Source organism: Streptacidiphilus sp. MAP5-3 (genome assembly GCF_041262505.1).
In the GTDB taxonomy this organism is placed as follows: Bacteria; Actinomycetota; Actinomycetes; order Streptomycetales; family Streptomycetaceae; genus Streptacidiphilus.
The window spans coordinates 1-57,671 of record NZ_JBGCCL010000008.1; the positions used below are offsets into that span (position 1 = coordinate 1).

The 57,671-nt window shown below is 69.0% G+C and carries 49 protein-coding genes and 2 pseudogenes (1 of these 51 running past the window's edge); 18 read left to right on the forward strand and 33 right to left on the reverse strand.

Annotation, left to right across the window (positions count from 1 at the left end; translation table 11 throughout):
- Window positions 1–133 precede the first annotated feature (133 nt).
- The 4 genes from kynU to ABH928_RS14480 all read left to right on the forward strand — a co-directional run bounded on the left by kynU (window position 134) and on the right by ABH928_RS14480 (window position 4,247).
- Window positions 134–1,366 carry a kynureninase gene (gene kynU, locus ABH928_RS14465; RefSeq protein WP_370066111.1) on the forward strand — a complete coding sequence of 411 codons (1,233 nt, stop codon included), beginning with the start codon at window positions 134–136 and terminating at the stop codon, window positions 1,364–1,366.
- A 207-nt stretch (window positions 1,367–1,573) separates the two neighbouring features.
- Window positions 1,574–2,578 (forward strand): DMT family transporter, encoded by a 1,005-nt coding sequence (locus ABH928_RS14470; protein ID WP_370066113.1) that lies wholly within the window; start codon window positions 1,574–1,576, stop codon window positions 2,576–2,578.
- Window positions 2,579–2,658: 80 nt separating this feature from the next.
- Window positions 2,659–2,916 (forward strand): hypothetical protein, encoded by a 258-nt coding sequence (locus ABH928_RS14475; RefSeq protein ID WP_370066115.1) that lies wholly within the window; start codon window positions 2,659–2,661, stop codon window positions 2,914–2,916.
- A gap of 233 nt (window positions 2,917–3,149) precedes the next feature.
- The gene (locus ABH928_RS14480; protein WP_370066117.1) at window positions 3,150–4,247 is read left to right on the forward strand and encodes a glycosyl hydrolase family 18 protein; all 1,098 of its coding nucleotides are present in this window, start codon (window positions 3,150–3,152) and stop codon (window positions 4,245–4,247) included.
- 3 nt (window positions 4,248–4,250) lie between these two features.
- On the opposite strand, the gene ABH928_RS14485 is transcribed toward ABH928_RS14480, so the two are convergent.
- On the reverse strand, window positions 4,251–4,430 hold the full coding sequence (locus tag ABH928_RS14485; protein ID WP_370066119.1) for a transcriptional regulator: 180 nt from the start codon (window positions 4,428–4,430) through the stop codon (window positions 4,251–4,253).
- A 104-nt stretch (window positions 4,431–4,534) separates the two neighbouring features.
- On the opposite strand from ABH928_RS14485, the gene ABH928_RS14490 reads away from it, so the two are divergent.
- Window positions 4,535–4,753, forward strand: a complete 219-nt coding sequence (locus ABH928_RS14490) for a hypothetical protein (protein ID WP_370066121.1) — start codon at window positions 4,535–4,537, stop codon at window positions 4,751–4,753.
- Window positions 4,754–4,807: 54 nt separating this feature from the next.
- On the opposite strand, the gene ABH928_RS14495 is transcribed toward ABH928_RS14490, so the two are convergent.
- The 7 genes from ABH928_RS14495 to ABH928_RS14525 form a co-directional block, all read right to left on the reverse strand.
- On the reverse strand, window positions 4,808–5,308 hold the full coding sequence (locus ABH928_RS14495; protein ID WP_370066123.1) for a GNAT family N-acetyltransferase: 501 nt from the start codon (window positions 5,306–5,308) through the stop codon (window positions 4,808–4,810).
- A gap of 9 nt (window positions 5,309–5,317) precedes the next feature.
- Window positions 5,318–5,827: a hypothetical protein gene (locus ABH928_RS14500; RefSeq protein ID WP_370066125.1), complete on the reverse strand. Its 510-nt coding sequence runs from the start codon at window positions 5,825–5,827 to the stop codon at window positions 5,318–5,320.
- Window positions 5,828–5,861: 34 nt separating this feature from the next.
- Window positions 5,862–6,365, reverse strand: a complete 504-nt coding sequence (locus ABH928_RS14505) for a hypothetical protein (protein ID WP_370066127.1) — start codon at window positions 6,363–6,365, stop codon at window positions 5,862–5,864.
- Between the two features lie 25 nt (window positions 6,366–6,390).
- Window positions 6,391–6,978 carry a hypothetical protein gene (locus ABH928_RS14510; RefSeq protein WP_370066129.1) on the reverse strand — a complete coding sequence of 196 codons (588 nt, stop codon included), beginning with the start codon at window positions 6,976–6,978 and terminating at the stop codon, window positions 6,391–6,393.
- A gap of 223 nt (window positions 6,979–7,201) precedes the next feature.
- A complete protein-coding gene (locus tag ABH928_RS14515; RefSeq protein WP_370066131.1) occupies window positions 7,202–8,251 on the reverse strand; it encodes an NAD(P)/FAD-dependent oxidoreductase in 1,050 nt (349 codons plus the stop codon).
- Complete coding sequence (locus ABH928_RS14520) at window positions 8,248–8,784, reverse strand: isoprenylcysteine carboxyl methyltransferase family protein (RefSeq protein ID WP_370066133.1); 537 nt, start codon at window positions 8,782–8,784, stop codon at window positions 8,248–8,250. Before ABH928_RS14520 ends, ABH928_RS14515 begins: the two co-directional genes overlap by 4 nt.
- A 6-nt stretch (window positions 8,785–8,790) precedes the next feature.
- Complete coding sequence (locus tag ABH928_RS14525) at window positions 8,791–9,912, reverse strand: type III polyketide synthase (protein ID WP_370066136.1); 1,122 nt, start codon at window positions 9,910–9,912, stop codon at window positions 8,791–8,793.
- Window positions 9,913–10,011: 99 nt separating this feature from the next.
- Here ABH928_RS14525 and ABH928_RS14530 point away from each other — a divergent pair, with 99 nt between their 5' ends.
- Complete coding sequence (locus tag ABH928_RS14530; protein WP_370066138.1) at window positions 10,012–10,929, forward strand: UbiA family prenyltransferase; 918 nt, start codon at window positions 10,012–10,014, stop codon at window positions 10,927–10,929.
- Between the two features lie 71 nt (window positions 10,930–11,000).
- Here ABH928_RS14530 and ABH928_RS14535 read toward each other — a convergent pair whose 3' ends face one another.
- From ABH928_RS14535 to ABH928_RS14545, 3 genes are all read right to left on the reverse strand, one after another.
- Window positions 11,001–12,017 carry a GNAT family N-acetyltransferase gene (locus tag ABH928_RS14535; protein WP_370066140.1) on the reverse strand — a complete coding sequence of 339 codons (1,017 nt, stop codon included), beginning with the start codon at window positions 12,015–12,017 and terminating at the stop codon, window positions 11,001–11,003.
- A 133-nt stretch (window positions 12,018–12,150) separates the two neighbouring features.
- Window positions 12,151–12,570, reverse strand: coding sequence for a TIGR03668 family PPOX class F420-dependent oxidoreductase (locus ABH928_RS14540; RefSeq protein ID WP_370066142.1), 420 nt, complete (start codon window positions 12,568–12,570; stop codon window positions 12,151–12,153).
- 658 nt (window positions 12,571–13,228) lie between these two features.
- Window positions 13,229–16,039 (reverse strand): dsDNA nuclease domain-containing protein, encoded by a 2,811-nt coding sequence (locus tag ABH928_RS14545; protein ID WP_370066144.1) that lies wholly within the window; start codon window positions 16,037–16,039, stop codon window positions 13,229–13,231.
- 1,200 nt (window positions 16,040–17,239) lie between these two features.
- On the opposite strand from ABH928_RS14545, the gene ABH928_RS14550 reads away from it, so the two are divergent.
- Window positions 17,240–17,428: an AbrB/MazE/SpoVT family DNA-binding domain-containing protein gene (locus ABH928_RS14550; RefSeq protein WP_370066146.1), complete on the forward strand. Its 189-nt coding sequence runs from the start codon at window positions 17,240–17,242 to the stop codon at window positions 17,426–17,428.
- Window positions 17,429–17,465: 37 nt separating this feature from the next.
- On the opposite strand, the gene ABH928_RS14555 is transcribed toward ABH928_RS14550, so the two are convergent.
- Window positions 17,466–18,089 carry a hypothetical protein gene (locus ABH928_RS14555; protein WP_370066148.1) on the reverse strand — a complete coding sequence of 208 codons (624 nt, stop codon included), beginning with the start codon at window positions 18,087–18,089 and terminating at the stop codon, window positions 17,466–17,468.
- Between the two features lie 244 nt (window positions 18,090–18,333).
- Between ABH928_RS14555 and ABH928_RS14560 the strand changes: the two genes are divergently transcribed.
- A complete protein-coding gene (locus ABH928_RS14560; RefSeq protein WP_370066151.1) occupies window positions 18,334–20,610 on the forward strand; it encodes an ATP-binding protein in 2,277 nt (758 codons plus the stop codon).
- On the forward strand, window positions 20,607–21,839 hold the full coding sequence (locus ABH928_RS14565) for a hypothetical protein (RefSeq protein ID WP_370066153.1): 1,233 nt from the start codon (window positions 20,607–20,609) through the stop codon (window positions 21,837–21,839). The genes ABH928_RS14560 and ABH928_RS14565 overlap by 4 nt, the downstream gene beginning before the upstream one ends.
- Here ABH928_RS14565 and ABH928_RS14570 read toward each other — a convergent pair.
- From ABH928_RS14570 to dcm, 6 genes are all read right to left on the reverse strand, one after another.
- Entirely contained in the window at window positions 21,808–22,251 is a 444-nt protein-coding gene (locus ABH928_RS14570) for a very short patch repair endonuclease (RefSeq protein ID WP_370066155.1), read from the reverse strand. The two genes, ABH928_RS14565 and ABH928_RS14570, sit on opposite strands and share 32 nt — an antisense overlap.
- A 55-nt stretch (window positions 22,252–22,306) precedes the next feature.
- Window positions 22,307–24,316, reverse strand: coding sequence for an AIPR family protein (locus tag ABH928_RS14575; protein ID WP_370066157.1), 2,010 nt, complete (start codon window positions 24,314–24,316; stop codon window positions 22,307–22,309).
- The gene (locus tag ABH928_RS14580; protein ID WP_370066159.1) at window positions 24,309–25,319 is read right to left on the reverse strand and encodes a PD-(D/E)XK motif protein; all 1,011 of its coding nucleotides are present in this window, start codon (window positions 25,317–25,319) and stop codon (window positions 24,309–24,311) included. Before ABH928_RS14580 ends, ABH928_RS14575 begins: the two co-directional genes overlap by 8 nt.
- Window positions 25,316–28,102: a Z1 domain-containing protein gene (locus tag ABH928_RS14585; RefSeq protein WP_370066161.1), complete on the reverse strand. Its 2,787-nt coding sequence runs from the start codon at window positions 28,100–28,102 to the stop codon at window positions 25,316–25,318. The genes ABH928_RS14580 and ABH928_RS14585 overlap by 4 nt, the downstream gene beginning before the upstream one ends.
- 64 nt (window positions 28,103–28,166) lie before the next feature.
- The gene (locus ABH928_RS14590; protein WP_370066163.1) at window positions 28,167–29,639 is read right to left on the reverse strand and encodes an ATP-binding protein; all 1,473 of its coding nucleotides are present in this window, start codon (window positions 29,637–29,639) and stop codon (window positions 28,167–28,169) included.
- 117 nt (window positions 29,640–29,756) lie between these two features.
- Entirely contained in the window at window positions 29,757–31,796 is a 2,040-nt protein-coding gene (gene dcm, locus ABH928_RS14595) for a DNA (cytosine-5-)-methyltransferase (protein ID WP_370066165.1), read from the reverse strand.
- A gap of 590 nt (window positions 31,797–32,386) precedes the next feature.
- On the opposite strand from dcm, the gene lysS reads away from it, so the two are divergent.
- On the forward strand, window positions 32,387–34,054 hold the full coding sequence (gene lysS, locus ABH928_RS14600) for a lysine--tRNA ligase (protein ID WP_370066167.1): 1,668 nt from the start codon (window positions 32,387–32,389) through the stop codon (window positions 34,052–34,054).
- Between the two features lie 55 nt (window positions 34,055–34,109).
- On the opposite strand, the pseudogene ABH928_RS14605 reads toward lysS, so the two are convergent.
- The 8 genes and pseudogenes from ABH928_RS14605 to ABH928_RS14640 all read right to left on the reverse strand — a co-directional run.
- Window positions 34,110–34,679 (reverse strand): annotated as a pseudogene (locus ABH928_RS14605) (AAA family ATPase); the annotation flags it as partial.
- A 16-nt stretch (window positions 34,680–34,695) separates the two neighbouring features.
- On the reverse strand, window positions 34,696–35,559 hold the full coding sequence (locus ABH928_RS14610; RefSeq protein ID WP_370066170.1) for a class I SAM-dependent methyltransferase: 864 nt from the start codon (window positions 35,557–35,559) through the stop codon (window positions 34,696–34,698).
- Window positions 35,556–36,392 (reverse strand): class I SAM-dependent methyltransferase, encoded by an 837-nt coding sequence (locus ABH928_RS14615; protein ID WP_370066172.1) that lies wholly within the window; start codon window positions 36,390–36,392, stop codon window positions 35,556–35,558. The genes ABH928_RS14610 and ABH928_RS14615 overlap by 4 nt, the downstream gene beginning before the upstream one ends.
- Window positions 36,370–38,232, reverse strand: coding sequence for an amino acid--tRNA ligase-related protein (locus ABH928_RS14620; protein ID WP_370066174.1), 1,863 nt, complete (start codon window positions 38,230–38,232; stop codon window positions 36,370–36,372). The genes ABH928_RS14615 and ABH928_RS14620 overlap by 23 nt, the downstream gene beginning before the upstream one ends.
- A complete protein-coding gene (locus tag ABH928_RS14625; protein ID WP_370066176.1) occupies window positions 38,229–38,894 on the reverse strand; it encodes a hypothetical protein in 666 nt (221 codons plus the stop codon). Before ABH928_RS14625 ends, ABH928_RS14620 begins: the two co-directional genes overlap by 4 nt.
- Window positions 38,887–39,420, reverse strand: coding sequence for a dCTP deaminase (gene dcd / locus ABH928_RS14630; protein WP_370066178.1), 534 nt, complete (start codon window positions 39,418–39,420; stop codon window positions 38,887–38,889). The genes ABH928_RS14625 and dcd overlap by 8 nt, the downstream gene beginning before the upstream one ends.
- Window positions 39,417–39,914, reverse strand: coding sequence for a deoxycytidine deaminase (locus tag ABH928_RS14635; protein WP_370066180.1), 498 nt, complete (start codon window positions 39,912–39,914; stop codon window positions 39,417–39,419). The genes dcd and ABH928_RS14635 overlap by 4 nt, the downstream gene beginning before the upstream one ends.
- The gene (locus tag ABH928_RS14640) at window positions 39,911–41,131 is read right to left on the reverse strand and encodes a cytochrome P450 (RefSeq protein ID WP_370066182.1); all 1,221 of its coding nucleotides are present in this window, start codon (window positions 41,129–41,131) and stop codon (window positions 39,911–39,913) included. Before ABH928_RS14640 ends, ABH928_RS14635 begins: the two co-directional genes overlap by 4 nt.
- Before the next feature lie 285 nt (window positions 41,132–41,416).
- On the opposite strand from ABH928_RS14640, the gene ABH928_RS14645 reads away from it, so the two are divergent.
- Complete coding sequence (locus ABH928_RS14645) at window positions 41,417–43,219, forward strand: alpha/beta hydrolase family protein (protein ID WP_370066184.1); 1,803 nt, start codon at window positions 41,417–41,419, stop codon at window positions 43,217–43,219.
- Here the strand turns inward: ABH928_RS14645 and ABH928_RS14650 are convergent.
- From ABH928_RS14650 to ABH928_RS14665, 4 genes are all read right to left on the reverse strand, one after another.
- On the reverse strand, window positions 43,200–44,546 hold the full coding sequence (locus tag ABH928_RS14650; RefSeq protein WP_370066186.1) for a helix-turn-helix domain-containing protein: 1,347 nt from the start codon (window positions 44,544–44,546) through the stop codon (window positions 43,200–43,202). The two genes, ABH928_RS14645 and ABH928_RS14650, sit on opposite strands and share 20 nt — an antisense overlap.
- Before the next feature lie 131 nt (window positions 44,547–44,677).
- Window positions 44,678–45,148 carry a PPC domain-containing DNA-binding protein gene (locus ABH928_RS14655; RefSeq protein WP_370066188.1) on the reverse strand — a complete coding sequence of 157 codons (471 nt, stop codon included), beginning with the start codon at window positions 45,146–45,148 and terminating at the stop codon, window positions 44,678–44,680.
- A gap of 60 nt (window positions 45,149–45,208) precedes the next feature.
- On the reverse strand, window positions 45,209–46,120 hold the full coding sequence (locus ABH928_RS14660) for a phosphotransferase enzyme family protein (RefSeq protein ID WP_370066190.1): 912 nt from the start codon (window positions 46,118–46,120) through the stop codon (window positions 45,209–45,211).
- Entirely contained in the window at window positions 46,117–47,481 is a 1,365-nt protein-coding gene (locus ABH928_RS14665; RefSeq protein WP_370066192.1) for a helix-turn-helix domain-containing protein, read from the reverse strand. The genes ABH928_RS14660 and ABH928_RS14665 overlap by 4 nt, the downstream gene beginning before the upstream one ends.
- A 178-nt stretch (window positions 47,482–47,659) precedes the next feature.
- Between ABH928_RS14665 and ABH928_RS14670 the strand changes: the two genes are divergently transcribed.
- The 7 genes and pseudogenes from ABH928_RS14670 (at window position 47,660) to ABH928_RS14700 (ending at window position 53,058) form a co-directional block, all read left to right on the forward strand.
- Window positions 47,660–48,136: a hypothetical protein gene (locus ABH928_RS14670; protein ID WP_370066194.1), complete on the forward strand. Its 477-nt coding sequence runs from the start codon at window positions 47,660–47,662 to the stop codon at window positions 48,134–48,136.
- A 46-nt stretch (window positions 48,137–48,182) separates the two neighbouring features.
- The gene (locus tag ABH928_RS14675; protein ID WP_370066196.1) at window positions 48,183–49,010 is read left to right on the forward strand and encodes a hypothetical protein; all 828 of its coding nucleotides are present in this window, start codon (window positions 48,183–48,185) and stop codon (window positions 49,008–49,010) included.
- A gap of 28 nt (window positions 49,011–49,038) precedes the next feature.
- Entirely contained in the window at window positions 49,039–49,560 is a 522-nt protein-coding gene (locus ABH928_RS14680; protein ID WP_370066198.1) for an NUDIX domain-containing protein, read from the forward strand.
- 433 nt (window positions 49,561–49,993) lie between these two features.
- Window positions 49,994–50,164, forward strand: a pseudogene (locus ABH928_RS14685) (NUDIX domain-containing protein); the annotation flags it as partial.
- A gap of 248 nt (window positions 50,165–50,412) precedes the next feature.
- Window positions 50,413–51,084 carry a DCL family protein gene (locus ABH928_RS14690; RefSeq protein ID WP_370066200.1) on the forward strand — a complete coding sequence of 224 codons (672 nt, stop codon included), beginning with the start codon at window positions 50,413–50,415 and terminating at the stop codon, window positions 51,082–51,084.
- A 100-nt stretch (window positions 51,085–51,184) separates the two neighbouring features.
- Window positions 51,185–51,988: a hypothetical protein gene (locus tag ABH928_RS14695; RefSeq protein ID WP_370066202.1), complete on the forward strand. Its 804-nt coding sequence runs from the start codon at window positions 51,185–51,187 to the stop codon at window positions 51,986–51,988.
- Entirely contained in the window at window positions 51,955–53,058 is a 1,104-nt protein-coding gene (locus ABH928_RS14700) for a hypothetical protein (protein ID WP_370066204.1), read from the forward strand. The genes ABH928_RS14695 and ABH928_RS14700 overlap by 34 nt, the downstream gene beginning before the upstream one ends.
- 203 nt (window positions 53,059–53,261) lie before the next feature.
- On the opposite strand, the gene ABH928_RS14705 is transcribed toward ABH928_RS14700, so the two are convergent.
- The 3 genes from ABH928_RS14705 to ABH928_RS14715 form a co-directional block, all read right to left on the reverse strand.
- The gene (locus ABH928_RS14705; protein WP_370066206.1) at window positions 53,262–53,660 is read right to left on the reverse strand and encodes a hypothetical protein; all 399 of its coding nucleotides are present in this window, start codon (window positions 53,658–53,660) and stop codon (window positions 53,262–53,264) included.
- A gap of 119 nt (window positions 53,661–53,779) precedes the next feature.
- Entirely contained in the window at window positions 53,780–56,422 is a 2,643-nt protein-coding gene (locus ABH928_RS14710; RefSeq protein WP_370066208.1) for an ATP-binding protein, read from the reverse strand.
- A gap of 225 nt (window positions 56,423–56,647) precedes the next feature.
- Window positions 56,648–57,671 carry the 3' portion of a mobilization protein gene (locus ABH928_RS14715; RefSeq protein ID WP_370066210.1) on the reverse strand. It continues 737 nt past the right edge of the window, so only the last 1,024 of its 1,761 coding nucleotides appear in the window; its start codon lies off the right edge, out of view; it ends in the stop codon at window positions 56,648–56,650.

Sequence of the window (57,671 nt, forward strand, 5' to 3'; positions counted from 1 at the left end):
GCACGAACGGAGGTCGCGCTGTGAGCGCGCAGCTGAGGTGCAGCGGAGGGTGCTGGCGTCCAGAGCGAGGAACGAGCGCAGGGCGCACGCGCCCGAAGCGGAACCGAAGCGGAGCACGAACGGAGGTCGCGCTGTGAGCGCGCCCGCGGGTGTCCCCACCCGCGAGGACGCGCTGGCGCTGGACGCCGCGGACCCACTGCGCGGCTTCCGCGAGCGGTTCACGCTCCCCGAGGACGTGCTCTACCTCGACGGCAACTCGCTCGGCGCGCTCCCCGCGCACACCCCCGAGCGCCTGCGCCGGATGGTCGAGGAGGAGTGGGGCAACGGCCTGATCCGCAGCTGGAACGAGGCCGGCTGGTACGACCTGCCGCGCGCCCTCGGTGACCGGCTGGCCCCCTTGGTGGGCGCCGCGCCGGGCCAGGTCGTGGTCTGCGACTCGACCTCGGTCAACCTGTTCAAGGTGCTCACGGCCGCGATGCGGCTGCGTCCGGGGCGCGGGACGCTGATCAGCGAGGTCGGCAGCTTCCCGACCGACCTCTACATGACCGAGGGCCTGGCCCCGGCCCGCCGCCGCCTGATCGGCCGCGACGCGGAGACACTGACGGACCTGCTCGACGACGACACCGCGGTGGTCCTGCTCTCCCACGTCGACTACCGCACCGGCCGCCTCCAGGACATGGCCGCGGTCACCGAACAGGTCCACGCGGCGGGCGCGCTGATGGTCTGGGACCTGTGCCACTCGGTCGGCGCACTCCCGGTCGAACTGGACGCCTCCGACGCGGACTTCGCCGTCGGCTGCGGCTACAAGTACCTCAACGGCGGCCCCGGCGCCCCGGCGTTCCTCTACGCCGCCGCCCGCCACCACGACGCGGCCCGCCAGCCGCTGACCGGCTGGTTCGGGCACGCGGAGCCGTTCGCGATGTCCCCGGACTACGCCCCGGCGACCGGCATCGGCCGATTCCTGACGGGCACCCCGCCGCTGCTCAGCTTCGCGGGCCTGGACGCGGCGCTGGACGTCTGGGCGGACGTGGACCTCGCGCGGATCCGCGCCAAGAGCCTCAGCCTGACGTCCTTCTTCCTGCGCCTGACGGACGCCCTCGACCTGCCGACGGTCACCCCGAGGACGCCGGCGGAGCGCGGCAGCCAGATCTCCCTCCGGCACGAGGGCGCGCACGCGGTGGTGCAGGCCCTGATCGCACGCGGCGTGATCGGCGACTTCCGCGCCCCTGACGTGATGCGCTTCGGCTTCACTCCGCTCTACGTCTCCCACGCGGACGTCTTCGACGCGGCGGAGGCCCTCCGCGACGTACTCGCCTCCGGCGAATGGCGCGATCCGCGCTTCGCGCAACGGGGCGCGGTGACCTGAGGGGAGCCCCAGCAGGGCGAGCAAGCACGTACCGCCCAGCGGCGCGGGGCTCTGCTGACATCCCAGGGGCGCGGGGCTCTGCTGACATGCAGCCTCGCGCCCCTGAAAGCGCAGCCGGCCCAGTCGCACGTCGCCCTGCGCAGCGACAGCAGCATCGCCGTGAGACACCCCTGTCGCTTCCGCGCGGGCGCTGCCACAATGCGATCCATGCACAGCCCTCGCCGCTCCTTCGGCCTCCCCCTCGCGCTCGTCAGCGCGTTCTGCTTCGGCGGCTCCGGCGTTGCCGCCAAACCGCTGATCGAGGCCGGCCTGAGTCCGTTGCAGGTGGTCTGGATACGGATGGCAGGCTCCGCGCTGGTGCTGATGCCTGTGGCGATCCGGCACCGTGACCTGCCGCGACGTCAGCCGTGGCTGCTGCTGGGCTTCGGGCTGCTCGGGGTGACGCTCGTGCAGGTGTCGTACTTCTTCGCCATCTCCCGCATCCCCGTCGCCATCGCGATGCTGCTGGAGTACCTGGGCCCGTCCCTGCTCCTCGGCTACGTCCGCTTCGTGCAGCGCCGTCCGGTCACGCGCGCGGCGGCCTTCGGCGCGCTGACCGCGACCCTCGGTCTCGCCCTGGTGGTCGAGGTGTGGACCGGGCTGGGCGGGCTCGACCCGATCGGCGTGCTCTTCGGGCTGGGCGCGGCGGTCTCCCAGGTCGGCTACTTCGTGATCTCCGAGAAGGCCGGGCGCAGCGCCTCCGCCGCCCCCAAGGACAGGATCGACCCGATCGCCCTCTCCGCATTCGGCCTGCTCATCGGCGCCCTGGTGATCACGCCGCTGGCGCAGCCGTGGACGCTGCCCTGGCACGTGCTGGGCGGCGACGCGACGATGGGCTCGACCCGCGTCCCCGCGATCGCGCTGGCGCTGTGGATGGTGCTGATCTCGACCGTCGTCGCCTATCTGACCGGTGTCACCTCGGTGAGCCGACTCTCGGCCCCGGTCGCGTCTGTGGTCGCGTTCCTGGAGGCGATCTGGGCGACCGCGCTGTCCTGGTTCCTGCTCGGCGAACACCTCGCCACGCCGCAGCTGTTGGGCGGAGCCCTGGTGCTGATCGGCGCGTTCGTCGCGCAGACCAGCCGTCCCTCGAAGCCGAGCACGCCCGTCGCCGTCTCCACACCTGCGAGCGCCCCCGCCACCGACCCCACCACGGCGTCGTCGACTCCGCACTGACCCCGCGCCGCCCCTGACCCGACTGCCCGTCCCGAAGTGCGGGACCGGGCAGTCGCGGGCATCGTGGTGCCATGACTGCAATGACGACGAACGCGACCCAGGGCTTCCGCCCCAACACCCGGTTGCTTGCGGTCGGTGCGGCGATGACGGGCCTCGGCTCGATGGTCGTCGCCACCGGCGCGGCCCTCGTCGGCCTCTCCCTGATCTCGGCCGGGCGCCGCTGGATCCAGACCTGGGAGACGCCCCCCGCCGAGATGGCGACGCGCACCCTCAACCAGGCCAAGATGGCCCGCCAGGCCGGCATGGACGCCTGGCGCACTGGACCGTCGATGAACTGACGCAGGTCCTGGCAACCGAACGACAACAACCACATACCGGCAACGCGCCGGGACCCCCGCACCGAAGCGGGGGTCCCGGCGCGTTCGCATGATCCGGCCCGGTCCGTGCTCACGTTAATCCTCATGTTCATGTAAGAAGTGGTGCCGGACTTCTTGACGGCGATTCAGGTCGGGGATACGTTCCCTGCTCAAAAGATAGGAAAGTTTCCTAACAAGAATCGCCGGAGGCCCCCTTGCGTCCCACCGCACGCCTGCGCGCCGCCCTCGCCGTCACCGCAGCCGCTGTCACCACGTTCGGCGCCACCGCCGTCGCCCAGGCGGCCGACACCACCGCACCGGCCACCCCGGTCGCCGCCCACGCGGCCGGGTCGGCCGGGTCGATTGCCGTCCGGGCCACCACCGTCCCCTCGCACCTCTTCGCGCCCTACTTCGAGGCCTACACCAGCGACGACCCGGCGACCGTCGCCGCCAAGTCGGGCGCCAAGTGGCTGTCCATGGCCTTCCTGCAGACCCCGTCCGCCGGTTCCTGCACGGTGGACTGGAACGGCAGCTCCTCGCAGCCGATCGCCACCTCGACCTACGGCTCCTCGATCGCCAAGATCCGCGCCAACGGCGGGGACGTCATCCCGTCCTTCGGCGGCTACTCCGCCGACTCGGGCGGCACCGAGCTCGCGGACAGCTGTCACAGCGTCAGCTCGATCGCCTCCGGTATCGAGCACCTGATCACCACGTACAACCTCTCCCGCGTCGACTTCGACGTCGAGGCCAACTCGCTCACCAACAGCGCGGGCATCGACCGCAGGAACAAGGCGATCGCCGCGGTGGAGGCGTGGGCCGCGGGCAACAAGCGCTCCGTGCAGTTCTCCTACACGATGCCCACCAACACCGACGGCCTGGACTCCGGCGGCCAGGCGGTGATGAAGAACGCGGTGGCCAACCACACCCGCATCGACGTGGTCAACCTCATGACGTTCGACTACTACGTCGGCACCACGCAGGAGATGGCCAAGGACACCGAGACCGCCGCCCAAGGCCTGGTCGACCAGCTCCACACGCTCTACCCGAGCAAGTCCTCGCAGGAGCTGTGGGCGATGGTCGGCATCACCGAGATGCCGGGCATCGACGACTACGGCAAGGCGGAGACCTTCACCACGGCCGATGCCAAGACCGTCTACAACTGGGCCGTCAGCAAGGGGATCGACGAGATCTCGATGTGGGCGTCCGAGCGCGACAACGGCGGCTGCCCGGGCACCGGCGGCTCCGACTCCTGCTCCGGCATCTCCCAGTCCACCTGGTACTTCAGCCACACCTGGGAGCAGTACACCAACTGACGGTCACGCCCGCTGACCGTCGCCGCCAAGCTCGCCGCCAAGGTCGCCGTCGCCCGCCAGGGCGCGCCCTTGGGCGGTGAGCACGGCAAGGGCCGCGAGGTGCGTCTCGAACGCCTTGCGGCCCTTCCCCGTGAGCGAGAGCCACGTGCGCGGGCGACGTCCGACATGGCCCTTGCGGACCACGCAGCGAGTTTGAGCCTGGGCACGGTCGTGAACGCCTCGCCGCCGACGGGGCCGGGTGGCTGCCATGAACTGTCGGTCCCCACTGGGACGATGGAGATATGAAAATGCCTCGGACCACCTGCACCCGCTGTGGCAGGAACGTGGCCGCCATACCGGCCGGCGTCGCCGGCCACTGGAACGCCGCCCGCCACGACGAGCCCCACCGGGGCGTCCGCGACCTCCTGACGTCCTGCGTCGGCAGCCTCAAGCCCGTGGACCTCGAAGACCTCGTCTACCAGCTGGCCTTCGGCGAACCGGACGACGGCGCCCCGACGATCTTCTGAGCCACAAGCTCGACGACGTCGGCCAGGAAGACGGGACTACTACAAGATCACGGTCTACGGCTGGAGCGTCAGGTCACGCTGGTACCAGGTGCCAGGCTTACCGCCGAGGTCGGCCGGGTCTGCCGGTCCGACCGGGACGAACCCGGCCTTGGTCAGCACCCTCTGGGACGCGACGTTGCTACGGGAGGTGGCCGCCCGCAGTGTGCGCAGCCCGTGCCGCGCCGGCGCCAGCCGGCACAGCTCCCGGACCGCCGCGGTCGCCACGCCGCGACCGGAGACGTGCTGTGCGACCCGGTAACCGAGCACAGCGGTGCCGTCCTTGACGTCGTACAGGTTGAACCGGCCCAGAACCGAGCCGTCCTCGGCAGCGAGCACGTAGAAGGCGACGATGCCGGCCTCCTGCTCAGCCAGTGAGGCGCTGTACCGCTCGGCAAACTGGTCGAAGAACTCGTCACCGCGGTCGGAGATCGAGGCAGCGAAGTAGGCGCGGTTCGCCAGCTCGAAGGCCAGGACCGCCGGGGCATGGTCGGCATGGAGCCGCTTCAGCTCGGGCACCGCTCGACTCTAGCCGGATGATGCGTTGCGGCCACCTGGGTTTCCAGAGCAGGGGCCGGCCCCGCGTCGCGGGAGCTGGTGCCGGGCGATCAGGAGTCCGGCGAGGGCGGTGAGGGCAGCGGCGCCTTCGGCGATGGCGGACATCGTCTTCTCGGGGTACCAGAACGGTTCGTACATGTTGGGCAGCGGGCCGATGGCGCCGACGTCGACGTAGCGGTAGAGCAGGACAGCGGCGACGCCGGCGAGAGCGACCGCGAGGGCGAGCAGCCAGGCGGTCAGATGGCGGCGGAGGGTGAGCAGAAGGAGCGCGGCGAGGGCCGCGGCAGCGGCTTCTGCACGGAAGAGATCGCCCTGGCTGACGGTGGCCTTGATGGGGTCGTACGAGGGTGCGAGATCGACGTGGACGTAGGCGTCGATGGCCAGCCCTGCGGCGGTGAGCAACCGGAGCAGCCACAGGACGACGAGCAGAGGTGCCACGTGGGTGCGACCGCGGGGCGGGGCGGAGGTGACGGCGTTCATCGGGTCCTGCCTTCCTTGCGTGTGGGCGTCCTGGTCAGCTGGTGTCGGGCGGTGGCAGGCCGAGGGTGGCGCGGATCGCCGAGACGGCTCGCTCCACGGGCGCGTTGGCGGCGGTCAACGAGGGCCGGAGACCGCCGAGTTGTCGGAGGGACGTACTGTCCGCGGCACGCAGGGTGAGACTGGCGCGGGCCTCGTTGGCGCGGATCAGGGTCCGTGCCCAGGTGGCGGCTTCCGGGGGCAGGGTCAGGGTGAGGTGGGCGAGGCGCTGGTCGAAGGCATGCTCGGTGGTGGCGATGTCGCGCAGGTCCGCGGCGCTCGCCGTGAGGTCGCTTCGGTCGGGGCCGTTGAAGCGGTCGAAGTCCCTGTCGAGTCGGGTGTTGCCGGTGCTGGCGATGGCCAGGTACGCGGCAGCCGGGGAGGACGCGGTGGAGGCGGGCGCTGGGGTGCTGGGCGGAGCTGCGGCCTGCGGCCGGGCCGTGCATCCGCCTGCGGCGACCGTCACCCCGGTCACCGCTGCCACGGCCAGGAGGGTCGCCACGGTCCAACTCCCGTGAGGACCCCGGTCAGTAGCCGTAGCCGCCACCGCTGCCGCCGCTGCTCGGGCTGGGAGTAGGGCTGGGCGTCTGGCTGGGCGTCTGGCTGGGCGCCTGGCCGGCCGTGCCGGTGATCGCCGTTCCGGAGGGGCTCACGACGAACCACACGCCTTGGATGCCCTGGCCGTTGACGTCGCCGGGCTTGCTGTCCTGGGAGAAGTGGTACAGCGGGTGGCCGTCGAAGGTCACCTGGGTCGTGTGGTCGTCCGTGCGCGTGGTGGTGCCCAGCATCGTGCCGCTGAGGCCGCCGGTGGCCTGCGGGGTGCCGTTGGTGGTGTCGGCGGGCCACAGGCTCGCGCAACTCCCGGTACAGGTGGGAGTGGTGCCGGTGTCGGCCTTGAAGAGGTACAGGGTGCGGCCGGAGCCGTCGACCAGGATCTGGCCGAGCGGCGAGCCGGCGGTCTTGACGGTGGCCGCGCCGCCGACGGTGCTGGGGGCACTGGACGCGGGCGGGGAGGCTGGTGCGGACGGGGCGCTGCTCTTGGAGGAACTGCTGCAGCCGGCGGCGAGCGCGGCGACCGCGGCGGCGCCGGCCGCGAGGACGTAGAGACGGTTCATGATCGCTCCCAGGAGGGGGGGTCGGATTTGTGCCGCACCGCCACGCGGACCCTGTCTGCCGGTCCCGTCTGCGGAGCGAATCGAATCCCCTACTGCTACGCACCGGGCACCCGTCCGGTTCATGACGCGGACGTCATCCCCGCGAACCCGGCGACGGCCCGGTGCGCGTGCTCATCAGTCCACGGTCCGGGAGACCCGGGCCGGCGCTTCTGGCAGGCCTCGCTCATGAGAGATGGTTGACCAGGCCCGAGAACAGCCGTGGCAGGTACGCAGCCGCGGGGACGATCCGGGGCGCGAGCCCGGGCCGGTGGCGGGCCCAGAGCAGGCCCTGGGTGAGGAGGCGGTGGCGGCGAGTGACCCGGCGCCAGGCGCGCTCATAGGCGTCGGGTCGTCCCTGCCGAATGCAGTGGACCAGCGCTGCCGCCTGGGTGAAGGCCAGGGAGATGCCTTCACCGGTGAGGGCGTCCACGTATCCGGCGGCGTCGCCGACCAGAAGAATCCGGCCCGCCACGCGTCCGCGAACGTGCTGCCGCATGGGGCCCGCTCCCCGCACCGGGCCCGCCGCGTCGGAGGAAAGCAGGTCGCGGAGGGCCGGGAAGTGGTCGAGGTGTGCGTGGAAAGGTCCGCGTTCGCTGGTCAGTACGGCGACCCCGACCAGGTGCGGGGACAGTGGCGTCACGTAGGCCTCGGCGCGCGCAGACCAGTGGACCTCGACGAACGGGGACCACGGCGCGACGGTGAAGTGGCAGCGCTGTCCGTAGCGGGCGGGCCAGAGACCGGGGGCGGCGCCCGCGCCGGGGGCGGCACCCGCGCCGGTACGGGCAAGGTCCAGTTGCCGTCGGATCGGTGAGTGCAGGCCGTCCGCCGCGGCGAGGTAGCGGGTCTGGAGACCTGCCGCAGACACCCGTTCCTGGTCCTGCCGGATGTGGTCGACCCGCCGCGGGAGCACGGGGATGCCGAGCTCCTCCGCGCGGCGCGCGAGCGCGGCATGCAGCAGGGTGCGGCGCACACCGAGCCCGGGACGACCGCGGAACCGGGCCTCCGCCTGGTGGCGATGGTCGAGGTAGCGGATGCCGAGCAGGGGCTGGCCGGTGACCTCGACGCCGAGTGCGACGAGCGCCTGCGCGCCGTGAGGCATCAAGCCCTCGCCGCATGCCTTGTCGACCGGGATGGGGCGGGGTTCGACGACGGCGACGTCCATCCCGGCCTGGGCCGCGTGGATGGCGGTCGCCAGTCCGGCCGGTCCCCCTCCGGCGACCAGGAGGTCGATCACGCGGCGACCCGGGCCGTGGCGGTGGCTCCGACGGTCGCGAGAGCGGCGTTCTCGCAGCGCAGGCGAGTGACCAACAACGGGGCGTTGAGCGCCGTGAAGACGGTGGCAGTGATCCAGTTGCCGTGGACCAGCGGCAGGCTGACGCCTTCGAGGATCACCGCGAGGTAGTTGGGATGGTGCAGCCACCGGTACGGGCCGCTACGGACCAGGGGCAGGCCCGGCACCACGATGACGCGGGTGTTCCAGCGCGGCCCGAGGCTGGTGATGCACCACCAGCGCAGCGCCTGGGCCAGCAGCGCGGCGGCGAGCGCGGGCCGGCCGAGCCCGGGGACGAAGGGCCGGTGCAGCAGGCCGGTCTCCGCCAGGCACCCGACGAGCAGGCCGGTATGCAGGGCGACCATGACCGGGTAGTGGCCGGCGCCGTACTCGACGCCTCCCCGGGCGCGGCTCCAGACGGCGTGACGTCGGGCGACGGCCAGTTCGGCCAGACGCTCCAGGGCGACCAGCAGGATCAGCAGGGTGTAGGGAGTCATTCGCGGCTACCAGCGCAGGAGGACGAGTTCGATGCCGAAGCCGGGGCCCATGGCCAGCAGCAGCCCTGACGACCCCGGCGGCGGCGGACGGTGGTCGGCGAGTGTGTCCCGCAGGATGTGCAGGACCGAGGCGGAGGAGAGATTGCCCACGCGGGCCAGCGAGCGCCAGGAGGACTCCAGCGCACGCGCAGGCAGGTCCAGGGAATCGCGTACCGCGTCCAGGACCTTGGGGCCGCCCGGATGGCACACCCAGGCACTGACGTCCTCGGCCTTCAGCTCGTGGTTAGCCAGGAAATCGGTCACGGCGCCCCCGAGGTGACGCTTCACCAGGTCGGGCAGGTCAGCGCCGAGCATGATGTGGAACCCCGTGTCGCTGATCGTCCACCCGAGCATGTCCTCGGTACCGGGGAACAGATGGCTGCGCACGGCCACGATCCGCGGTCCCGGAACCGTCGCCCCGCAGCCGACGGGGTCGTCGGGGCCGACGGGGGCGTCGGGGTCGCGGCCCTCGCCTCCCTCGCCTCCCTCGCCGACGGCGACGACTGCTGCCGCGCCGTCGCCGAACAGCGCGCCCGCCACGAGGTTCTGCAGGGACGCGTCGGCACGTTGGAGGGTGAGGGAGCACAACTCCACCGACAGCAGCACCGCGGTGTGGTGGGGATATCCGATGAGGTAGTCGTGCATGCGGGCCAGACCCGCCGCACCACCGGCGCAACCGAGCCCGAACAGCGGCAGTCGCTTCACGTCGGGTCGCAGCCCCAGTCTCGCGGCGAGGCGAGCCTCCAGAGAAGGCGCGGCGATCCCGGTCACCGAGGTGGAGATCACCAGGTCGACCTCGCCGGGGGCGATGCCGGCCCGGTCGAGTGCGCCCTTCACGGCTTCGTGTCCCAGATCGAGTGCCCCGCGCACGTACGCGTCGTTGCGCGCGCCGAAGCCGTCCAGGCGGGCGCACTCCTCCAGCGGCAGGATCAGGTGACGGCTGTTCACGCCGGATGCGGCGTGCACCCGTTCCAGCAGACGCCGGTCGTCGCGCGGCAGTCGGCAGGTTGCCTCCACCGCGCGGGTGATCTCGCCCTGGGTGTACCGGCGCGGCGGCAGCACTCCGTGAACCGCCATAATCCGGGTCATTCGGTCATCGTAGGGCTCCGCCGTCCCTGATCCCGGGAAGCCGCAGCAGCGCGCGTGGCTGAGCGGTGATCAGGTGCCTGCGGACGTAGCATCGGGGCCGTGCCCCTCGAAGCGGTGCCGCCTCCGGCCGACAGGCCCTCCCTGGCCGCCGAGGCGGCCGCGTCCCGGACCGGCGTCCGGACGGCCCCCGGCTCAGCGGTCACCTTGCTGCTTGCCGCTCACCCCGCTCCGGCCTTCGCCGTGACCGGCATGGCCACCGCCCTGGCCGCGGCCCTCGGCCGGACCACGGCCGGATGCGTGCTGGTGGGCACAGCGGTGCTGACCGGTCAGTTGTGCATCGGCTGGTCCAACGACCTCATCGACATGCGACGCGACATCCGTGCAGCCCGCCGCGACAAACCCCTGGCAGTGGGATCACTGGCCCGGGCACAAGCCGCTGCCGCCGCCTTCAGCGCCGGCCTGCTCTGCGTCCCGCTCTCCCTGGCCTGCGGTCTCGCGGCCGGAGCCGCACACCTGACCGGTGTCGGCGCGGGCCTGGCCTACAACGCCGCGCTCAAGCGGACCCGCTGGTCCTGGCTTCCCTACGCGCTGGCCTTCGGGCTCCTGCCCGCTTTCGTCACCCTCGGCCTGCCCGGCCACCCCTGGCCCCCGTGGTGGCTGGTCGCGGCGGGAGCCCTGCTCGGCGTCGGCGCGCACCTGACCAACGTGCTGCCGGACATCGATGCCGACCTGGCCGCCGGAGTACGCGGCCTGCCCCAGCGCCTCGGCCACGCCCGCAGCCGTGCACTCGCCGTCCTCGCGCTGTTCGCCGCCTCCGTGGTCCTGTCCGTAGGCCCCCCGGGGCCACCCGGGCTGCCCGGCTGGATCGGCCTCGCCGCCGCCGGCGCCCTCAGCGCTGCCGCCGCCCTCCCCCGCGCCCGACACCCGGACAGCCGTCTCCCGTTCCTGCTGACCATCGCCCTCAGTGCCCTCGACCTCGCGTTCCTGCTGCTCCGCGGTGCCGCACCCTGGCGGTGACCAGCACGAAAACGGCGTAGGCGCCGTCTCGGTGCCGGAGCGAGGAAGCGTCAACAGCCCTCGACAGGACGTCAGACAGCGCAACCCAGAAGGGCTTCGAGCGCGCTGACATCGGACTCGACGCTCGCCAGGGTGTATTCGGCCTTGTAGCCGAGCCGGGCATTGACGCGGATCATGTGGGTGTTCTCGGAGGCCGTCATCGTGTGTACCTGTTCCAGTTGGGGCAGGTCGGCGGTGAGCCAACGCATCATCGAGGACTTCATCGCCAGGCCGAGCCCGAGTCCGCGGAATTGCGACAGAACGGCTGTATCCCCCTGCTTGCAGTGGCTCCCCTGCTCGGCATCGATGACGATCTCGGTGAAGCCCGCCACCGTCCCACTGCGCTCGTCCACGGCCACCACATAGCGGCGCGACTGCCCGGCCTTGAGCGGGTCGGCCTCGCGCCGGCGCACCCGCTCCACCGTCCAGGTGGGGTATTGGAAACTGACCTCGCCGAGCGGCTGATCGGCCATGGCGTTCAGCGCTCCGACGAAGCCCTGGACCAGCTCGTCCGGTGCGGTGTCCGCCCACTGGCGGAGCCGGAACCCGGACGGGGCCTCCACCTGCCACCGCGCCGGGTCCACGCTCGTGATGTCCAGGCGGTGTTCGGTGAGTCGCAGGACCGGGCGGAAGCCGAGGACGTCCGTCCACTTCTGGCCGTCCGAACCGGCCTTCACCTCGCAGGCGACCGGCCGGCAGCCGCGCTCGCGGATCTCCGGCAGCATCGCCCGGAGCAGCCCGGTCCCGACGCCGCCCCTTCGGTCCTGAACCGCCACGCGCACGGCGATGACGGCGTACCCGCTGTTCTCCCCCGTCGGGAACGTGGCGCTCGCCGTACCGAGCAGTCGCCCGGCGTCGCGCGCCTCCCAGCGCACGCGAGTCCATTGGCTCGAGGCGGACGTGCGCAACTGCTGTACGTAGGTGTCGTATTCCGGCACCGGGGTGCTGGGGAAGTCCGCGACGGACACCTCCACGAAGAGTTGGTACCAAGCGCGCAGCTCGTCCGGCGAAGCGAGTTCCGGCGCGAACGGCGCTGTTTCCAGACCCATGCGAAGGTTCCTTCCCTATGCCTTGCGGACAGGTGGTCTGCCGAGGATTGTCACGGGAATGATCGCCCCGCGCAGGAGGATAACCAGAACCAGACCGCAACGCCGGATTCTGCGGCCATGGAGTGACCCATCATCAGTCCCTGTAGGACCAGCCGGAGATGTGGTGGATTGTGATGGCGACAACGGGGCCGACAGGGCGAGTCTCCTTGTACTGGGGGTACTTGGCGGCCAGGAGGTCGAGGGCGTGTTCCCGGGTGGCGCCGTCGTCCCAGATCTCAGCGGTGCCGTCGGCGCGGACCCACCAGAGCTGGGTCCAGTCGTCCTCGTACAAGTCGGCGAGGACGCTGACGTTCGGGTTCTCGCGGATGTTCTGCAGGCGTCGAAGCGCAGCGGTCGTCTTGGGCTTGTGGTCGACGGCGAAGTAGAGGTGGTCGCCGGCAGTGACGAAGGTGATGGGGACCAGATGCGGATGCCCGGCTGCGGACACTGTGGCGATCCGAGCGGAGCGCGCGGCCTTCAGGCGGTGCCGGGACTGCTCGGGGTCCAGGTTCATGGCTCGACGGTTGTGCGGCGGTCCGCGGATGCCCGCAGTTGTCGCTCGCCCCGCGTCGGACAAACCCGCAGCCGTCGGCCCCGGATGAGCTGGCACGGGAGTTCGACGAACGCGGCCGCAGCAGCACGCGGGTTCAGCGAGCGCACGCCAGATCTCACGTTCTGCCGCAAAGCGTTCACACTCTGTGTATAGCGGATCTGCCATCCGACGGCGCGCGGGCGCGCCACCGCAAGACCGGCTGATGTCACTTGGTGATGCCAGAAGCGCCCCGGACCAACCCGATCCGGGGCGCTTCGTCGTTGCCTGTCCGCTGACGTGCAGCGGAGCTGAGAGCCCCCTGTCGGGTTCGAACCGACGACATCCGCTTTACAAGATCAACATGGATCATGACGGCGCGTAATCGCTAGTGCCGCGTGGTGCTGTTCCTGCTGGTCAGCGCCACGCGGCCGATCGCGGTATCCACTCTGAGTTGCCTCGTGCTGGCACGTCCGCTCACGCATCGCTCACGCATGGACTCCCGGTTCAGCCGCGCCGGGCGCGACCGAACCCTTCCATCCTGGATCAGCCAGAGCGGTGCGGCATGGCTCTGCCCGAATTGATCTAGGACCAGGGCGGCACGTGGCGGACCTGGTTTTCGCACGGATGAGGGTGAGCACCGTTAAGAACTCTCCAACCGAAACTCCTGGCTTCGCGGATCGCCCAGTTCAGCCAGCGCCTCGATCGCTTCCGGACACCAGTCGTGCCAGTCCGGGTCCTGCCAGTGCTCGGTGATCAGCGCGTACAGGTGGTCGGCCGCCGAGTCGGGCGCCAAAGCGGCTAGGTACGTCGCAGCCAGGAGACGGTCGTCGAAGTAGAGATCCGCCGAAGCCAGGGCCTCGAGAACCGCCTCGGCCCGTGGATCGTCCGCTTCGGCGACCTGCTCTGCCATCCGGATGCGCACGCTTCCGTGGAGCGAGTCGTCGGCAGCGAGCTCGACATAGAGGTCGATTCCACGGGCCGTGTCTTCGTCCAGTACGCGGCTTGCCGCCAACAGGCGCGGGCTCAGGCCGGGGTGGCTGGGGTCCTCGTTGAAGTCACAGTCTGTGTCCTCGTCCCGAGCCAGTGACTCAAGCCGGTCCAGGCCGCGCTCTCGGTCGAGCACGACCAAGACCTCGGCGGCGAGCACCCGTGAGCGCGGCTCGTCTACCCACTCCTCGTCGGCCTCGTCAGGCTTCTCACTGGCCTCTGCGGCGGCATCCGCGGCAGCTCTGACGACATGGGCCCAGGAATCGCCCACAAGGACGCGTAGTGTCAACAGTTCCGCGATCAACAAGCATCCGCGGATGTTCTCTGGGACGGCGAGCCCTCGGAGCGTCTCGGGTCCGTCGATCGATGACCGGACTCCAGCGTCGAGCAGGAATCCGATGTAGGACGCGGTGTGCAGCGGAGAACTCCAGGGATTGTCGTCCTGATAGGGATTCCCCCACAGCTCGAGCTGCCGGCCGAGTTCTGCGGCGTGGCGCTCTGGGTACTGCGCGAGGTGTCGAGCGGCGCAGTACTCCTGAAGGGTCCGGTGGGCGAACTCAAGTCGGCCTGCCGGGCCGGTGAGCAACCCCGAGCGACGCAGTACCGCAACAACGAAGCGGTTCCAGTGCTCCTCGGGGACGGCCATTGGCCTTTCTCCCATGGCTATCGCCGTCAGGTCAGACGCCCAGTCCCGATCCGTACGCACCCTCCAGTCAGCTGCGAACTGGTCGATCCACTGCGGCAGTCGATCGAGGAACGCGTCGCCCCGCGTCATGGCGTCCAGGCCGAAGCGCCGCAACGTTGACTCCGCCTGCTGCCGAATTCCGACGAGGCCACTGTCTTGCATACGCGCGATCAAGGCCTCAGTGAACCGGCGATAGAGTTCCGTTCTGGTTGCTGGCAGTCTCTCGTCCGGGGCCTTCGTGTACAGCTGGCACAACATCGCTGCTAGCAGTGGACGGCTAGCGAAGCCGGACAGTCCAGCCGACTCGACTGCGACGAGGAACTGCTCAGCCTTGTCGTCGGCATCTGGAAGGCCGGCCCACGCGAACCACGCCTGCGCCGTGGCGACCAAACCGTCTCCGTCGAAGGGCAGGATTTCGTAGCGCGGAACGCCTTTTCCTGCGAGTTCCAGCTCTTGGTCGGGGAGAATCCGGCTCGCCACCACGAAACGGTGGACGCAATCGGGCTCAGCCGCCAGGAGTGCGAGCTGAGCCAGCAGTCGCTTCCTGCTCTCCTCGTCGGTGATCTCGTCCAAGCCGTCGACCAAGACCAACCAGTCGACCTCCGGCACGGGGCGTGCGCGGAAGAATTCGGCAGGCAGATCACGCATCAGTCCGTGTCCCGCCAACTCCGCCGAGGCGGCCGATGCGACGGCCCTCGGCAGTGCACCGTCCAGGATTGCCGCAGCCGGGACCAACACGGCCAGGAACGCCACGGGCTGCCCTCGGAGCAAACACCCTGCTTGCTCGGCCTGGATCGCCCGCAACAGGCTCGACTTGCCGCCGCCAGCCTCTGCCAGCACCAAGCCCACGGGGTCGTTCCCGAGGCCGACTCGGTCTCGGGTCCCGATGGCGTCCGCCGAAGCCGGTTCTGGTGTCCTGCGCAGGCGCAGCGGTGTGTAGATGCTGTCGAGCGGAGGGGTACTTGTACCGGTCAGCCCCGAATAGGGATGCTGGGTGATCGCGCGTTGGCTCGCATGCAAGAAGTCCTGGAGATACGGGTTGCTGAGCGCGAGCCAGATATCGGACAGGTTGTCGGCGGACAGTCGCCGACGCAGAACGCCGTCCCCGGGGGCTGGCTCGGTGGCATCGACGGGCGACGAAGAGCCGGCATGGCCGCGCATCGCCTCTCTGATGCGTTCCTCCAGCCTGTTGAAGAGCGAACGCACTTCCTGGACCTGGAGATGCGACCCGCGCTCGGAGAAGATCGACTCGTTGCGCAGACGCAGCTCGCCCCGAGAAGGCAGGGCCCGGACCCGAACAAGTCGGAGAAATGCCGCGATCTCATCCGAAGAGGCCTTCAGCCGTCCCGTGACCCTGTCCAGCACGCTCTGGTGCTGATCGGCCTGTCCGGAGGCCAGGAGGCGGACGTCCTCCGTCTCTTTCAGCTGCCCCTCTACGCCGACGACGAGAAGGTACGAGTGCCCGCGGCCCCGAACCGCCTGATGGGTGCGCCACAACGCTTTCAGCGCCTTGCTTCCCAGTAGGTCGCCAAGGCCCCAAGGCATTCCCGATTCACGGGACTTCACCTGCCAGAACTCCCACAGGAGGTCACCGTCCTGACCACCACGGACCCTCCGCGCCGTCAGGAAGTCTTCGAAGTGCTCGCAGGTCACGTGCGCCACGTCGTTGCCACAGAGCATGCCCAGGACTGCATGCAGGGCAGCCTGGGTCTGGAACTCGAACCGCTCGCCGGTCTTGGCACCGGTGTCGTCCGGGGCCGGCACATAAGCGAGGTCCACGGAGGCCTCGCCTCCCGGGTCGACAGGCCTTGAGGCTGTGGGCAGTTGCATGCGTACCGCGTCCGGAGCACTCATGCCGACATTCAATCCGATTTCTGCGACAGCCCATGAAGGGTCCGGGTGAAACAACGCGGCCGGTCGCCGCAGTCGCGCTGACTCGCCACTGGAGCACGGCCCCGCCGATGGTGCACCGTGCCTGGGCGACGTGCCGCATCGGTACGGGCAGACTTTGATTCGTGGTGGATACGAGCTTTGATCAGGCCTACGACCAGTGGCGCTCCGCCCTGCGGTCTCTGACCAGCGGGGTCGCCGAGTTGAGTCAATGGCAAGACCGCCGATTCAGGTTTGCCCACACCGTCGGCGCCCTCCTTACATCGGGGGCTGGCGACGAAGCGCCTCCGGTCAGGGGGCCGGTCGTCTACGGCGTCTTCCTGCATGGAACAGGTCTCGCCTACGTCGGCCAGACTCAGGAAGCCGAACGCCGTCTCCGAGACCTTCCCATCGGGGAGAGCCACCACCTAGCCAACACCGTTCCGCCGGAACTGTGGGAACGAGTGATTGTCGTGCAGTGGCCGAAGCTACTGACGCAGCTCACGGCCCCGGAGCGTACAGCGGTCGAGACGGTTGGACTGACCGTGTGCGGACTCGCGCTGGAGCACCTACTTCAGCTGCACTTTCGGCCTCCGCTCAACGCTCGACGCCGAACCCGGGACGGCGACTGGCAACTCCGCCGCGCTGAGGAGAGCCGATCTCGCGGCGCCGTTCACAGCACCTCGATCCCGCAGCTGGAGGGACTCGTACGAGCCGCCTGGACTTCCCTGAGCCAAATTCCGGATCCCCTTGATGGGTCCAGCCGCCTCTGCCTGACGGAGGGGCGGGCGGTCTTCCCCTCAGTGATCAACATGAGGTCACGGCACCCTTGAGCACCTCGCTCGAACGGCGTTCCGAGATCCCGGTTGAGGTCCGCGTCGATGGTCCAGAACACCTGGTCCTAGCTGTCCGCGGGAGTGGTCTCGCTACGTTCCCCTGAACCTTCATCCAGGCCGGAGGCCGGCACCTCGTACTGGACCTAGGCGATGGCGGTAGTTCGGTGCCGTCCGCGGTCGAGGCATCGACCGCGGGTATCCCTGTGCCGGTACAGTCGCTCACGCATCGCTCGGTATGGAGGTTCGTCTGCGCGCGAGCTGCGACACTCAGCCCATGACTCCTACAGCGTCCGAAGTGGACGTCGACGAGCACGGAGCAGTCGTTCTGCCGTTGAGCGTCCTGGCCGAGGCGGGCATTGCGGCAGGTGAGCGCCTGCTAGCCGTCGCCCAGGGCGACGGTCGGATCGTCCTACGGCGCCTTGACGACGCTGTCGACTCGTTGATGCACGGACTCCCCCTGTGAGTCCCCGAGAAGCCGCGCTGCTTGGGGACGAGCCCGTCTAACCGTCCCAGTCATCCAGCATCTCCTGGAGCCCGTCGGTCCAGGCCGGGGCCGGGATCACGTCGAAGAGCTCACGGGAGTCGATGATCGCCTTGGCGAGGGCGTGGGTCTGCCAGACAGAGCGGCTGTAGATGTACCAACGGCCGTACGTCTGGCCGACCCCACAGCCGCTCTTCCGGATCAGGTCCACGAGGAGCTCGGCACGGGCCCGGTCCGGGACGGCGCCGACCATCGGGTACTCCGCATGATGGTTACCGCCCGCGGAGCACGAGTAGAAGGTGGCAACACGGGCGGCGCTCAACGCGGTGCTGAGGCCGGCCACCCCTGGGTCGTTGTTACTGAACACGATCCCTGTGAGCTCGGCGTAGCCGATGTCGTCGGATTCCCTCAGCTCGTCCAGGAGAACCCTTACTCCGTCCGCGGCATCTGACTTCTCTGCGCGGGCCAGAAGAGATCCCTCCTCGGCCAGGCAGTCCAAGGCGTCATCCCAGCTGGGAAGCCCCATGCACTCGTACTCGTGGTGCTCGGTGAAACCCTCGACTACGTCCTCAGCGTCCAGGTCGGTTCGGAGGGCTTCGAGGTCGTAGTCGAGGTCCACGTCCACGCGGAATTCAGGGATCATGCGGCCATCGTTGTGGACAACACCGACAGGCGACAGACGTTCCACTGCTTTCCGGCCGTCGGCGGGCGCGCTACCCATCGGCAACGGCGATCAGGACCAAGGCCAGGACCCAGCAGGTCATCGCACACGCATGCGGTGCCGGCGCCTGTCGGCGGACAGGCGGGATCCACGGCTCGGAAGCGGAGTAAACTCCGCGACAACTCCCTGCATTCGGGAGGCACATGGGTGTGAATGTCCTGCGGGGGTGTACGTGGACGCTGGCGGCGACGAGGTGTACCTGCGGCCGCGCGCTCGCCTGATGAGCACCCTCGGAGAGGAACTGATCAGCAACGAGCGTGTCGCCCTCACTGAGCTGGTCAAGAACGCCTACGACGCTGACGCCAGCCTCGTGCTGATCCGCTTCATCGGCCCACTCGTCGAGGGCCAGGGTTCCATCGAGGTGTGGGACAACGGACATGGCATGTCTCCGGACACGGTGCGGGGCACGTGGCTGGAAATCGCGACCTCGTTCCGCCAACGTGCGCCCCGTAGCGAGAGCCTGGGACGACGCGTCCTCGGCGCCAAGGGCATCGGTCGCTTCTCCGCAGCTCGCCTCGCCTCGGTTACCGAACTCACCACTCGCCGTGTCGACGGCTCGGAGGTCAGCCTCCGAATCAACTGGGGTGACTTCGTCGAAGGGGAGTCGTATCTCGACCAAGTCCCCGTCAACTGGCGTGTGGGCGAACCTTCGGTCTTCGCACCTTGGGGAGAGGCAGACCTTCTGCTCGACGAGCTCCTGGAGACGTACGGCGCGGGTCCCGGAACCGCGAGCACCCGCGTCAGCAACCCCTGGGGTGGCGGCGGGTCGCCGCACGGCACCCTGATGAGGCTGAACGGGCTGCGGCAGACTTGGGACGACTACACCGTCACGCTGCTCAAGCGATCGCTCTCCAGGCTGCTGCCCCCGCCTGCTCCGACTGAGCTGAGCGCTGCTGACACGCCGGACTTCGCAATCTTCCTGGAGCTGCCTCCTGGAGAGCTCGAACACCACTCCGGATTCGTCGCCGCGAGCGAGGCCCTGGCACACCCCGACTACCGTCTGACAGGCGCAGTAGATGCCGAGGGGAAGGGCCGGTTCACGCTGTATCTCGCTTCCGAGGACACCGCGACCGAGGTGGACCTCAGACTGCCGAATGAGGCAGTGAAACCCACCTGCGGGCCCCTGGAGGTCGACATCCGGGCGTGGGACCTCGAAGCACAGTCCCTGCGTCGAATCGTAGATCTCGACGTCGGCGCGCGGAACATCACCGAGGTCCGCAAGCTCATCCGTGGCAACAGCGGTGTCGCCCTCTATCGCGACGGGTTCCGCGTCCAGCCCTTCGGCGAGCCGGGCTACGACTGGCTGGAGTTCGACCAGCGCCGTGTCAACAACCCGACCATGCGCTTCTCCAACAACCAGGTCGCTGGCTTCGTCTACATCACTGCCGACGGCAATCCTGGTCTCCAGGACCGTTCCCACCGGGAAGGGCTCATCGACAGCAAGGAGTACGAGGACCTGAAGAAGGTCCTCACGACCGCGGTGTCCGCCCTGGAGACCGAACGGTACCGAGTCCGGCACCCCCGCAAGCCGACGGCTCCAGGTGGGAGCGGGATGCGGCACTCAGGCGCTGAGGGCGAGCACGGCCACGGGGTCTTCAGCTCGTTCACGCTGGACCCTCTGCGCAAGGTGGTCGGAGAGCGCTACGCGGACGACGCCGTCCTCGGGCGCGCCCTCGACGAGGCGACCGAGACCATCAACGAGAGCGTCAAGAAGGTCCAGGAGATTCTCTCCCAGTTCTCCCGACTTGCGACGCTCGGAACGCTTGTGGACGTCGTCCTGCATGACGGTCGCTCTGCCCTGACGCGCATAGCCTACGTCCTCCAAGAGCTGGACTACCTGGTCGAGGGCCTCCCCACAGAACATGCCTCCCTGAGGCAGGAGCTTCGCAGCATCCATGCAGACTTCGCCTCGCAGGAGAAGGCGCTGGACCGGCTGTTCACACGGATACAGCCGCTCAGCGGGCGGCGTCGAGGACGTCCTCGGCAGATCTCGTTGCAGGAGACGATCCGCGAAGCCGTCTCCGTGTACGAGGGCGAGGTCAAGAAGCTGAACGTCGACCTCTCTGTTGGGGGCCAGGACGTCGTGGTCACCATGGACCCCGGCGACGTCAACCAGGTGATCGTGAACCTCGTCGGCAACGCTCTCTTCTGGCTCTCCACCCAGGAGGACAACGACGAGCGCCGGGTACAGATCGACACGGGACGCCTGCCGGACGGCTCCGTTGAGATCACGGTCAGCGACAGCGGGCCGGGAGTCCGTGAGGAGATCAGAGACCTGATCTTCGACACGTACTTCAGTGACAAGGAAGACGGAATCGGCCTGGGACTGAGTATCGCCGGGAGCGTCGTCCAGGACTTCTACGACGGGCACCTCGCGTTGATGTCCGAAGGACCACTCCCTGGGGCGTGCTTCAGGGCCACACTGAGAAGGAGTGTCGGGTGACTACGGGGGAGTCGGTGTTGCGCCTGCTCATCGTGGATGACGAGCACGATTTGGCGGCACAGCTCGAGAAGATGCTGAAGAGGAAGCTGAGCGACCTCGGATCGATCCAGTGTGAGATCGAGGAAAGCTTCGACGACGCAGAGGCACGACTCAGGGACGAGCACTTCGATCTGGTCATCCTCGACGTCCGCGACAGCTCTGGCCAGAGCACCGCGACCGACAGCCTCACTCGGGGAAGGGCCCTCTACGAGAGGGTTGCCGGGATCCGATGGGTTCCCGTCGTCTTCTGCACTGCCGTGCCCGGACAGGTCGAGGACCTGGCGGCTCCGCCGCTCATCCAGGTCGTCGCGAAGAACCGCCTGGACGAGGTCACGCAGGCTGTGCGCGACGGGCTCACTTGTGGAGTGCCGGCCCTTACCCGGCTCATCAGCGACCTGTTGAACCGCCAGCTCAGCATTTTCCTCCGGGACGTCATCGCGCCGAACTGGGAGCAGATGGCGACGACGGACATGAGCGAGACTGCGCTCGTGCTGGTGCACAGGCTGTCAGCGTGGTTGAAGGAGAGCGCCGTCCAGGAGCTGGACGGCGTCATCGGAAGCGGCGGGGGAAGTGTGGTCACACACTCGTCCGCGGCTCGGGTCTACCTCAACCCCCCGGTCACCCCCCACCTGACGGCCGCCGACCTGATCACCACGGACGAGGGCCATTGGTGGTTGGTACTGACCCCGGCCTGCGACCTGTACGAGGACCAGGTTGTCGCGGAAGGCGCCAGCGGCCGACAGGCGAAGGTCGAGTTCGTGCGACTTGCGCGCGCTGCCCAGATCAGGGAGTCCGCTCCGTTCAAGACCTGGGACAACGCCCGGAACAAAAAGAACCAGCAGGCGCTGCACAGGATCTTCAGGACTGATCACAACCGGTACCGGGTCCTGCCGAAGTACCTGAACATCCCGGACTTGGTGGTCGACTTCGAGGACGTGAGCTCCGTCCCGTTGGCTGACATCCGTCGCCACCTCGGGTCAGGCGCATGGAAGCGCGTCGCGACTCTGGACAGCCCGTTCGCAGAGGCGTTTCTGACAGCGCACAGCCGCACGGTCGGTCGTATCGGCACGCCCGACATCGACTTCACCGGCCTCGCAAACCTCCTCACCGCTGAGCCGGCGCCAGCGACACCAGCGGTTCCCCATGCACGACCGGGCGTCACCGAGACCCAGTCGGCACCGACGTCGTAGGACGCGTGCAGGCGGCTGCGACCTTACGGGCAGCCGCCTCTACGTCCCGCCGGACCTCGCACTCCCATACCCGTACGACCACCCATCCCGCCGCCTCGGCAGCGGCCGTGTTGCGCAGGTCGCGGGACCGGTTCGCCGCGATCTTCTCGGCCCAACGCTCCGCGTTGGGGCCGCGGAAGGTACTGGGGCCATGGGCCGGGCAGCCGTGCCAGAAGCAGCCGTCGACGAAGACAGCCACGCTGTGCCGCGGCAGGACGAAGTCGGCGGTGCACCTCTGGGCCACCTTGCGCTGCAGACGGAAGCGGAGCCCGAGTCGGTGCACAGCACGTCGTAGGGCGATTTCGGGACTTGTGTCCCGGGAACGCCGCCCCTTCAGGTGCGCGCTCTTGTCGGTGCTCACCCAGCCTGTCACGCGACCTCCTGACAGCCCGCCGACCTGGTCACTGCAGGTCCTGCAACGGAGGAACCTACGGCCTGAAGCCGAGCCCCAACGCCTCGTTCCGGGTGTGAAGCGCCTGGGACGCCTGGGTCGCAGGCACCTTCTCGTCGAGTTCCCTGCGCCGGCCCACCGCTTGGACCAGTTGCCGTTGCCACGGGTCCAGGTTATGCGTCTCCTTCGCCCAGCGTGCGATCGCGAACCACTCGTCGACAGGAACAGCGAGAAGCTCCGCCTCTGTCCCTTCCGTGACCACGTCGCTTCCAGCAGACAGGCTCGTCGCGTGCAGCGGAGCGTCCCGGAGCTCGGCTTCCAGTTCCTCGGGCACCGTCCATGACACCCGGGAGACCGCGTCCCAGCAGTCTCCCTTCTTCGCCCACTCGCCGACGTTGTTGCCGCGCAGCGGCCTGAGCGCCGCCTCCATGACCAAGGGGCAGAGGGAGTCGATCGCCCGCTCCAGGGCCGACGAGACCCGCTGCTCGTGCCAGATCCGGTCCAGGTCGATACGTCGGTCGACAGCGAGCGACAGCCTGGCCATCGTGTACGTCGTGACCAGGCTCTTGTGACTGGCCGCCTTGTGGAGGCCCGCGATTCGGTCGACGGCCTTGAAGAGGATCGCCATCGCGATGACTCGCCTGCAGTACTGGACGTCGACCTTGGGGGGATCGTCGGCAAGCCGGATCGTGAACTCCACGAAGTTCTTCTGAGCCCCTCGACCCACCAAGTGGGGCAGCTGCTCCCAGGAGTGCACGTACTTGGCCAGATCGGCCTTGGTGAACTTCTGCTTTAGGGGGTTGATCTGCTTGAACTTCTTCTGGCGCGCGGGAGTCTGGGCCTTCGTCAGTTCGTCGGTGTACTGCCCCCGGGCCCTTTCGTAGAACCAGTGCGTCTCCTGGCTGCTGCCCTCGGCGGCAGGAGCCCAAAGGGAGCGGGTGTAGCGCTGCACGTCCACGTGGTAGGCGTCGTTGGAGCTGAAGTCGACCTGGGTCACCCTGTTCTGCGTGTTCGAGTACTCCGAGATCCGCTTGACGATGTCCGTCAGGCGCTCCGGCGCGACCTTGGTCAGTTTCATCTGGACCTGTACCTGGGACAGGTCGGCTCGGTCACGTGCCCGTGCGTAGTACAGCGAGGCAGTGGTCTGCCCCCCGTTGACGATCTGGAGGCCCTGGACCCCGCTCACGTGAGTCGGCCGGCCCTCGGGGTCCAGGACGAACTGGACCTCCGTCGCGGTGGCCGTGATGCCGTTGTTGTAGGCCAGGAAGCGGCCGGGCGCCTTGAGGATGGTCTCCCGGATGCCGCGGTTGACGTTCCCCCGCGCCTGGAGGAACGAACGGACGTTGAGTTCGAGCAGTCGCGTCCAGTGCGACTCGTAGAGGTCGGCCAGTGTGCTGCCGGGAATCACTCCGAGCACGACCGAGTGGTCGGGCTCGTCGCTCGGAGTGAGCACGCACGGAAGCGGCGGGTCGAAGTCGACCATGATGGGTTCCGCGAGCGACCCGGACGTCTCGTTCCGGTGCAGCCGTGCGAGGTCCCACACCTCACGGCTCACCGGCAGGCCGTCGAAGTCGGTCGGCGGAACTTCGGAGGCGGTGCAGATCCTGTTCGTGAGGTAGAAGAGGCGGATCCGGGCTACCTCGCTCAGCGCCTTGTCCACCGCTTCGCACATGTCGTGCACGTCGGAGGACTCGTCGATGTACTGCTTCAGACCCTCCCGGCAGCGCCTGGCGAAGCCCAGGAGCCGCTTGAAGGCCGCGTCCATCTGCGCCTTGGTCGCTTTGCGGTCCAGCGGCGCGAGATCGAACTCCGTGACGAACAGGTCCAGCGTGGTGCCGTCCGTGCTGACACCGTAGCCGTAGACCTCGAACCCCCGCCCGGAGTGGTACGCCGTGAAGGGGTTCTCCAGCACCCCCGCCTGCTCCAGGTCGTAGAGGACGCGAGCGGTGAAGACCGCCGGATGGGTCGTCGAACCCTCCGCCTCCGCCGTCGCCTGCACGTCCGCGACGAGGCTCCTTGCGTACTCGGACAGGTCCTGCTCAGCCATCGTTTCCCCCGGTCAGCGCCGCGACTTCGTCGTCTGTGGCTCGGTACTGTTCCAGATTGCCGACCGCCACGTGGTAGCGGCAGTCGCTGACCCCTTCGGGCAGGTCGGACTCGACCAGCCGGGGAAATCCGGCCCGCACGTGCCAGAAGCGTATGTCACGCAGGGTGTATCGGTGTTCGTCGTACAGCTCACGCTGTCCCGGCAGGTAGCCGGCCCGTGTGAGCAGCCCGTCGAACCGCGCCCGAGCCGTGGAGCTCGTGAGCCTGTGGCGGATGCTGTCGACCACTTGGTTGAGGCTCTGCCCCGTGCCGCCCTGCCGCTCGTCCAACGTGACCAGGCAGAGCAGCATGGCAGGTACCCCGGTCCCGTCGAGCTGCCTCTCGCTCGCGATCAGCAGCGTCTGTGGACGCTTCGCCGTGCTGGTCTTCACCTCCAGCGCGGCGCGGGGCAGTTGGAAGTCCTGGTTCGAACCTCCAGGGCCGGTCCATGCCTCGACCGCTTCCAGGTCCGAGAGCCCGTCGAGGAGTCTGTCTCTCAGGACGACGAGTTCGCCGACAAGGCCACGACGGACCTCTGCCGTCAGTCCCGTACTGCCCACGGTCCGAAGCAGGTCCTGCCAACGCTCATAACGCTCGACCGCCGAGGACAGCGCCCCGGCAGCGTCGGCGGCGAGGCCCGCCGTCTCTGCCACGTCGGCGACCAACGGGTTGAACACCTCCCGGAGTTCGTCCGCCTTGAGTACGAGCCTGAGTTCGTACTCAACGCGGGAGACGGCGTTGAGCTGGATCTCGATCCCCGCAGTCCGCGAAAGGTGCTGGACCGTCCGTACGACGTGTCCCGCCGAATGTGCGTCGGCCGAGATGACCAGCATCCGGTCGCCGTCCGGATGGCCTACCGACAGGTGTATGTCGACCGGCGAGTTGGGATACAGCCGGCGCAAGGAGCGCCCCGGCGCGACCTGCGGTACCTCGAGCTCGCTCCAGTCCTCTTCCGTGACGCTCACTCCCCGTCCTCCCCCGCGTCGAGCGGGTAGATGTCCTCCTGCAGGTAGATGCCGTTCGCCATGTACTCCGTACGAACGTGGCGCTCGGACTCGGGGAAGCTCACCTGGAAGCCGACGAGATAGGTCGGCGTGCTCGTCTCGCTGCCTGCTTCGGCGGCCACGATGATCGGGTAGAGCAGCAGAAGTGCCTGACCAGGATCCCGCTGACGACGCAGGTAGACCCCGGAGGGCTCCTTCGGCTCCTTGGGCCGCTCCTTGAGTCGTGCCTCGGCCTTGGTCTCCTCCAGCGCGGCCCGGACCTGCCTGTCGTCCAGGCCGAGCTGCTCGTCGACAGGGCTGAGCACGCGTCGGATGGTGTACCGGCCCTCGCTGCGGAAGTCGTCGTTCAGGGCGCCCCGTCGCACCGGTCCCACCTCGTGGCCCCCGACGAACAGGGTGGACGTGGCCTGGGAGCTGCTCACGAGTGCGACGGTCCAGCTGCCCAGCTCGCCGTTCCGGGCGCACTGCTCGATGTAGTCCGCGATCAGACGCGGACGTACGCGCTGCGCCATCCGGTCGGCCCGGTAGCCGGCCAGGAAGGCGGCTACGTGGTCCGGGCTGATGCCGGCCCATGTCACGGTCCCGCTCCGGCCGTCGACCTCAGGAGCACGGAGGGCGTCGAGCTGCCTGACGAGCTGCTCAAGGGACTGGAGGTTGTGGCGCACTGCCTGGGTACCGAGATCGAAGATGACGGTCTCTGGCCCCTCCCCCGAGTAACTGAGCAGCACACGCTTGCCGTTGCTCATCTTGTTGGCGGCGGTGACCATGAGGCCCAGAGAGGAGGCGCGGACCTTGAGGCCGAACTCCCGAGGGGTGAGCCCGAGGGTGGACATCTCCTCCACTTCGCGCCGGAGTTCGTCCGCAGCCGACGTGACCTCGACGTATGCCGCCTGCACCTCGGTGGTGGTGTACAGACGACAGAGGTCCTCGAAGCCGGGTCGGTACCCGAACCACCTGCCCATCTGCAAGAGGCTGTCGTACGTGTTCGCCCACCGGAGGTAGTAGCTCACAGTGAGCCCCTCCAGGGTGAGGCCCCGGGAGAGCTTCTGGCCACCGATGGCGATCACTGACAGGCCGATCCTCCTGTGCTCGTGGTAGTCGAGCACGTCCTGGGAGGTGCCGTTGATCGACTTCACAATGATCTTCTTCAGTGCGTCCGAGAGCTCTGCCTCCACCTTCTCCCAGGTCAGGGGCAGCGCCTCGTCAGCAGCGAAGCAGTCCGTAGTAGGCTCGAAGTCCGTCTCCCACAGCTGGCGGAACTCCGCCAGCAACTCGGCACCGCGGCCGTAGCGGTCGCGCAGGACGTCACGGAGATGACGCAGGAGGTCGTCCACCTGTTCGTGGACCTGTCCTTGTACCCGCGTGAAGCGGGTCACGTGCACCAGCATCGAGTTGTGCACTCGGGCTTGGCCTCGCGCACGCCGCGCGGCACAGGCCAGGACGAACGCCATCACCGCCTCCCGGAGAGACGCCGGCGGCTCCCCCTTCGCGTTCGCACTGGCCTTGTGCTTCAGGGGAAGCCAGCTCTCCGCATCCCGAACGTGCCGGACCAGGGGCAGCGGCGCGATGTCCGGCTCGTCGTCGTCCGCGACCCGGAGCCCGAAAACCCGTTCAGGGCCGAGGTAGTTGGACGGGGGGGAAAGGCTGCGGATGAAGCTCTCGGGAAAGAGGTCCTCGCCGGCCTTCTCGTGCTCTGCGTCGGGGTCGATGTAGATGTTGGCGAAGGGTGTCGCCGTATAGCCGACGTAGGCCGACTTCTCGAACGAGTTGAGCAGCTCGCGGATCGCCTGGTTCGTCTTCGTCGGGTCGGCGTCCGGATCCTTCACGGTGTTGATCGAAGCGTTGTCTGCCTCGTCGTCGATCACCAGGAGCGGGATGTCCTGGACGATCCTTCCCCCGTCGGCGAGCTCGGTCCCCTGCACGTCGACTGCCCAGTTCCGCAGGTACTCCAGGATGCGCCAGTGCTTCTTCACCACGAGGACCACGGGGAAGCGACCGAGCGGGAAGTTGATGGTCGCCGCGGCCTTCCGCCCGAAGTCCCCGTCCTCGCGGCTGTTGGTCGGAGAGGCGATGTCCAGCCTCTTGCGCCCCTGGAGCGGCATGCGTCCGGCGCCCATGGCGCGCATCCGTCCAGGCTCGTTGGCCCGCATCTGGTACTGCGTGTTGAAGCCCAGGAGGCCCTCGTCTATACGGAGCTGCGTCTGGCTGCGCAGGTCGTTGTGGATGCCCGCAAGCACGACGATGAACTGGTAGCCGGCGTCGACCGCCTTGGCTCCAAGTCCGATGTACTGGCCCGTCTTGCCGGACTGGACCTGCCCGATCACAAGACCCCTTCGTCGCCAGGGTCCTTGGCGACGCGGGTCCTCCAACTGGCCGAGGACGTCGTCAGTCGTCTGGTCCAGCCGGTGCACCACCGAGAGGGGGAGCTTCTTCACGTCCTCAAGGAACCAGCGGTACCGCTCCCAGAAGTCCCAGGAGCGGTCCACCTTCGCTTCCTGCAGCCACGCCTCGTGCCCCTTCGGGTCCGACAGTCCCAGGGACCGCTCCTGGAACACGGTGACCAGGGTCTCGACCTCCTTGAGCAGTTCGGCGCGGTCCAGTTGCTCGCCCCTGCCTGCCAACATGCCGAAGACCATGTTGACCGCGTCCTCGACCTCGTCCTGGGTCGGCTGCCGACCGTGCTCCAGGAAGCCGCGCACGAGCCGTATGGCCCGGCTGAGGGGCTCGTCAGGAGAGTCACCCATGGTCGGCCTCCAGATCGGTCGAATGATGTCGGTTGCAAGGCTACGGTCGACCAGCGGCCTGTGTTCACGAACTCCAGAAGCCGCGGAGCTGGTCGAAGGGTGAGAGCGTCCGAAGCCTGTCCCTGGCCGCGGTGGGTGACCGCCCGCCGGCCACCAGCGACTCGAAGATCTGCTGGGCGACCTCGGTCACGTCCGCGTCCGCTTCGCCCGCCGGACCGCCGAACGGCTCCGGATCGTCCTCGGTGTCGGTCTCGTGCATCACCCGCAACGTGGCTACCGGAACGGTCTCCTCAAGGAGACGCAGGAGTGCACGCGCCCGCGCGGGATCGGTCCCGCCTGCCTTCAGTACGGACTGAACCAGTGGATGGCTGCGGTTGATACGGCAGGTCAGCCGACCGTCGCTCCTGCTGACCACCCACGTGTAGACGAGAGGGTCCCCGTGGGTTCGGGCGGCGACCAACCCCCGGTGTCTCAGCACGTCGGCCGCTCGCTCCCGCGTCGCACGAGCCAGGCGCTCCAGGATCGGGCGCAGTGCGACGGGCGGAACCATGCTGGACTTCCGGACGTCCACACTCCATTCGACGTCGGCCTCGGCCGGGACGTCGATCGCGATCCGCGCGAGGTTGTACTTCTCCTCCTTGCGCATACCCCGAAGTCCGAGCCAGTCCCCGGCAAGGATCAGTCGGTCACGGCGGTAGACGTAGAAGCCCTGCTGGTCGAGCCAACCGCTCGGGCCCCCGGCGTGCTCGTGCTCCGAGGCAGTGAGGCGCTGGGCGCTCGGCAGGACGAACGCCTCGATCTTCACCTCGCCACCGTTGACCGGATGGCGTTCGGGCGGGAGCCGGAGCACGGAGGGATGGTGCGTCAGGAACGGATCCCACGCCTTCACCGCTGTACCCGAAAGCCGCAACTGGCGTCTGCCGACACCGGTCAGGTACCGGGCGAAGACCATGGCCAGGTGCTCCTCGACGCGCCTCGCCTCTGCGTAGAACTGCTTCTGGAGCCGCGAGTCACGCTCGGACGTGCCCGAGTACCCGTTGAGCCGCCGCCAAAGGACGACAGTGCCCTTCTGCCGGCTGGCCCGAAGGCGCGTCAGGATCGCTTCCGTCTCGTCGTCGACCTGACTGAGCAGCCGCCACTGGCCCGTCGACTCCACGAGGTCCAGGTCCCAACAGCGCGTGTGCCAGGCCCCCGACACCGACGAGGTGACGACAAGCTGCCTCGCCTGTGAGAACGAGGCGGACTTCAGCCCCACCCCGAACCGGCCAAGGTCTCCCGCGGACCGCTCCGTCTGGGGGCCACGGGCCGCCACGGTCATGGCCGTCACCAGCTTGGCCGGGGACATTCCCGTCCCGTCGTCAGACACGGCGATCCATGTCTCCGAACCTGACCAGGTGAACTCGACGTCGATCCCGGTTGCCTCCGCCGAGATGCTGTTGTCGACGAGGTCCGCCACGGCGGCAGGCAGCGAGTACCCCAGGGAACTGAGCGTGGCGATGAGTCCGGCCGGCTCCGGAGGAGCCAATTCGTAGGTCACGTGTCGTCTACCTCGCCTCTACCGGACCAGAATTCCCAGCTTCTCGCGAATCCCGCAGCGGGGCCTCGCGCCACGGACTCCCGTGTGCGCCAGGCCCTCACCCGCGTCGATGGCGACTCAGCTCACGCTTGCATTCTCACTGGCCACGGGATCTCCCTCGTCGCCACCTGAGGCATCCTGGGCTTCCGCGGAGTCCTTCTCCTGCCCCAGGCAGAAGGAACTCACAGGGCAGCTGTCGCATGCGGGCTTGCGGGCCTGGCAGACCGTGTTGCCGATCAGACGAAGGCTGGCCATACGCAGGGGGGCGTTGTCCCCCGAGCCGATGATTCGTACGAGATCGACGCGCCCGTCACTCAGTCGGTTCGTGCGGTCCGAGTCGCTGCCGTTGAGACGCGCCGCGACGCGGAGCGCCCCCTGCCCGATCCAGAGCACGTCGTCGCCGTTCAGCAGTTTGAACAGCGACTGCTCAGAAGGCTTCATCTCCAGTCGGCTGGCGACCTCGTCCTGGTACTCACGGGAGGTCCAGATCCTCTTCAGCCCGACCACCGCCTCCAGCCGCTCCATTCGGGCGCGCGCCGCCGGAGAGGGGGCAAGCTCCTTCAGGGTGTCGACCTTCTGCGCGGACAGCACCTTCACACCGCGGAGCTGGTCTGCAAGGGCCTCAAGCTGGGCCTGTTGCAGACGCGTCCCGGAGAGCAGCGCCACGACCGCGGCCGTCAGCTGGGACAGGTGCCGACCAGGGAGGTGCACCCAGTCGTCCGACCGTCGGCGCTGTGTGGCCCATTCGTCGAGCTGGCTGCGCACCTGGCTCCACCGGGACTTCAGACCGCCCTCGGGGGTCTCTCCGGGCCCGGGACGCAGGACCTTGGCAGCTGCCTCGCCAAGCAGCGGTGGCACTGCGTTGCCGATCTGGCGGAAGGCGTCGCTGCGCGTTCCGGCGAACCGGAACCAGTCGGGGAACGTCTGGACGCGCGCCGCCTCCCGGACTGTCAGAGTCCGGTTCTGGTCCGGATGGATGTACCAGTATCCGTCCTTGGCGATGTGCGCCGTGATGGACCGGCTGCGCTGCGCCCAGTCGAGCTTCTTGTACTTGTCGGTGAAGCTATCGGCCCGGTAACGGCGGAGCGATTCGTCGACGTGGGAGTACAGCGTGTCGGACTCCATGGTCGAGAAGATCTCCCAGTCGTCCTTCCGCACGCGTCGAGTCATGTGATCCCACACGACGTCTTCCGACTCGTCCTGCTCCACGCCTTCGCGCATCTTGCCGACGAAGGCGGACGGGGTCGGCGACGGCGTGTACGGCGTCCGCCGGACACCCACGCGCTCGGTCGGCAGAATGTGAGGGCGGCTGCCCGCGTACTCGTCCGTGGCGACGAGCAGCGGCGGGAGGTCCCCAATGGCGTCGCTGAGAGTGACAGGATCCTGGTCGGGCTCCCAGTCGAACTCCTCGACGTCGTTGCGGGCCAGGAGGATCAGTCGCTTACGGTGCTGGGGCACGCCGTATCGCCAGGCGTCCACGAGCCGCACCTGGGTTGCGTACCCGGCGTTCTCCAGGCGCTGCTCGATGAACCGGACCACTCGGAAGTCGTCACTGAGCCCCATGTCGGGCACGTTCTCCATGAGCACCGCGCGAGGCTGCACTTCCTCGATGATGCGCAGGTACGACCGCCAGAGCTCCTTGCGGAGGTCAACGGGGTTACGCCCGTGGTTCTCGACGAGGTTGCGGATCTTGCTGCGCCCTGCCCGGCTGAACGGCTGACAGGGCGGACCGCCTGCGACCAGGTCGATACGGCCGCGTGCAGGCCGCAACAACGTGAGCAGTTCCTCCAGCGCAGCCGGATCGCCCAAGTCGACGTCGAGGCTCATGCCCGGGAAGTTGGCGGCGTGGGTCTCAAGAGCAGGACCGCTGTGGTCCACCGCCGCGGCAAGGGTCCAGCCGGCACGGGTCAGCCCCAGGCTGAGCCCACCCGCGCCGGAGAAAAGATCAAGGGCGAAGCGCTTGTCGGCTCCGAACGATTCGAGCCACTCGGGGAAGCGCTCGCGGCTGCAGCTGTCCTGGTGCGCCGGGAGCGGAAGGTAGTCACTCCGCTCAAGAGGGACGCCGTAGACCTGCTTGGCCACCGTACGAACCTCCACACCGACGACAGGAACGACCACCAGGAGATCACGGAACTGCTGGTGAGGGCAAGAATCCGGGCAGGAGAATCGGTGGTCAGACGGCCAACCGACCGCCTGGCTCGGCGCCTACGCACATGCTATCGACTGGTCCGACGGCACTGCTTCCGCCCCCGTTACGTCCGTGACCCGGCCGAGCCTAAGGCACAGCAGTGACATCTGGCAGGGATGTTCGGGATCTTGAGACAGACCTTCTGGAGGCCCGCTTATCAGCTAAACGAGAGCCAAAGCCCGCGGTCACGGGCGCTCCGGCCGGCGGATTCTGCCGATGAGTCCTTGATGGCCGAGTTCCCTCTCCCGCGGCGCAGGGCTCTCCGGGATGCTCCGCGGGCATGGGTCTTCTCCACCGTGTGACTGCGGCTCACTGCGTGCTGATCCAGGAGAAAGCCCAGCTACCGGGCGTGTTGTGACCCAGAGAATCAGGGGCCCAAGCTGTCGGGGCCTGCTCGGCCTCGCTGGACGGTGCGCCGACGAACGGAGCAGTGCCGTGCCTCCTATTGGGCCCGAAAACAGACGGACCAACCCCTATCCTCTTTGGTATCCAAGCGACCGATTCTCATTGGAGGCACGACGTGGCTGGCGTGAAGCAAGGCGATTGGGTGGCCGCAGCAGCGGACCAGGTCATCGCCGAGGGCAAACGCCGCGGCCCCGACGCGCCACTGGTGTGCGCCTCCGGGATCAGCCCGTCCGGCCCGATCCACCTGGGCAACCTGCGCGAGATCATGGTTCCCCACTTCGTCGCGGACGAGCTTCGGCGTCGCGGCCTGGAGTGCCGGCACGTCCTGTCCTGGGACGACTACGACCGACTCCGCAAGGTCCCGGCTGGGTTGCCGGCGTCCTTCGCGGAGTACATCGGTCGGCCGCTGACCGCGGTGCCGGACCCGTGCGGCGAGCACGAGAACTGGGCGGAGCACTTCAAGGTCCCGTTCCGGGCCGCGCTTGCCGAGCTCGGGGTCGAGGTCACCGAGATCAGCCAGACCCAGATGTACACCTCCGGCGCCTATCGGGAGCAGATCCTCCACGCAATGCGGAACCGGGCGCGGATCGACGCCGTGCTCGGCCGGTACCGAACCGCGAAGAAGGCCGAAGCGTCGGAGGCCGAGGACGCCGACGAGGCGGACGACGCCACGGTCGGCACCGACTACTACCCGTACAAGCCGTACTGCGCGGTCTGCGGCCGGGACACGACCACGGTCATGTCCTACGACGAGGACACCACCCGGATCGAGTACACCTGCCAGTGCGGGCACGCCGACGGCTTCGAGCTCGACCGGACGGACGGCGGCAAGCTCGTGTGGAAGGTCGACTGGCCGATGCGTTGGGCCTTCGAGGGGGTCACCTTCGAGGCCGGCGGCGTCGACCACTCCTCCCCCGGCTCCAGCTTCACCGTCGGCTCCCAGCTGGTCCGGGAGATCTTCGACGGCCAGCCGCCCTCCTACCTGGGCTACTCCTTCGTCGGCAGCAGCGGCTCCGCCAAGATGAGCGGCTCCGCGGGCGGTGCTCCCACGCCGACGAACGCGCTGCAGATCCTGGAGGCGCCTCTGCTGCGCTGGGTGTACGCGCGCCGCAAGCCGAACCAGGCGATCACGGTGGCCTTCGACCAGGAGGTGAACCGCCTGTACGACGAGTGGGACGCGCTCGGCCGGAAGATCGAGTCGGGCCAGGCGGAACCGGGTGAGGTGGCCGTGCGCGCCCGCTCGGTCGGGTCGGCCACACGGACCCTGCCGGTGACGGAGCGGGTTCTGCCCTTCCGCACGCTCGCCTCGGTCGCCGACATCACGACTGGCGACGAGGACCAGACACTGCGGATTCTGCGGGACTTCACCGTGGAGGAGCCGCTGGAGAGCCTGGATCTGGCCCGCCCGCGTCTGGATCGCGCGCAGGCATGGATCACCGGATACGTCCCCTCGGAGGAGCGGACGCAGGTCCGTACCGAACCGGACCTTGAACACCTGGAGCGGCTCACGCCGACCGAGCGCGAGTCGATCAAGCTGCTCCTGGACGGCCTGGACGAGCACTGGTCCCTTCCGGGACTGACGGCGCTCGTCTACGGGGTGCCGAAGCTGCAGGCCGGGCTGGCGCTGGACGCTCCTCCCTCGCCCGAGCTGAAGACGGCTCAGCGGGGGTTGTTCTCCCTGCTGTACACGCTGCTCGTCGGGCGTGACACCGGGCCTCGGCTGCCCACGCTGTTGCTGGCGCTCGGCCAGGAGCGGATCCGCACGCTGCTGAGCGTGGCGTAACGCGCGTGCGGCGGGGCCGGGACTCGTGTCCCGGCCCCGCCGCGTTTCTGCTCCGTCACTGGTGCAAGGTGGCTTCGGTTCCGTCGCGCAGGCCGGCAGAGGCGAGGATCTCGTCCGCCACGTCACGCGGCGAGCGTCCGGCGGTCTGCACGTGGGTGGCGAAGGCCGGATCGGCGAGCGAGGTGAGGCAGCGCTCGACCTGGAGTCCCTCCCAGCTGAGCTGTCCCCACTTGTCGGGGCCCTCTCCCCGCGCGCGCAGGCGGTCGCGGATCGTGTCGGCGTCCGCGAGGAGCGCGAAGTGGCGGACGTCGTGTCCGTCCTTCCGGAGCGCTCCGACGATCTGCGTGAACACCTGCGGTCTGGCGATCGTCATGGGAACGAGCACGGTGCGCTTGTAGGCGTCAGCCGCTTGGTCGATGAGGCAGCGCGTGAGGGCGGGCCAGGTCGGCTCCAGCTCGAACTCCTCCTCGCGCAGGTCCTCGGGGAGTTGTGACCAGAGCATGTGGCCGATCTTCTCCGGGTCGATGACCAGGGCTTTCGGGAGGTCGGCGGCCAGGAGTCGGACGGTGGTGCTCTTTCCGACGCCGAAGGGGCCGTTGACGAAGACGATCACGGGACGTTCCTCCTGGGCGGGTTGGGGGTCAGAAGAGCTCGACGTAGCGGCGCGGGTACGTCTGGCGGTCGAGGCGCAGCACGAGTACGGAGTAGCTCTGGTGCTCGCGCAGGCGGTTGGTCGCCTGCTTGATCGTCTGGAGGCGGTCCCGCATTGCGTCGCGGACGGAGGCGTTCTCGACGCCGCCCTGGGTGCAGACGCGGTCGATGGTGGACCGGCAGTAGTGCTCGATGTCGTCGTCGCTCTCAGGGGTTAGCTGGTGGTCGGACTGGTGCAGTACGTCGAGGCCGCGGAAGAGGGCGTGGGCCTGTTCTCGGGTCTCCATGGGGCTGGTGATCCCGAAGACCTCCCGGCGGACGGCGAGGACGTCGGCGGGCAGCGGGTGGTCGCTCCAGAACGGCGAGGCCAGGATGTAGCCGCCGTCGTTGAGGTGGTTGAGGAGTCGGGCGGCCATGGCCGGGGGGTCGGGGAAGAAGCCGAGCGCGGCGCCGACCGCGATGTGGCTGAAGGTCTGGTCGGAGGCGAAGGTGGTTCCGTCGGCCTGGTGGTAGCGCAGGCGGAGCTGGTGGCCGCTGGTGTCGTGGTTGTAGCGGGCCAGTGCGACGGCGTCCTCGGACAGGTCGAAGCCGGTGGCCGCGCATCCGGTCAGCCTCGCGAGCTCGCGGGAGGTGAAGCCGGTGGTGCAGGCGACGTCGAGGAGGTTCGACTGGTCGTCCATGCGCGAGTGGAGGGCCCAGGTGTTGAGGGTGGCGAAGGCGCCGGGCATCACGTTGGTCTGGTTGACCATGGCGACGAAGTCGGGGTAGGCGGCTGACCAGACGTCCTGCGCGGTGCTGGGCATCGTGGCGAGGGGCCAGGTAGTGGCGTTCGGGGTGGCGGTGGCGGTGTTCACGTGTGGTCCTCCTTGATGGCGGTGATCGTGAAGCTGAGGGGGAACGGGTCGCCGTCGATGCGCCACCAGCCGGGGCGGCTGTCGGGGGTCATCCAGGCGAGGGGTTTCCAGGGCAGGCGGGGGTGCTCGGCCAGTTCGGTGATTCGCAGGCCGGCGGCGGCGAGTGCGGTAACCACCTCGGACAGGGGGTGGTTCCAGCGGTACTGCTGGTGCCCGATCTGCTGGCTGGTGTCGACGTACGTGCTCGCCTCTTCGTCCACGACCGGCTCGACGTGACGGAAGTACGGGTTCCTGGGCAGGTATCCGGCGCCGTCGCGCTCGTCGTCCCAGACGAACAGGTGCGGGTGGCCTTCAGCGAGGAAGAAGCGCCCGCCGGGCCGCAGGTGCGCGGCGATGGTCCGGGCCCAGGCGGTCAGGTCGGGCAGCCACATGAGGACGCCCCACGAGGTGAAGCAGACGTCGAAGGTCCGGTCCAGGCGGAGCGCGGAGACCTCGGCGCATTCGAACCGCGCGGACAGCGCCAACTCGGCTGCCAGCGCACGGGCCTGGGCGACCGCGGCCGGGGAGAAGTCGACGCCGGTCGCGTCGGCTCCGAGCCGCGCCCAGGACAGCGTGCCGAGGCCGAAGTGGCATTGGAGGTGGAGCAGGCGGAGCTCGCGGACGTCGCCGACGCCGGCCAGCTCCAGGTCGTCGACAGCGAGCCTCCCGTCGCGGAAGCCGGTGACGTCGTACCAGTCGCTTGTGGTGTGGAGCGGGACGCGGGCGTCCCACATCGACTGGTTGGTGGCGAGCCATGCGGTCCGTTGGGCGTCAGCGGTGTGAGGCGGGTGCATCGACCTGGCTCCTTCGGGAGGCGGGGATGGTAGGCGGTGTGTGGCGGCTGGACAGTTCGGCGAGGCGGGTGATGCTGAGGCCGACTCCGACGCAGGGTGGGACGCCGTTCTCGAACATGGCGATGACGGAGCGGTAGTCGCGGTGGACGGGGTAGGGGTCCCGTGCGAACTGCTCGCGGAAGCTGTTGGCGAGCGCCGCGGGGGATCGTTCGTTCTGGCTGAGTTCGGCGATCTCGATGCCGTCGGCGTACAGCCACATGCGCTGTGCCGCGCGACCGACGCCGTCAATCAGCGGGGAGGCGGGTCCGGGAATGCTGGTGATGAGGGCGAGCCCTGGCAGACGGCTGCGGATGCTGTTGCGCCACAGGCGTCGTGCCAGCAGGTCGGGGTCGTCGGTGCGTGCGGCGGTGACTGGTACGAGTTCGCGGGCCAGGCGGCGGACGCTGGCTGAGTCGCGGGGGTCGATTCCTGAGAGGTCGTGAAAGGCGCTGTCGAAGGTGAGGGTGCGCAGCGGCGCCGGGTACGTGGCTGCCGCGCGGACCAGCGCCACGATGTGCTGGCTGAGGCCCTGGAGGTCGAGGTCGGCGGCGTAGGCCTCCAACATCAGGAACTCCTTGGCCGGTTGGCCGCGCAGCCCCTCGTTGCGGAAGCTCGGGCCGATTTCGTAGCAGCGGGTGGTGCCCGAGGAGAGAGTCTGGAGGAGGCCGAGTTCGGTGGTGACCCGGAGGTACTGGTGCTGCTCCGCGGCGGCGGCCCAGGTGGCGAACGGTCGGGCGCCACCGCCGAAGTAGCTGTCCGACAGGGTCGGGGTGATGGTTTCGACGAAGCCGGCAGCGGCCAGCTGGCTTCGGACGGGGCCGAGGACGGTGCGGAGCTCGGCCCCTGTGCTTTCGGGGATGGCGCCTGACTGGAGGTATTCGAGGTCCTCGACGAAGAGGGTGGGCTGGCCGGTCCGGCTCTCCCCACGGATGCCCCGGACCGTGGCGAGGTCGCCGGTATGCACGTCCTGGGCGGCTTCGGGGGTGAGGGCCAGTTGGGCCAACTGTCCTTCCCAGCGCAGGTCGGCGAAGGTCAGGCGGCGGTGGACACGCAGGGCGTGGATCCGCCCGCTGAGGCGGACGGCGTCGCGCGCGCTCTCCCATCGCGCCCAGTCGGACAGCGCGAAGGAACCGGGGCTCGCGGCGGGTCGGAACGCCCGGGGTCCGACGGTGATGGTCGCGATGAGCGGGTCGGTGGGTCCGGTGAGGCGTAACAGCAGGGTGAGCGCGTCGTCGGTCCGAGGGTCGAGCAGCCAGGCGGCCCTTCGCAGGAGTCGGCGTCGCAAGGCCGCGTCTGCTCCGGGAAGGCGACTCAGCAGGTAGCGGATCGCGGTCGCGCGCAGAGGAACCGTCCGGCACGGGATGGCGCCGGTCAGGGCGCGCACAGCTTCGGCTAACCGTGCGGGGTCCGGCTGGCTGTCCGGCCAGGGCTCGGTGCCAGGCGGCGCGGCGTGGGACAAGGCGTGCAGCAGCACGTCTTCCTCCGGCGGGCCGAGGGGGCGTTCCGGGCGCAGGGCTGCGTGGACGGGCGATTGGGCGGTGGCCGCGTGCAGTGGCACCGCACCGAAGGGGCCGTACTGCAGGAGCCGGGCAATGCCCGCGAGCAGGTCCGCGGTCGTCTCCGGCTGCTCGTCCGGCGTCGCCGTGAAGACGAGCTTCGCCGCGTCGAGCAGTTCTCCTGCCGCGTCCCAGGTGGCGGTGTGGCCTTGGCCGTGGGTCGCGGACATCTGGGCGGCGAGTCGGCGACTACCGCTGGAGGGCGGTGGCGTTTCGAAGGGCGCGATGTCGGGACTCGTCGTCATGCCGGCTCGCCTCCGGGGTTCGTGGCGCCTGTCCACCAGCGCACGGGCGCGTCACCGAGGCGGAGCGGCCAGACGAACTTCAGTGCCTCTACGTCCTGTTGGGCCAGCTCGTGGTCGTACGGGCAGCCTCCGGCCGCGTAGGCCCGACGGATGCGAGCGCGGACCTCCGGGGAGACTGTCGTCCCCCGAGGCGTCGCGCGGCGGTCGAAAGAGCTGACCGGCTGGAGGAGGACGTAGGTCGAGGTGGAGCCGAAGGTGAATCGGGGCGACACTGCCGGGTAGCAGGGGGCGAAGGCCAGGACGAACCAGCGGGTTCCGCACAGCGTGAGCCACCAGTGCTCGGAGTCCGCCTGTGCCAGGGCGTGGGCCGGGTCGTGGCCGTCCGCCGTGATCAGGCCGGTGAGCAGCTCGCGCACCGTCGTGATGAGGGCGTCCAGGGTGTTGCCGCAAGCGGGGTCCAGGAACTCCACCAGGAAGCCGTCCAGTTCCTCGTCGTCCGCACGGGCGGCGAAGTCGGCCACCTCCGGTAGTGCCGCTGCGCCCACGGACCGCGCGTCGGCCCCGTGCACGGGCGCGGCGGCAACGACGCGGGCTCGCGGCGCGAAGACGCAGGCGGCCCAGTTCTGGATGCCCTGGAACATGGCTCCGGGGGTCTCAGGCATGGCCGGCCACCGGCTGGTCCTGGTAGCTGCGGGAGATCTGGGGACCGTCTGCGTGCTGGTACTTCCCGCGGTACAGGCGGATCTCGCCGTACGGCACCCAGAACGTCACCTGGGCGATCAGCATGCCGGGCCAGATCCTGACCGGCAGCGTCGCGTAGAGCTGGAGCGTGGACTGGCCGACGAAGCCGAGGTCGATGAGGTCGGCGGTGACGTGGACGAACAGGCCGAGTCGGGCGGTCCCGGACTTCGCGTGGATCATCGGCACGTAGTGGTCGCTGCCGATCTGCTCGGCGGTCTCGGCGAGCACGAAGTCGCCGGGGGCGAGGAGGTAGCCCTCGTCCGGTATCTCGCGCTGCTCGTGGGCCGGTTCCTTGCGGGGGTCGAGGACTTCCTCCTGGTAGACGACGAGGCGTCGACCGAGCGCGAGGTCGTAGGAGTTGGTGGTGCACCGTGCGCTGTCGAACGGCGAGACGGTGATGCGTCCGCCGCGGACCTGCTTGGAGATCTCCGTTCCGGTGAGGATCACTGCGGCGCTCCGATCCGTGACTCGCTGGGGTCGTTGAAGGTGGCGTAGAGAGCCGGGGTCGGCGCGAGCTCGCCGCGGTTGCGCCAGAACGAGACCTGGCCGACGACCATGCCCGGGTAGACGCGTATGGGCCTGGTGGCGACGATCTCCAGCGTCCAGCGGTGGCAGGACGTGGTGTGGCCGAGGTCGGCGGAGACCTGCAGGAAGAGTCCGAGGCGCCCCATCGAGCTGCGGCCGATCAACGACATCGCGTAGACGCTGCTGCCGATGACCTCGCTCGTGTGTCCCAGGTACATCCGGTGGGGGCTCAGCACGTACCCGTCGTCCGGCAGGTGCACTTCGACGAACTGGCCGCTGTGCTCGTCGTACTGCTTGAGGTGCTCGCCGAGGCGGTAGTTGTAGCTGTTCGGGTTCAACGCCTCGGCACGGTACGGGTCGATGACGATGCGGCCGGCGCGGACCTCCTCGTCGATGAACGCGCCGGTGAGGATCACCGGCCACCGCCCAGGGCGGGGCGCACCGAGATCGGCAGGTTGGCGGCGGCCCGGATGACCTGCGACGGCTTCCAGGTGACCGCTGCCCTGTCGACCGCGCAGTTCTCGGCGGTGCTCATGTAGGCGCGCAGGAGGGCGACGGCCTGCATGCGGGCGAGGGTGGCGCCGAAGCAGGCGTGCGGACCGTGGCCGAAGCCGAGGTGCGGGTTGCGCTGCCGCGTCGGCTGGAACTCGTCGGGCGAGTCGAACGCCTCGGGGTCGCGGTTCGCCGATGCCTGGAGCAGCACGAGGCGTCGGCCGGCCTCGATGCGCACGCCGAACAGGTCCGTGTCCTCCACGGCGGTGCGCGCCGTGATCTTCGACGGGCCGTCGAAGCGGAGAACCTCCTCGACGAAGCTGCGGGCGGTGTCCTCGTCGCTGAGTACCGAGTCCTGGAGCTCCGGGTGGCCGACTGCGGCGAGGAGGAGGCTCGACAGCAGACTGCTCGTGGTCTCGTGGCCGCCGACGAGCAGCGCGATGCAGTTGGCGACGATCTCGCTGTCGGTGAGGTGGTCTCCCTGAGCCTCCGCCTCTACGAGCCCGGAGATGACGTCAGCGCCGCGGTGGGCACGACGGTCCTCGATGACGGCTTCGAAGTAGGCGGCCAGGCGCGCCCAGGCGGTTGCCGCACGCTGTTCCTGGTCGGAGCTGAGCTCCGGTTCGGCGACCAGGACGACATCGTCGGACCAGGCCTTGACGTTCTCCCGGTCCTCGGACGGGATCCCGAGCAGGGCGCTGATCGTGTGCACGGGCAGCGGTTCCGCGAGCCCGGTGACGGCGTTCCCGCCGCCGGCCGCGACGAAGTCGCCGACCAGGGCGGTCGCCCGAGCGTCGATGTCGTCTTGGAGGTCCAGGATCCGCCGGGCGGTGAACGCCTTGGACAGCAGCGCCCGCATGCGCGGGTGGAGCGGCGCGTCGGTGTACAGCACCCAGGACGCTACGGGCGCGAGGAGTTCCCGCAGGTGAGCAGGTAATGAGCTGAGCATCCCGGCGGCGGTCGGGGCGCACGTGAAGCCGGGGTCGCGCAGGACGTGACGCACTTCGCGGTAGCGCGGCAGGACCAAGCGGCCGGAGCCGAGGTCCGGGCAGTCGATCGCCCTTGGGCCTCTCGCGAGTACGGCGAGGGCCAAGTCGGGTTCAGCAGCTTCCAGCGCGGCGAGTACGGTCTCCTGGTTCATGATCCCCTCTCCTTGCTCATCGAGGTGCAGGGTCGTGCACGAACGCGAACTGGGTGCCTGAGTTCAGCGCCTGTTGACCACGGCTGCTGCGGCGGTGCCTGCTGCCCTCCAGCCCAGGCGGACCTCAGCGAACGGTGATCGCTTCCCCAACAGGCTGGCGGTCCCACGTGGCCAAGAGGAGTCTCTGCAAGCGGACAACAGCGTTGTCCGCTTGTCGCGGACCCACCGCGGGCGGGTAGCGTCGGGAGGCGAGGCGCAACGCAACACGACTCCCGTGAGGACCGCATGATCGATCCCGCAGTCGGCCCGCTCGATGCCGCATGGGTGGCTCGCAAGCACACCTCGTATGACGAACTCTCCGCGGCCAGAGGAGCGTTGTGGTGGCTCCAGTCTGATCCCGAGCAGGGAGGCAACCGTCGCCTTGTCCGTTACAGGACCGGTGAACGCCCCGAAGTGGTGACGCCGCCGGAGCTGTCGGTGGGTGGTTGGCTGCACGCCTACGGCGGCGGCGCCTACGCCGTCGGCACGGACCGACTGTGGGTCGTGTCCGAAGCCGACAGCCTGGTGTACGAGATCTCCGACGACGGCGCATCCCGCCTCGTGGTCCCGGCTGGAGAGGGCTTCGCCTACGGCGACCTGCACGCAACGGACCTGGGGCTGCTGGCTGTGCGCGGCTCCGAGTGCGGCGACGAACTCGTGACCATCGACAGCGACACGGCGACGGTCCACCGCCTGCTGGCATCCGACGGCTTCCTCGGTGCGCCGCGCGTCAGCGAAGGCCGGATTGCCTACCTGGAGTGGGACGCGGACGCGATGCCCTGGGACAGCAGCCGACTGTTCGTCGCAGGGCTCACCGACGGCGGTCTGCTGGGGCCGGCCAGCCTGATCGCGGGCGGCGTCGGCGAATCAGTCGTCGAGCCCTTGTGGGGGCCGGATGGCGCACTCCACTTCCTCTCCGACCGCTCGGGCTGGTGGAACCTGTACGCCTGGGACGGAACAACAGCCCGTACCGTCTCTCCCTGCGAGGCCGACTTCGCCCCTGCTCCGTGGGAGGGCGGGTACCAGTCCTATGCCTTCCTGACTGACGGCGGAATGGCACTGACGATGCACGACGGCTTCACGAGCGACCTCACGCTCCTAACGCCGAACGGCCACCGAATCCGACCTGAGACAGGGCTGACCTCGATCAAGCCGTACATCGCGGTCTACGGGGAGGTGATCGCCGTCATCGGCTCCAGCCCGAACAGCACCCCGCGCATCCGCCTGATCCCCCGGGAAGCCAGCGACTCGCACGCCGTCGAGACGATCGACGTTCCTGCGACAGTTGAAGCCACTCCCACGACGGGAATCCCGCGCGTACGCCGCGCTTCGTGGGCGGGACACGAAGTGTCCTATCTCCTTCATCAGCCGCTCGGCTCCGACCACGCAGGACCGGTGCCGCTGCTCGTGCGGGCTCACCCGGGGCCTACAGACAGCGTCCCACTGCGACTCGACTGGACCGTCCAGTTCTTCACCAGCCGCGGCTTCGCCGTGGCGGAGGTCGCCTATCGGGGCAGCACCGGGCAGGGCCGCGCGTTCCGGCAGGCGCTCAACGGACACTGGGGCGAGTTCGACGTCGAAGACTGCAGCGCCGTTGCCAAGCAGCTGCTGGTGGACGGCATTGCGCTGCCCGGGGCGGTCTTCATCACGGGGGCCAGCGCCGGCGGATACACCGCGCTGCAAGCAGCCACGGTCGGAGGACCTTTCTCCGGGGCAACGGCGACGTCAGCCATCATTGATCCACAGCTGTGGACAAAGACCGCGCCACGATTTCAGCGGCCTCACGCCGAGTCCCTGGCCGGCCCGGCGGGCGCGGTCCGAGCGGAGCACATCCAGATCCCGGTGCTGCTGATCCACGGCACCGGCGACGAGATCGCGCCAGCCGCGGATTCCCAGCGGCTCTCCGCACAGCTGGATGCGCTCGGGAAGGAACACCGAGCTGTCTTCCTCGACGGAGTCGGGCATTACCTGTCCTCACCGGCCAGCCTGCGAACCGCACTCGAAGCAGAATGGGCGTTCTACAAGGAGCTCATGGCCGCACAGCGGTGACAGGCGTTGCGCGGACGGCGGACGGAAGTACCTCCCGTACGAATTCCCGGAACTCCGCCACATTGCGCTGCTCACCGTACGGAGCCATGTCCCCCAGCAGTCGGGCGAGTCGCTCGATACAGCGGCCAGACGCGGTTCTGGCGGCGAAGCCGACCGCCTCCATGCCCACCGAGCAGGCCTGCTCCAGATCAGAGGAACGCAGCCACGACGACGCGAGCAGGGTCGCGTCGATGGCCAGTCGCCTCACGTGATCGCGGCCCACGCCGTCAAGCGCGTCGGCTACGAGGTCGCGGGCTGCGGGCGCCCTGCCGAGATCGTGGAGGCAGTGCGCCAACTCGTCAGCCAGGTAAGCATGGTTGAAGTACCGGATCCAGAGTGGCTCTTCTTCGGCATCGACTCCGTCAAGCAGCGCCTCGGCGTTCAGCATCAGCTTCGTGGCCAGCTGCTCCTCGCCCATCCGCGCGTGGGCACGGGCCTGAACGGCCGTGATCGCGGCCCGGGTGGCAGGGCTGGCCGTCGACTGGGCCACTTGGTGGGCGGCCTCGGCCCAGCGGAGCGCGGTTTCCGGCTGGTCGCAGTGAAGAGCCAGGTGGCCGAGGTTCACCGCGACGAGATAGGAGCCGTAGCCACGGTCTCCCGAGGCCGCCGAGTATTCGAGCGCGCGCTGGTAGTAGCCCTGGGCCCACCCCGGGTAGCCGGCGTCGACCGCCTGGTACCCGGCCAGCTCAAGGAATCCCGCGGCCAAGCGGGCCCGGTCTGCCTCAACCTCCGGCCCGGCGACAGGGCGGTCGAGCAGCGCCATCAGCTCGGAGTCGGCGTACACGCGTAACTGCTCCGCGAACACGCCGGCGCCATGCACGTGGTCAAGCTGGCGGAACATGGCCAGGGTGTCCCAGGCGACGGCGAGATCCTGGCCGGTCACCCACAGACGACCGTTCCCGGACGGCGGGGTTGGCGGAGGCTCGGGCTCGCTGGACCAGTCCGCGATCAGCGCCTCGGATGCTTCAGGTGCGAAGCGCACAGGCGGCGCAGTGGAACGGCGCGGGTTCACCGGCGTCACTGAACGTCGGCGCTCCTCCTCGGCAGCGGGCCACAACTCCACGAGCGCTCCGTCGGCGGCCAGCACGCTGTCGCAGGCCACGATGAGTTCTCGCGCCGGGAAACGCTCCGTCGCCTCCACTCGGCGCAGCAGATCGGCACTGCAGTGAACGGCAGATCCGAGCTTGGCCAGGCTGAGTCCCCGCTCGGTGCGTCGGTCTCTCAACTCCGCGCCCAGCCGTGCCTGGGCCGAGCCGGTCGGCACGATTCTCCGCGCGCGAGCAGCCATCACGTCCCCTGGACTAGGGTCACCGCTCAGGACCCCTGAGTAGTCGACCTTGCCAACGTAGCGGCCGAGACGGCGGGTGCGGGGCGGAAGCCGAGAACATCGCGGCCCTCAGCGCGGACAGCCGGGGGCGCTCACTCGGAGGCGGGCTGGAAGGTGAGCAGCGGTACGTCGTACAGGTCCGGGTTGCGGGGCCGCGTCATCGCGGGGGCGGCCACCTCAGTGATGAGGAGCTCGCTGAGGAACTGCACGCGGGCGCTGAGCAGATGGCTGGTCTTGCCCGCGGCGTCGTCGCCCTTGATGCCGGCGGAGAGGTGGATGTGGGGCAGCACGAGCCCGGTTGCCGGGTCGTAGGCGAGGGTGCCCGCGCCCAGAGCCTCGACGTACTGCACGCGGGTCCGGTCCCACAGCGGCCGCTCGGGGTGGGTGAGTCCGTCGCAGGTGCCGACGATCTCGGCTTCCTCGAAGGCGCCGATGAACATCGGGATGTAGCCCTGGCGGACGTCGTTGTCCTTGCAGAACTCCGCCAGGCTGTCGAAGAAGTCCTCGCCGTGCTCGAAGGTCACGCCGAAGGTCCGGCCGAGGGTCAGTTCGCTGGCGCGCATGCTGAGGATCTCCTGATAGCGGGGCAGGGCACGGCTCTTGGGGCGCGTTGACGCTGCGGCTCACGGCACGGCGGTCCAGTTCCACGGGCGCGGGCCTCGCTGACCGCGGAGGCAGTCCAGCCGGAAGCGCGCCTGTTCGCGGGCGTGGGGGTGCTGGAGCGCGGTCTGGAGGGCGAAGCACACGAGCCGCAGCTCCCGGATGTCCCGCATCATCGGGTAGCCGGGCCAGTCGAGCACGTCGGTCCCTCCGTAAGCGTCGCAGAAGGCGCGGTAGTCGCCTGCGCCGAGTTGAGAGAACGTGCCGCGTGAGATCGCGGTGCTCGTCAGGTCCCATTCGGGCGGACCGACCGAGGTGCGCTCGAAGTCGAGCAGCAGGGCCATGCCGTCGTCGAGGACGGCGACGTTGCCGCCCCAGGCGTCGCCGTGGACGACGCACTCGGGCAGTCCCGGCGGCAGGGCCTTCCATGCGGCCTGCAGTTGGTCGAGGCGGTCCAGAAGCCACGCGCGAGCCTCGTCGTCGAGATCGGCTTCGCGGATGCGGTCGGGCAGACGGACGAAGGGGTCAAGGCGGCCGAGATCGATGCCGTGCGGCACCGGGAGCGCGTGCAGGCGGCGGAGCAGTCGAGCGAGGTCCGCGGGTGTGCCCGGCCGGTGAGGCGGGAGCTCCTCCCAGAAGGTGACCGCGCGCCCGCCGGCCTCGACTGGCTGCTCCAGTCCGGCGAAGGGGCGGACGGCGGGGACATCGTTGGCGGCGAGCCAGCGGGCGACGTCGACCTCGCGCGCGGCTGCGCGCTGCTGGCCCTGGCGTGTGATGCGGGCGACGATTCCACCAGGCAGGCGCCACAAGGCGTTCTCGCCGAGCCGGATCACCTCCGCCTCGCGGGAGTAGACGGTGTCGAGTCCAGCCTGGTGGCAGGCCTGGTGAAGGTGGGTGCGGCTGGTCTCGATCGCCGAGGTCTCGGTGGTGGTCATCCGCTGACCGCCTGCCGGATGCGGGCGTTCACCTCGTCGGCACCGGGTGCGTGGTGTTGCGCGGCGAGGACGCCGAATCGCACCAGGTCGGTCGCCGCGCGGCGGGACCGGACGTGACCGACATCGTCGAGGGCGACCTGTCCGATCGCGGCGGCCTCGGCCGGGTCGCCGGTGATGGTGAGCAGGGCGGCGAGTTTGCTTCCGGACATGGCGCGGGAGCGCCGGTAGGCGTCTGGGTGTTCGGCGACGGCGATGCGGAGCCTGTCGGCGGCTTGCTGGGCTGGGACGAGGCCGGCGACGGCCAGGTCGTAGAGGGCGTGACCGGTGTCCCCGTGGTGCTGGGCGTTGTCGTAGTAGGCGAGCCAGGTGGGTTCGTCGGCCCGGTTCTGTCGTGCGAAGAGTTCGTCGGAGGTGCCGACCGCGGCGAGGGCCTCCTGGGCGCTGCCCATCTTGGCGAACGCGCGGGCGCGGCAGTTGTTCAGGGCGGCACGCGCGCTGGCGGAGAGCCGGTCCGAGCGGGCGAGGCCGACTTCGGCGTAGGTGAGGGCCCTGTCGGGGTCGTCGCACCAGATCTCCTGCCGTGCTCTCCAGTTCAGCGTGCTGGCGCGCAGGTTCCAGTCGCCGGCTTCTTCGGCGCAGGAGGTGGCGACGGTGATCAGGTGGCGAGCGTCGCCGTGATGGAAGCTGTCGAAGGCGGAAGCGCCGAGCCTGAGGCTGAGGCGTCCGACCGCCGTGAACATCTCGGTGCGCATCGAGGTGGGGCATGAGTCGAGCAGGGCGACTGCCTGCCGCAGTTGGGTGACGGCGGCGTCGCGGAACGGGCCGGCGGAGCCGTAGAAGTTCTCCCAGCCGGTGAGGGTGTCGCAGGTCTCGTTGAGACGGCCGATGTCCTCTCGGGACACCTTGCCGACGGCGGCTGCGGCGGACGGTTGCAGGAGGTCCAGGAGTTGAGCGAGTCCGAGTCCGCCGGTGGTGTGGAGGAAGGCGCGTCGGTGCACGGGTGACTCCCTATCGGGTGCAGTGTGGTTCTGCTCCAGGATGGGGCCTTGGTCCCGGCCGTTGGCCGACTCGCTCACCTTGTCTGCTTCAAGGACGCGTTTGTCTGCTTCGGCTGCCATGAGCGGGTGGAAGCGGGCCAGGACGCCGCCGGTGTCGAGCACCCGGTCGAGGGCGACGGCCAGCGGCTTGGTGCAGGGCCGGTCGCCGTTCTCGATCTTGCGGAGGTAGTCGCCGCTGACGTGTACCAGTGCCCCGAGCCCGGCGGGGGTGAGGCCGCGCAGGTTGCGCCAGTGGTGCAGTTCGGCGCCCATCCAGTCGGCCGGTGACCTGGTGGGCTGTAACGGGCGCTTCGGGTAAGGCATGCGGGGTTCCTCCGGCCCTGTGAAGCGGACAGATCGGCTGTCCGCTTGGTGCACCGCTCGAACCGTTCGGTGGTCGCGCTTAATGGTTGGCGAGCCATTCGTATCAAGCCATTACACCGCGTGACAGCCATCGGGGTGACGTGTTCCAGACATCACCCCGCCCGGACGGGAGTTAGCCGTGAGCCCTCAACAGCCCAGCCCAGCAGACCAGTCCGAGCGGACGTGCGTGGTCGTCTACGTGGCCACCAGCGAGGACGACGCCGCCGAACTGGTCGCCGGGCACTGCGTCCGCCACGCCGCGGCGCTGGGCTGGGTCCTGGCCACGGGTCCGATCCGGGACACCGACCGCAGCCTTCCGTTGGGAGAGCGCCCAGGCTGGCGGGCCGTCAAGGCGCTCCTGGCCGAAGGCGGCGTCCACGGGGTGGTGACGTACTCGCGGGAGATGATCGCCCTGATCCCGGCGGCTCAGGAGCAGGCGGCGGCCGCGCTCGCCGAGCGGGAGATGTTCCTGGCCTTCTCCCGCGCCCCAGCCGCCCCCGGGCCGCTCCCCCGGCGTCAGCGCGCCGAGCGGCCCGCCGGTACCGCCAGGAGCGCCTGGCCGGAAGCCTTCACGCCGCGCACCCCGGCCCAGAGCGCCGTGGGCCCGGCGGTCTGAATACCTCACGGCCATCCGACCGATCCGCTGACCTGGAGCCTCCATCGTGGTCACCCTCTCACCCGGCCCCAGAGCCGCCTACGCGCTCGGCACACGCAGCCTGCTGCTCCTGATCCCCACATCCGACGCTGCCAACGGCGTTACCTTCGCCGAGACCGACCCGTTCCCGCGAGCCCATGCCCTGGCCAGCGCCCTCACCGACACCTCCGGCGCCGGGTTCTCGCGCTGCCGACTGCTCCTGCCGGGGCGCCACGACGAAGGCCAGATCACCGACGCGATCACGGAGTCCGCCCGGTCGGCCACCACCCTGATCGTCTACGTCACCGGGGAGCTCGACGTCGACGCCAGCGGTCGCCTTGCCCTCGCCGGGCCGAGCGCGGAAGCCGGGCCTGGGCAGTGGCTGCCGGCGCTCCCTGGCTTGCGCTGGCGCGCGCTCGCCAGCGCCATGGGTCGCGCGGACAGTCCAGGACGTCTGCTCTTGGCCGACCTTCACGCGACGGCCAACGCCTGGCAACGTCTCCACCGCTATCAGGGCTCGGCGGCGTTGCTGATCAAGCCTGCGGCCACGGCCCTGCTAGGCCGCGTCGCTCCTCCCGCTGACACGGCCGGTGCCGGAGGATTCACGCAGCTGCTCACCACGCTGCTGCGGCACGGCGACCCGACCGGACCAGGCGTTCTCACCCTCGGGCACGTGGCCACCCGCATTCGCGCCGTCTCGCCCCGGGGTGCTGGTCCTCATCTGACCCTCGTCGATCCGGATACCACGCACATCGGCTTCCGCAACCTCGCCCCCACAGGGCTGCCGGTGCGCAGACCCGGTCTCGGCTACGCCGGCACCCCGCACGACCAGCTCCGCCGAGAAGCCACCTTCTGAAGGCCCGCGCCCATGGAAAGGCCACACCTTGTCCGACCACGCGACCACCCGCCTGGCGGTCAGCGTCATCCTCCACGATCTGACCACGGACGAGATCGCTACCGTGCACTACGGCCCCCGGAGCTGGAGTCCCGGTCCTGCCTGGACCATCCCCGGCGGCAAGGTGGAGCCCGGCGAGAGACTCACGGACGCTGCTGCGAGGGAGACCCGTGAAGAGACCGGACTCGTCGTCCACCCGGACGATCTGCGTCTCGTCCACACGGTCCAGGTCGAGGCAGGCTGGGACGGTCTCGGCGGTTTCATGCTGTTCGTGTTCGCGTCCAGCGAGTGGCAGGGCCAGCTGACCAACACCGAGCCCAGCAAGCACCTGGCCGTGGCCTGGTCCAGCACGGCCGACCTCCCCGGTCCGATGTTCCCCACGAGCAGGCAGGCCATTGACGCCTACCTCGCCGGCGGTCCGGCGTTCACGACCTACGGCTGGGCCAACGTCCCGGCAACACCCAGCACCGAGCGACTCCCCTGCCGCAAGGACGACACCAACGCCCGGTGACCGGGAGCACGGAAACCGCGGTGCTCGCGTCCGCGGAGGATGACGCGAACCTCGATGACGTGGGACTGGCCGCATGCTGTCGGTGTCCGCTGAGACGATGGGAGCATGAAGATGCCTCGGACCACGTGCACTCGGTGCGGCCGGAACGTGGCCGCCATACCGGCGGGCGTCGCCGGTCACTGGAACGCAGCCCGACACGACGAACCCCACAGCGGAGCACGCGATCTTCTCGTCTCCTGCGCGGGCAGCCTCAAGCCCGTGAGTATCGAAGATCTCGTCTACCAGCTCTCATTCGCAGAGACGGAGGACGACGTCCTCACGATCTTCTGAGCAGCAGCTGTATGTCGGGGTTCCATCATCCGGGCCGTGCCAGACCGTCGTCTCGTGTCGCCGAGCGCCCCAGAAGCCATCCGCTCCAGAAGGGTTGTGATCCGTGGGTAGGACCGAGTACCTGAACGACCCCAGCGCGCCGAAGGCGAACACCTTGATCCCGGCGAGCAATCTGCTGGTCGTCAACGCATCCGGGGAGATTCTGCTGCAACGGCGCCGCGACACGGGGCAGTGGGCCCTGCCGGGCGGCGCTCAGGACATCGGCGAGACTGCGGGCCGTCGAGTGCTCGCCGCGATCGACCATCGCGACCAAGGCGGGGCCCATTATCTGGAGCACGGCACGGCGTGGATCAACTGAGACCACGCCGCCGCGGGCCATCTCGGTCGAGCCCGCGCCAGGTAGCGCCCTAGATCGGCGGAGACCACTTACTCCCCTGTGCCGTATCCCTCGACCATCCCGTGCCTCCTGCTCCTCCCACTCAGCAGTAGCGGCTAGCGAAGCCCGGAGAGAAGATCAGATGCATGGCTGAGCTTCGGATCGGCGACCGCGTTTTCCGCACCAAGGGTGAAGCACTTGAGGCCGTCCAGGCCCTGCGGGACCGCTATAGCGTGGGCGAGAGGGTCAACCGACCGGAGGACGACGCGTTCCTTCGAGGTCTGCTCGATCTGCACGATTTTGCCGCTGACAAGATCGGCTGCGGAGTGGATCATTTCATCATCGATGCCCCCTACCTGGGGAAGTCGTCGGGCTTTCGAATCATTCGCACTGACGGCTCGGATGTGGACTTCTCCTTCCGTCAGATCATCTACCCGAAGAAGGCCCGAACGGAGGTCTTGGGCGCCCTGCGTGCCGAGATCAATGACATCACCAGCGGATACTTTGACAGCCGTAGGCAGGAGGGCAACCTCACCTCGGACATGTCGGGCGATGCCGTCGACCCTGAGCACTGCCGGGTCAGCCACCACTTTCGCGGCCCGCGCTTTGTCGAAATCGCGGCCGAGTTCGTCGGCCCGGAAGGCAACTGGGAGGCAGTCGCGATCACATCTTCAGATGAGGAGGGCGTCGCCCTCCTCGCTGACCCCGAGGTACGTCAGCGGTGGCGAGAACACTACAGCGGGCGTAAAGTGCTCGCGCTGCTCACCGAGGACGAGCACAAGCAACTTGGCTCGGGACACAAAACCCCTGGCCAGTGAACGAGGAGCGACCGCGCCCGTGGCGAGCCCGATTCCGTTCCCCGAAGCCGCCTCTCAAAGGCTGTCCCATGACAATCGGAGTGGCGAGTAACCTCCTCTGGTGACCGATGAGATGCCCCCAGGGCTGTTCTTCGTCCCCGTCTCGCCGACTTCGGCGGCGCCGCCGAGGACGTTGCCGTCGGGGCTGGTGCTTCCCGATCTGTCCTGGGCTGCGACGCGCTTGGGGCTGGTGTGGGCCGGCGACGATTGGTTGAAGACCGCGGTCAGCGCGTACTTGTCGGCCAGCGAGTACTTTGGCGTCGTAGCGCAAGCGAAGGGCTTCGACTTCGAGCCGCGGGTGTGGATCGAGACGCTGCTTCGCATGTATCCGGCGGAGTCGTATCTCTTTCACCTCGCGAGACTGAACCGCACCGCACGCTCGGCTGAACATGTCTCGGTGCTTCAGCAGCGGTTTCTGCAGCGGCTGCAGCCCGGCCTGCGCCTCACCATCGAGACGGTGCTCGGCGGTCTTACGGGCGGACCGACGCGTTGGTTCCTCGCACGCCAGCCGGTGTTGCGTGCGATGCATCTGGCGCTGACCACTCAGATCCCCAAGCAGGACCCGGACCCCCGAGTCGCGCACTACCTTCAAGGCATCGACCCGGAGTCTGCGGCGATCGTGCTGGCTCACTTGGCCGCGGACACCTTGAGCCAGTCGCGCCCTGCCAACGAGCCGCAGCTCGGCGGCACCTCCGAGTCCTCGCCATGGAAATGGTCTGTAACCACATCTTCAACGAGCCGCATGACGCCGGAGCGATGTTCGCCCGGGCTTGGGCAATGTGGACTCGGCACGGCGCCGAACTGGCCAACACCCCGTTGGGCAAGAGCGCGGTGGACCTGCTCGCCGAGGCCACCGATGGGTTGACCCTGGCGGAGGTGCTCGCGGTGGGCTTCGCCTACTGGGTAGCAACGGTGTCGGACCGCGTCGACGGTCCCGTCCGGATCAACGCGTTCGCCTTGGTCAAGCTGCCTCGGGAGAAGGTGGAGCTGTTCCTGGACCTGTTTGCGACCGACGTCGCCGAGCTCCGGGCAGGGCTGGCGGCGAACCCAGCGCCGTGGCAGATGTTGCCGCTGCAGCGCCGTCCGCTGCTGCGATTCGGGGATGAGATCATCGTCCTCGACGAGCCGTTCCTGCTGGAGGCGATCACCGACGGCCTGTACTGGCGGGTGTTCGACCACCTCGACGCCGTCAGCAAGACGGTGCGCGATCAGTGGGCAGGCGAGTACGGGAAGCACGTGATCGAGCCCTTCGCCGAGGAACTCGTCCAGGAGATCGCGCCAGTCATCATCGGCGGCCCACGCCCCTACTTCACCGAAGAGGACGTCAAGTCCGCCTTCACGGTGAAGAAGGGCGTGATCCCTCCAAACACCGACGCCGGTGTCGAGTTCCCCGATGCCACCGTGCTGTTCGAGATCGTCAAGAAGCCGATGAGCGTGCCGACCCGGGAAGGCAACGTCCACACATTCAAGAAGGACGTGGAGGCGGCGGTCATCAAGAAGGCTGGCCAACTGGACACGGTCGCCGGGTTCACGCTGCGGGACCCACAGCCGGCCGGGTCGCCGCTGTCCGCGCCGGCCACGAAGGTGTTCCCAATCGTGGTCGCCGGCAACCACTTCCCGCTCAACCCGGTCACCTGGACCTACATCCAGGATGAGCTGAACCGCCTGGGCTTGCTGCAGCAGGAGGGGGCCCAGCGGCTGTCCATCGTCGACCTGGACGAACTGGAGGTGTTCGGGTCGTTGGCTCGCGCGGGCGAGCTGCTGCCGGAGGTCTTGGCCGACTGGCACGGCGGCGACTTCGGCAAGGGGTCATTCTCGCCCTACGTGTGGAAGAAGTACGGCGGGCAGGCGCTTCGCAGGCCAATACGGACCGAGAAGAACCTGGCCGAGGCATGGGCTGCGTTCCTCCCACTGCTGGTGATCTCGGGGGATTAGCCGCGGGCCCAGTCGAATGGACAGGGCTCGCCAGTACCTTCGGGTGACTGTCACTCGCTGCCAACGCAACTTCGTTTCATCGGCTCTGGAAGCTTCTTCGCGCACCGCTAGTCTCCCCCATGAGGCGAACCGCACCCGGTGAAGGAGCTCGCCACACGGCTTCGCGCGCGAGGACGTACGTCGCAACTGAGCCATATGGCTCATTAGTTGATGTAGACCCCGCGGAGCAGTCCGTCAAAGGCCATGCCCCTCATGGCCGTCTCGAAGTCGGGGTAGACGCGTTCGACGTGCGAGAAGAGTTCGTCGAAGTCCGCGCGGGTCAGCCGGGATTCGGGCCATTCGTGGGCGCAGCGGCAGCGGATGAAGACCTGGTCGCCGACGTTCAGCAGCAGCCAGTCGCGTTGGGCGGCGCAGGCGGCGCACATGACCAGGTCGCCGTCCGACTTGAGCAGCTCGGCGTGGGGGACGGTGCGGATGACCGGCCGGTCGGGGTCGATCTCGTTGAGCGCGAACGGCAGGTCGGGGATGTGGAAGTCCGGGGCAGGTGGCAGTGCCGGGTGGAAGGTCGGGTCCGAGTCGTGTGCCGTGGCGGGGTTGGTCACCGTGTTCCTCCGTGGTCGGCGGTCGGGGCAACGGACACAAGCACCGCTGGTCTCCAACAGTTCCCGAAGCCGGGAACGGACACCGAATCGACACCACCACCCGCCGCACAAGCCGCGAACTACCGGTCGCCGGGGGCTCCTTGTTCGGCGAGGAGTTGACGGGCGAGGTTCTTGAGCTCGGCGCGGTGTGGGCCGACGCGGTCGAGGACGATGTTGGACACGCTCGCGTCCCAGGGGTGGTGGGGGTGAGCGTCGAGGTGCGCCACGATGTCGTCCCCGGTGAGCGTGGTGAGCTGGGCGATGTCGAGGCTGGCGTAGAGGGACTGGGTGATGTCGTCGGGGCGGATCACCTCGGTGATCGCCTCGTCGACGATCCGCCGGGCGTGGGCCCTGATCGATGCGGCGGCCGTGTCCCTCAGGATGTGGTCGGGCGGGATGACTTTTCCGGTCGCGCCGTGGTGGGCGAGTTGCTCCTTGATGTAGGTGATCAGTTCCGGGGAGCTGAAGGCGTTGAGCTCGACGCGCTTGCCCTGCCACCTCTTCGCCTGGCCGCGGTGGTTGGTGCTGATGGGCTCGCCGGTGAACCAGGTCAGCGCGGTAGGGCTCAGCTGCCCTTCGAGGCCGGCGGGGAGGGCGCTGTGGCGGATGAAGGGCTCGGTCTCCAGGCGGAGGGCTTGGGCGTGTTCGACGTGGAGGCCGAGGTCGATGATCTCGACGTGGTGGTCGGGCATGCGGACGGTCTCCTCTCCCAGGGTGCGGGCGATGTTGTAGCCGTCGGGGTCGGCGTCGTGGAGCACGAAGATCTGTACCTGTCCGGCCGGGAGCTTCGCGAGGAGGTCGCGGCAGGCTGCGGTGCCGTAGCCCTCGGTGAGGACGACGGCCATGTCGTACCGCTCGGCGATCCGCGCCTGGCGGATCGGCGGCCACAGGCCGGTCTTCTCGATCACCAGGATCTTGTTGTAGTTCCAGCGCGGGGGGACGTACTGAGCGACCGCGAGCGTGCCCAGCCGCAGGTCTCGTTCCCCGTCGGTGTCGTGGGGGTGGTGCAGGGTGCCGCGCGGCTCGCGGTACAGGCCGGCGATCGGCCCGTGCTCGCGCTCCCAGGCGGGGATCAGGGTCTGCTCGACGTAGGAGGCGTCCAGGGTGGAGCCGGGCTTTATGAGCTTCAGGGCGAGCGGCCGGATCTTGTAGTAGAGGGTGTGGGAGGAGAACGACAGGCTGGCGCCGCCGCGGACCTGTCGGATCGCTTCGGGCAGCACCCGGAACACGGCCTCCTTCTTGGTCAGCCAGACGGCCTTGCCTTCCTTGACGGCGCGCTGGGCCTCCCGGATCTGGGCCTTCTCCTGCGCGGTGCGGGCTCGCTCGTGGGACTCCTGAGCCTTGTGCAGGGCCTTTGCGGCGCTGGCGAACGCCTGGGCGCAAGCCTCGGCTACCTCGCGGGGCACGGCGAGGGCGGTCTTGCCCTTGTCGGTGAACTGCGGCGCGGGGCAGATCAAATGGACCACGGCAGCGCGCAGCTGCTGGTTCGTGGCGTAGGGGGCCGCATCGTGGGCGCCTAGGAAGGCGTGCGCGCCGAAGCTGTCGGCGTGGTCGCCGGTCAGGCGGGTGTGGTTGAGGGGGTCGCCGAAGGTGGCGGAGTAGTTGACGCCGAAGGAGACGGTGCCGGGCCGCAGGGTGCGCGCGCAGGTGACCTCGATGACCCAGGGGATGCCGGCGTCGTCGGTCAGCTGCTTGCGGGCGAACCAGCCCTGGTCGAGGCCGAAGGCCTGGTCGATGACGTGGAGGTAGTGGTCGCGGCTGATCTGGCCGAGGTCGGCGGCCTTGGACGGCTTGCTGTTCTCCTTCATCGCCGCCAGCAGCGTCCCGATACGCTCGGGCTGATCCTTGAAACCGGACAGGTGGGTGATGCCGGGCACAGCGGCGGCGACCTTCTTCGCGCGGGCGGACGCGGTCAGGCCCGCGAAGGTGGTGACGAACGCGCCGAGCGGCAGGTCCTTCCCGCCGTGCTGGTGCTCGCGGATGTGGCCGTAGACCAGCTTCGTCAGGGCGGCCTGGTCGTAGTGGTGCGCGCTGGTCGCGTCGGTGGGCATCGGCTTGCGCCACCGCTCGCCGGCGGTCGGCTCGTAAAAATCGACCCCCTCCGGGCCGCTTTCGTGACCGTGCTCAAAGAGATAGGCGTGGGGATTGAAGAGGGCGAACTTTTGCAGCCAGGCGGCCGCGGTCGCACGAGTGACCCTGTGGGCCGGCATCGGCACCGACACCCGCGTGCCCACCGTGCGCGGGCTCGGGGTCTGGGTGTGGTCGATGGCGACACCGTCGATGGGGTCGACCCGCACCGCAATCTCGTGCCTCACCCCGAGGGCCTCGATCACGACGGGCGCGGTGACACGCAGGGCGTAGGGGATGCCGAGGAGGGTCTTGAAGGCGTTGCCCTGCATGCCGCGGGTCGGCGAGCGCAGGCTCGCCTTGTCCGAGACGGTGTTGTTGAAGTCCAGGATCCGCTCGATCACCTCACCAGGCAGACCCGGCCCGTTGTCGGTCACCGAGACGTACACCACCCCGTCCGCGTCCGCCAGCGTGACGCCGAGCCCGACCTGCGGGCGCTGGCCGGCCGTCTCGGCCGCGTCCAAGGCGTTGTCGAGCAGCTCCTTGATGACGACGTCGCCGAAGCGACTGACCGGCTGACCGGTCTGCGACTGCAGCGCGCCGAGTTCCAGGAACTCAGCCGTCCTGGGCGTGGAGAACACGGCGCGCTTGAGCACCGGGGCGGTGGCGGTCTTGGTGGTGTGGGTGATGGTGGTGATCGGTCTGGCTCCTTGCTGGCGACAACAGATGACGAGGCCTCCGCCTAGGTAGAGGCGACGGCTGGGGAGGGACGGTGCCCCCGGCCGGTGGTGTGGCCGGAGGCACCGCCCCTGCTGTGAGAGAGCTTCTCGGCCGTTCAGCTCCACCGGTGGAGCCGATCTTGTGGTAGCGGGGCCGCGGAGCTACCGGCCCCTGGGGCGCGGCGGCTGGCCTGGCACGATGGGCTGGCCGGGCCGGGGCTGCTCGGCCAGGAGCGGCTTGCGGGCCTTCGCCCGGCTGCTGGCCGGGGTGACGGGTGGCAGGTCGGCGATGTGGCGTACCCGCCAGAGCAGGACGACGGCCGGGTCCTGGGCGCTGTCGAGCTCCCGCTCCCCGGCGAAGGCGGTGAGCAGTCCGGTCACGTCCAGGCCACGCTGCCCCGCTTGCAGCAGGGCACCCGCGAGGGCGGGCCAGTTCTTCCCCGTCACCACCCGTTCGGCCAGTTCCGGCGGCAGGGTGTGCCGGACGGTGGTGGCGAGCGTCTGCCGCACCGGCGTGGGCACGGACCGGCTCTCCGCCGTGAGCGTCCGCAGCGGGACGGTGGCGGTCTGGCGGGCGGCGGCCTCCAAGTGGTCGGCGGCCTGCCGGGCGGCGCGGGCGTGCTGGCGGTGCCCTTCGGCCTCGTGCCACCTGTACAGGGCTACGCCGAGCAGCAGCATCAGGTCCAGGAGCATCAGCACCGGATCCACGTCCTTGCCCCGCCCGAGGCTCGCTCCGCCGGCCAGGGTCTGCCGCGCCGCCGAACGCAGCGCCCGCAACTCCCGGTCAGCGGCACGCTCGTGCGCGAACGCGGCCCGACCCCACGCCCTGGCCGCGGCGCGCAGCTCCGCCCGGCCCGGACCCATGTGGGTCTGGGCGACGGCGTCGAGGACCTCCCCGAACCCCGCCGACCACGCCACCACCGCAGCCGGATCCACCGGCCCCTGTGGGCCAACGTCCCCGCCTGCTTCGCCGTCACCGCTGGTGGCAGTGGCCGCGTGCAGCACGGCGCTGACCGAGCTGGCGGCCTCGACGAGCGCGGGACCGGCGCTGTCGTTGCCCCTGACGGTGGGTTCGTCGCTGCCAGCGGTGAGCCGGGCGCGGATCTTGGGCAGGGTCAGGTCCGGGCCGAGCTCGCTGCCCGGGAACCAGACCGGCTCGCCCTTGCGGTTGTGGTCGCCGGGCAGA

What these genes read in the sequence shown, in the direction of transcription:
- ABH928_RS14575 (WP_370066157.1), bottom strand. Translation starts at nt 24,316, where the DNA reads ATGGCTGAGCAGGACCTGTCCGAGTACGCAAGGAGCCTCGTCGCGGAC.
- ABH928_RS14540 (WP_370066142.1), bottom strand. Translation starts at nt 12,570, where the DNA reads ATGAACCTGGACCCCGAGCAGTCCCGGCACCGCCTGAAGGCCGCGCGC.
- ABH928_RS14490 (WP_370066121.1), top strand. Translation starts at nt 4,535, where the DNA reads ATGCCTCGGACCACCTGCACCCGCTGTGGCAGGAACGTGGCCGCCATA.
- ABH928_RS14645 (WP_370066184.1), top strand. Translation starts at nt 41,417, where the DNA reads ATGATCGATCCCGCAGTCGGCCCGCTCGATGCCGCATGGGTGGCTCGC.
- ABH928_RS14665 (WP_370066192.1), bottom strand. Translation starts at nt 47,481, where the DNA reads ATGCCTTACCCGAAGCGCCCGTTACAGCCCACCAGGTCACCGGCCGAC.
- ABH928_RS14615 (WP_370066172.1), bottom strand. Translation starts at nt 36,392, where the DNA reads ATGCACCCGCCTCACACCGCTGACGCCCAACGGACCGCATGGCTCGCC.
- ABH928_RS14525 (WP_370066136.1), bottom strand. Translation starts at nt 9,912, where the DNA reads ATGACCCGGATTATGGCGGTTCACGGAGTGCTGCCGCCGCGCCGGTAC.
- ABH928_RS14620 (WP_370066174.1), bottom strand. Translation starts at nt 38,232, where the DNA reads ATGACGACGAGTCCCGACATCGCGCCCTTCGAAACGCCACCGCCCTCC.
- ABH928_RS14625 (WP_370066176.1), bottom strand. Translation starts at nt 38,894, where the DNA reads ATGCCTGAGACCCCCGGAGCCATGTTCCAGGGCATCCAGAACTGGGCC.
- ABH928_RS14655 (WP_370066188.1), bottom strand. Translation starts at nt 45,148, where the DNA reads ATGCGCGCCAGCGAACTGACCCTCGGCCGGACCTTCGGCGTGACCTTC.
- ABH928_RS14555 (WP_370066148.1), bottom strand. Translation starts at nt 18,089, where the DNA reads ATGATCCCTGAATTCCGCGTGGACGTGGACCTCGACTACGACCTCGAA.
- ABH928_RS14520 (WP_370066133.1), bottom strand. Translation starts at nt 8,784, where the DNA reads ATGACTCCCTACACCCTGCTGATCCTGCTGGTCGCCCTGGAGCGTCTG.
- ABH928_RS14475 (WP_370066115.1), top strand. Translation starts at nt 2,659, where the DNA reads ATGACGACGAACGCGACCCAGGGCTTCCGCCCCAACACCCGGTTGCTT.
- ABH928_RS14510 (WP_370066129.1), bottom strand. Translation starts at nt 6,978, where the DNA reads ATGAACCGTCTCTACGTCCTCGCGGCCGGCGCCGCCGCGGTCGCCGCG.
- ABH928_RS14550 (WP_370066146.1), top strand. Translation starts at nt 17,240, where the DNA reads ATGACTCCTACAGCGTCCGAAGTGGACGTCGACGAGCACGGAGCAGTC.
- ABH928_RS14535 (WP_370066140.1), bottom strand. Translation starts at nt 12,017, where the DNA reads ATGGGTCTGGAAACAGCGCCGTTCGCGCCGGAACTCGCTTCGCCGGAC.
- ABH928_RS14500 (WP_370066125.1), bottom strand. Translation starts at nt 5,827, where the DNA reads ATGAACGCCGTCACCTCCGCCCCGCCCCGCGGTCGCACCCACGTGGCA.
- ABH928_RS14660 (WP_370066190.1), bottom strand. Translation starts at nt 46,120, where the DNA reads ATGACCACCACCGAGACCTCGGCGATCGAGACCAGCCGCACCCACCTT.
- ABH928_RS14690 (WP_370066200.1), top strand. Translation starts at nt 50,413, where the DNA reads ATGGCTGAGCTTCGGATCGGCGACCGCGTTTTCCGCACCAAGGGTGAA.
- ABH928_RS14650 (WP_370066186.1), bottom strand. Translation starts at nt 44,546, where the DNA reads ATGGCTGCTCGCGCGCGGAGAATCGTGCCGACCGGCTCGGCCCAGGCA.
- ABH928_RS14470 (WP_370066113.1), top strand. Translation starts at nt 1,574, where the DNA reads ATGCACAGCCCTCGCCGCTCCTTCGGCCTCCCCCTCGCGCTCGTCAGC.
- ABH928_RS14640 (WP_370066182.1), bottom strand. Translation starts at nt 41,131, where the DNA reads ATGAACCAGGAGACCGTACTCGCCGCGCTGGAAGCTGCTGAACCCGAC.
- ABH928_RS14585 (WP_370066161.1), bottom strand. Translation starts at nt 28,102, where the DNA reads ATGGGTGACTCTCCTGACGAGCCCCTCAGCCGGGCCATACGGCTCGTG.